Genomic DNA, 54617 nt, shown 5'->3' on the forward strand with positions numbered 1-54617 from the left:
CCGAGCTGCTCGCCGAGGTCTATATCGATCTGATCGGGGCGCGGCAGTCGCAGTTGATCCTGGCGTCGGACGCCAAGGAGATTCGCGTCAATGCAGCCGGCGACGCGCCGCGGCGGCAGCGGCTGGTGCCGCTTGCGCCGCGCGTGACAGACGCCGAGCGCGAGGCCCACCGGGCCTTCATCGCCACGCTCGGCGACAAGGCGATCTGGAGCGAGTACCTCGCCGCTCCAGCCGCCGTCAGTCCGGCCGCTCAGGCCTGACCGCTCGGCTGAGCGGCCATTTGCCGCTCCATGTTCTGACGATAGAGACCGACGAAATCGACCGGATCCAGCATCAGCGGCGGGAACCCGCCATCGCGCACGGCGGTGGCGATGATCTCGCGGGCGAACGGGAACAGCAGCCGCGGGCACTCGATCATGACCAGCGGGTGCAGGTTCTCCTTCGGCACGTTGGCGATCCGGAACACGCCGGCATAGGCGAGCTCGAACGAGAACATCACCTTGCCCGCGGTCTCGGCCTTGCCCTCGACCGACAGCGTTACCTCGAACTCCTGTTCGCTGAGGTTGTTGGCGTTGACGTTGATCTGGATGTTGATCTGGGGCTGCTGGCTCTGCTGCTGCAGCGAGCTCGGCGCGTTCGGATTTTCGAACGAGAGGTCCTTGGTATATTGCGCCAGCACGTTGAGCTGGGGTGCCTGGGCCGCCTCGGGAGGGGTGCCGTTGCCGTTGGTCATCAGAGTGTCTCCTTACCCGATTGGGGCTGAATTTCGCGGCGGTTGGCTAACATAGTGCTGCCTCGTTCCACAAGGACGAACGGCTCCGGATGAAGGATCCCGGCTGCGCCGACCAGTGCGACGTCTCCGCCCCAGATGCGAAATCGTACTTAAACGATTGAAGATGCGCGATTTCCGGGCATGATCGGGTTTCCCCTCAAGCATAAAACGCGCTACACTTCGGACTGTGCCAAAAGGCGCCATTGGCCGGGCCAGATTTCGTGCCTACATCCGGCGGACGTGACGCGCGGGCCGAAAGCTGGCCTAAAATGGTGATGTAGTCTTGCCGTTCCCCCGGGGAACGGTCTACTGGCCGGACGGATTTTTCCGGCAGCGACCTCCTGAAAAGACCAGAAAGCGAATACGACGTGGACATCTACACCATCATCTTCCTGGCGCTGGCGGTCTTTATCTTCCTGCGGCTGCGCAGTGTCCTCGGGCAGCGGACCGGTAGCGAGCGGCCGCCGTTCGACCGCACCGCCCGCAATGCGCTTGGGGGTGCCCAGGACAAGAACGTCGTGACCATGCCCGGCAAGGTGATCGATCAGGCTCCGCTGGCGCCGACGGCCGAGCCGACCCCGCCCTCCGACCGCTGGAAGGGCCTCACCGAGCCCGGCACCGCGCTGGCGCTGGGCCTGGACGCCATCGCCGAGAAGGAGTCCGCGTTCGATCCCCGCCACTTCCTGTCAGGCGCCCGTGGCGCCTATGAGATGATCGTGTTGGCGTTCGCCAATGGCGACCGTCGCGCGCTGCGCGACCTGCTGTCCTCGGAGGTCTATGAGAGCTTCGATGCCGTGATCAAGGAACGCGAGAAGAACGAGCAGAAGACCGAAACGCGTTTCGTCTCGATCGACAAGGCCGAACTGGTCGGCGCCGAGTTGCGCGACCGCACCGCCCAGCTCACCGTGCGCTTTGTCTCGCAGATGATCTCGGCCACCCGGGATAAAGCCGGCAACATCGTCGACGGCAGCGCCGATACGGTCGCCGATATCACCGACGTCTGGACTTTCGCCCGCGACATCACCTCTCGCGATCCGAACTGGAAGCTGGTTGGCACCGGAAGCCCGAATTAAGCTCGTCCTCAGGAACGCTGTGACGACGCTGTGCGCAGCTGCCGTTGCGCTTTCCACGTTTTCGCTCGGCGCCGAGGCGGCGCGGCGCCACTACCGCAGCCATCACCCTCATGTGCCCGAACTGGCCGCGATCCCTCCGCGAGCCCTTCCGTATCCGCAGCTCCCGCTCCCGCTCGAAATTCCCGGCGCGCAATATCTGCCGCAGGCCTGGGCGGACGTGAAGGGCTGGAGCGATGACGATCATCTCGCGGCCTACAAGACGTTTCGTGCGAGCTGCCGTTCGATCAATGCGCAGACAGGTGTGGGTCAACCGAAAGTCGAAGCCAAGGCCGAAGCCAAGCCTGAGGCAAAGGCTCTCGGCGTCTCGCTGAGCGAACCGTGCCGGGCCGCCAAAACGCTCGAGGTTACCGACGACGCCAAGGCCAAGAGCTTCTTCGAGGACAACTTTTCACCGCTGCGGATCTCGCGCCTCGGCGAGCCCGATGGGTTCGTGACCGGCTATTACGAGCCGGTGCTCGAGGGATCGCGCACCCAGACCGACATCTACAACGTCCCGGTCTATCGCCGGCCCTCGAACCTGTTCGTGCGCGGCTACAACCAGGCCTCGGTCAGCCTGCCCAACAAGGGTCCGGTCTACCGCAAGATCGGCCGTCGCAAGCTCGTGCCCTATTACGACCGCGGCGAGATCGAGGACGGCAAGATCGCCGGCCGCGGTCTCGAGATCGCCTGGCTGAAGGATCCGACCGATCTCCTGTTTGCCCAGATCCAGGGCTCCGCTCGCATCAAGTTCGACGACGGCACCACCGTCCGGCTCAACTACGATTCCTATAACGGCTATCCCTACACGGCCGTGGGCCGCATCCTGATCGAGCGTGGCATCATCCCGAAGGAAGAGATGTCGATGCAGAAGATCAGGGAGTGGATGGCGCAAAACCCCGACGGGGCCAAGGAGCTGCGCCGCCAGAACCGCTCCTACATCTTCTTCCGCGAGGTCAATTTGTCCGACAAGGACGAGGCGGTGGGCGCGCAGGGCATTCCGCTGACGGCGGGCCGCTCGATCGCGGTCGACAAGTCGCTGCATGTCTACGGCACGCCGTTCTTTATCGAGGGCGAGCTGCCGATCGAGTCCGAGCGCGCGAAAACGCCGTTTCACCGCCTGATGATCGCGCAGGACACCGGCTCGGCCATCATCGGCCCCGCGCGCGCGGATCTGTATTTTGGTGCCGGCCAGGACGCCGGCCGGGTCTCGGGCCGGCTGCGCCACCCCATGCACTTCGTGATGCTGGTGCCGAAGAGCCTCGATCCCAGTGCACGCGGCCAAAAGCTGCCGGTGCCGGACCCGCGGCCATCGGAGAAGATCGCCAAGCTGTTTCCGCAAACCGATCCTGCCAAGGATTCGGCCAAGGATTTAGGCAAGCCGGCGGCTCCCGCCGCGGCCGCGACGCAAGCCAAGAGCGAAACCGTCGCCGTCGCCAATCCGGTCCCGCTGCCGGCGCCGCGTCCTGTGATAGAGCCTGTCCGCGAGCCGCGCCGGCCCGCGAAAAGTCATCCCCATCGGCAATGAAACGATCGTCCCGTCCGCCCGTGCTGGAGCCTCGTCCCTCACCGCGCCGCCGCGCGCTGAGTGCGGAGGAGCGCGAGCTGTGGGAGCTGGTCGCCAAGCAAGTCAAGCCGCTCAGGAAGCATCGTGCGACGAAGGTGCAGGCCTCGGCGCGCACTGAGCCTCAGCCCGCGGCAACACTTGCCAAACCCGCGCCGCCGGCGCGGCCATCGGCTATCGCGCCGGCGCCACGTCCATCAAAGCCGGCAATGCCGCCTTTGGCGCCGCTCGGCAAACGCGAACGCACAAAGCTGTCGCGGGGCCGCAGCGAGATCGAGGCGCGGCTGGACCTGCACGGCATGACCCAGACGCGTGCCCATCGCGCGCTGTCGGGCTTCCTGCATCGTGCTCATCACGACGGCCTGACCTTCGTGCTGGTCATCACCGGCAAGGGTCGCAGCGGCGGCGAAAGCGGCGTGCTCCGCCGCCAGGTGCCGGAATGGCTGAGCCTGCCGGAATTCCGCGCCTTCGTGGTCGGGTTTGAGGAAGCCGGTATCGGCCACGGCGGCGAGGGCGCGCTGTATGTGCGGATCCGGCGGGCGCGGGTTTAACCGCACCAGGCGTGCGACTTCTCTTGCCTCTCCCGCTTGCGGGAGAGGCCGACGCGCTCCGGGCGATGCGAAGCATCGTCCCGTGCGCGGCGGGTGAGGGTTCTCTCCTCTCGGGGATTCTCGCCGCTGAGAAAGCCCTCTCCCCAACCCTCTCCCGCAGGCGGGAGAGGGGGCGCACCTTCTCCGAGGTGGCCACTGAGCTTACGCCCTTAAAACGGCCGGACGATTCCGACGCGTGGAATCAGTGTGACGACCAGGCCGAAGATGTTCGTGCTGCGATCCCCAATCGGAATCAGCGGTGTCTCCTTTGCCGCCGGCAGCATCTTCACCGCATGCAGGATCAGGAACATGCAGACCGCCCAGTTCGAAATCCAGCGCGAATAGTCGAACACCATCGCGAACATCACGAGATAGGCGAAGCTGATTCCAGCCAGCGTCGCGACGATCAGGCGTCGGTGCATGTCGCTTGCGAGCGCGCCGATCAGGCCGGCAAAGTAGCGCCACAGCGGCATGTGCAGCCAGAGCAGCAGCACAAACACGGGCACACCGAGGATGTTGTGCGGCAGGCGTCCCCAGGTGTCCGCAATCTCCTTTGCCAGCGGCTGATACCAGATGTAGCTGAATTGCAGCAGGTCGGTGCGCGAGGGATCGGCCATCCGCGTCTTCAGGTATGCGACGAAATCGGCTTCCGGGATCGGCATCGTTCCGAGAAACTGCGCCGCAAGGAACAGCGCGGAGATGACGAGCAAGGCAACGATGCCGAACGCGACATTGGTGCGATTGCAGCCGCTGGCCAGGTAATGCCTGGTTACGACGATGGTGATGATCGTCGGCACATACATCAGGAGATGGATGTGGTGGATCAGCACGAGAATGATCGAGAACAGCGCGGCAATGGCCACGAACAGAACCGAGCCGGCCGGCAACAGCAGCAGGATGGTCGCGAGCGCGCAGCCATAGATGTCGAAATGGCCGAGCGTGTGCATGAAATTCTTCAGGAAGAACGGTGAGCCCGCGGTGAAGACGAACAGCGGCAGCGTCTTCGTGGTGAAGCCGAACGTCTTCTGAAATAATCTGGCGTACAGCCCCAGCGTCACCAACCATGTCGCGCCGCCGAGCGCGAACACCAGCCCGACCGGTACCTTCGCCGTGAACAGCGCGACGATGGCGCCAATCAGCGCGCGCTTGATGAAACCGAAATGGTAGTCGACCAGCAGGTGGATGTAGGGGACGTAAGGCGGCAGCTGGATTTTGTGGATGAAGACGCCGGCAATGACCGCGGCGTTGATCGCGAGCAGGACGCGCCAGGGGTTTTTCCTGAGGTCAGCGAGCATGAGCCACCTGGCCGGCCTCAATCTTCACCGTCGTCCCGGCGAAGGCCGGGACCCATAGCCTCCCATGTTTGTTTTGCGCCAACGCTGGGGCCACTATCATTTCCAACAAGGACCGCCGGTGAGTATGGGTCCCGGCCTTCGCCGGGACGACGCCGCAATGAATAGCGCGGACCGGCCTCGAATTACAAAATGAACCGGCTGAGGTCGGCGTTCTTGGCGAGATCGCCGACGTGCTTCTGGACGTAGTCGGCGTCGACCCGGAGGGTCTCGCCGTTACGGTCGGGCGCGGCGAAGGAGATTTCGTCCAGCACCCGCTCCATCACGGTCTGGAGCCGTCGGGCGCCGATGTTCTCGACGGTGGAATTGACGGCGACCGCGACGTCGGCGAGCGCATCGATGGCGCCGTCGGTGATGTCGAGCGTGACGCCCTCGGTCTGCATCAGCGCGATATATTGCTTGATCAGCGAGGCCTCGGGTTCGGTCAGGATGCGACGCATGTCGTCGCGGGTCAGCGCCTGCAATTCGACGCGGATTGGCAGGCGGCCCTGCAATTCCGGCAGCAGGTCGGACGGCTTTGCGACGTGGAAGGCGCCCGATGCGATGAACAGGATGTGGTCGGTCTTGACCGCGCCGTGCTTGGTCGAAACCGTGGTGCCCTCGATCAGCGGCAGCAGGTCGCGTTGCACGCCCTCGCGCGAGACATCGCCGCCGACGCGGCCGTCGCGGGCGCAGATCTTGTCGATCTCGTCCAGGAACACGATGCCGTTGTTCTCGACCGCGCTGATCGCCTCCAGCGTGAGCTGATCGGTGTCCAGCAGCTTGTCGGATTCCTCGTTGACCAGGATCTCGTGCGAGCTTTCCACCGTCAGCCGCCGCGTCTTGCTGCGGCCGCCGAGCTTGCCGAAGATATCGCCGATCGAAACCGCGCCCATTTGGGCGCCCGGCATGCCCGGAATCTCGAACATCGGAAAACCGCTGCCGGACGACTGCGTCTCGATCTCGATTTCCTTGTCGTTCAATTCGCCCGCGCGCAGCTTCTTGCGGAAGGAATCCCGCGTCGCTGCGCTTGAATTGGCGCCGACCAGGGCGTCGAGCACGCGTTCTTCGGCGGCCAGCTGGGCGCGCGCCTGCACGTCCTTGCGCTTGCGTTCGCGGACCTGGGCGATCGCCACCTCGACGAGATCGCGCACGATCTGCTCGACATCGCGGCCGACATAGCCGACCTCGGTGAATTTGGTGGCTTCGACCTTCAGGAACGGCGCATTGGCCAGCTTGGCGAGCCGCCGCGCGATCTCGGTTTTGCCGACGCCGGTTGGGCCGATCATCAGGATGTTCTTCGGCAACACCTCTTCGCGCAAGGAACCTTCGAGCTGCTGCCGCCGCCAGCGGTTGCGCAGCGCGATCGAGACGGCGCGCTTGGCGTCGGCCTGGCCGACGATGAAACGGTCGAGTTCGGAAACGATTTCGCGGGGGGAGAAGTCTGTCATGGGACCTTAGCTAGGGTCAGAAACGGGTCGGGACAAGCGGCTTTTTTGGCCGTCAGATGATCGGCGGACCCGATTGCCATTGTTTCACGGCATCGACCGGATGGACCAGCATCAAGATATTCAGCGTCAGATTGTCGCGAATGTGCAGCGCCATCATGAGCTCGAAGGCAAGCCCGATGGCGACCGTTGCCGGAATCGGCAGCACCCGCGCGCTGAGGAACCCCAGCACCATGAACAGTGTGTCCGAGACCGAATTGACGATGCTGTCGCCAAAATAATCCAGCGAGATCGTGCCGGCGCGATAACGCTCGATGATGAACGGCGAGTTCTCGACGATCTCCCAGGCGCCCTCGATCAGCATCGCGATGATCAGCCGTGCCGGCCAGGACAGCGGCAGCAGCGGCAATCGTGCGAACAGCATCCAGGTCAGCCCGTAGAACAGGAAGCCGTGCAGGACGTGCGAGAAACTGTACCAGTCGGCGATGTGCTGGGAGTTCTCCGAGCTGTTCACCACGCCATGCCAGAGCTTGACATAACCGCAGGTGCAGATCGGCACCCGTCCCATCGCGAACAGGATTCCGGCCTGCAGGGCGAGCAGCAACAACGCGAGGCCGAGCCAATAGGTCGGGGCGACCGCAGATTTGGTGCTCTCGGGAGATGCAAGCTTCATGGATCGCGCATCATCGCAGCGAGAAGCCACCGTGCGCAACCCAGCGGAAGTGCGCTCCCTCTCCCGCTTGCGGGAGAGGGTTGGGGAGAGGGTGCTTCCGCAATGGGACAGCCCCCAAGAGGACAGAGCCCTCACCCGCGCCTTCGGCGCGACCTCTCCCGCAGGCGGGAGAGGTTACAGCCAGTCCGGAGCCCCGCTGTTCGATCACAGCCCTACCCGGCCACCAGGCTCTCGATGGTGACGTTGCGGTTGGTGTAGACGCAGATGTCGGCGGCGATGTCGAGGGAGCGGCGGACAATGGTTTCGGCGTCCTTGTCGGTGTCGAGCAGGGCGCGCGCGGCCGCCAGCGCGTAATTGCCGCCGGAGCCGATCGCCATGACGCCAGCTTCGGGCTCCAGCACGTCGCCGGTGCCGGTCAGGACCAGCGAAACGTCCTTGTCGGCCACGATCATCATGGCCTCCAGCCGCCGCAGGTAACGATCGGTGCGCCAATCCTTGGCGAGCTCGACCGCGGCCCGGGTCAATTGCCCCGGGTATTGCTCGAGTTTGGCTTCCAAACGCTCAAACAGCGTGAACGCGTCGGCGGTGGCGCCGGCAAAGCCGCCGATGACGTCACCCTTGCCGAGCTTGCGGACCTTTTTGGCGTTGGACTTGATCACGGTCTGGCCGATCGAGACCTGGCCGTCGCCGCCAACCACCACCCTGCCGCCCTTGCGGACCGTCAAAATCGTGGTGCCGTGCCAGACCGGCGAGCTGCTTTTGGAATCCTGCATGAAATACCTCGTTGTCCGGCCTGATCTAGGCGGTCAGCGGCCGAGACACAACCGACGCACAACGGACCGCTCCGGGCCCAAATTTCGCTCACCATAGGCAGAAGTGGCGCCTGCCGGGGCGATCCCGCAGTAGCGAAGGCGTCATTTGGCTGTTAAAAGACCGGCGTTTTCGGCCCAATCCAGCGAAAGCTTTCCATGCGCACCGCGACGATCAAGCGCAAGACCAAGGAGACCGACATCGAGGTCACCGTGAACCTCGATGGCACCGGCGTGTCCAAAATCGCGACCGGCATCGGCTTTTTCGACCATATGCTCGATCTCCTTGCCCGCCATTCTCGCATCGACCTCACGGTCAAGGCGGTCGGCGACCTGCACATTGATCATCACCACACCACCGAAGACACCGGCATCGCGCTCGGCCAGGCCGTCAGGCAGGCGCTCGGCACCATGGCCGGCATCACCCGTTATGCCGACGTCCACATGCCCATGGACGAGACGCTGTCGCGGATCGTCATCGACATTTCGGGCCGCCCGGTCCTGGTGTTCAAGGTCGATTTTCCGCGCGACAAGATCGGCGAATTCGATACCGAGTTGGTGCGCGAGTGGTTCCAGGCCTTCGCCATGAACGCCGGCGTGACTCTCCACGTCGAGACCCTATATGGCGATAACAGCCACCATATCGCCGAGTCCTGCTTCAAAGGTCTGGCGCGGGCGCTGCGGGCGGCGGTCACGATCGATCCACGGGCGGCGGGCGAGGTGCCCTCCACCAAGGGCTCGCTCGGCGGCTGACATCTCCGCCTCGCGGCCACCGCCGCCGGCGGCGTCTATTCAATTCTCGAGAACGGGGCATCACCATGCCTGTCTACACAGTTCATGCACCCACGCCCGGCGGGGCCGATCTGCGCGCGACCGACAAGTTCGTGTTCGTGCGCGACGGCTTCCATTTCTGGGCGATGGTGTTCGGGCCGGTCTGGCTGCTCTGGAACAGGCTCTGGCTGGCATTGATCGGCTGGGTGGTCTTTCTCGCCGCGTTCGATGCCGGGCTGCATAGCCTCGGCGTGGGCCGCGGCTCGATTTCCTTCGCCAATTTCATCGTCGCGCTCCTGATGGGATTTGAGGCGTCGAGCCTGCGCCGCTGGACCTTGTCGCGCGGCAATTGGCGGCAGCTCGACGTCGTCGTTGCCGACGACGAGGACACCGCCGAGCGTCGCTTCTTCGAGCGCTGGAGCCAGAAGCAGCGCGGCATCGTCAACGATCAATGGGCGGTCGATCGCGGCGGCCCGCCGCCGACCCGCAGCGTGCCGGGTCAGCAATTCTCGAATGCGCCGCCGCTGCCGGCGGGCGGCATCATCGGATTGTTTCCAGAACCGGGAGGGTCAAGATGAGCGTCGCCATCATCGATTACGGCTCCGGCAATCTGCATTCCGCCGCCAAGGCCTTTGAGCGGGCCGCGCGCAGCATGGAGAACCCGCAAAAGGTCTTCGTCACCAGCGATCCGGACCAGGCTTACGGCGCCGATCGTCTGGTGCTGCCGGGCGTCGGCGCCTTCGCCGATTGCCGGCGCGGGTTGGATGCCGTCAACGGCATGGTCGAGGCCATCACCGAAGCGGTCCGGGTCAAGGCGCGGCCGATGTTCGGCATCTGCGTCGGCATGCAGCTGTTCGCCACCCGCGGCAAGGAGCACGTCATCACGCAAGGCCTGAACTGGATCGGCGGCGACGTCGAAAAGATCACGCCGCGCGACGAGAGCCTGAAGATTCCGCACATGGGCTGGAATACGCTCGACGTGCTGCGCGAGCATCCGGTGCTGGAGAAGCTGCCGCTCGGCCCCAAGGGCCAGCATGCTTATTTCGTGCACTCCTATCATCTGAACGCCGCCAATGAGGCGGACGTGCTCGCGCGCGCCGATTACGGCGGGCCGGTCACCGCGATCGTCGCCAAGGACACCGCCATCGGCACGCAGTTTCACCCCGAGAAGAGCCAGCGTTTTGGGCTGGCCCTGATCTCGAACTTTTTGCGATGGAAACCGTGAGGGCTCCGATGGTTTCCACCTCGTCATTGCTCGCAATGAGGGAGTGCATGGCTGATAGCCCCGTTCCCATGAGGGAGACGGGAGAAGGTGCGACATGATTCTCTTTCCCGCCATCGACCTCAAGAACGGCCAATGCGTGCGCCTCGAGCAAGGCGACATGGCGCGCGCGACGGTGTTCAACCTCGATCCCGCGGCACAGGCGCAGAGCTTCGTCGCGCAAGGTTTTGAGTATCTCCACGTCGTCGATCTTGACGGTGCCTTTGCCGGCAAGCCGGTGAACGCGCAGGCCGTCGAGTCCATGCTGAAGACGATCAAGATTCCGGTGCAGCTCGGCGGCGGCATTCGCGATCTCGCCACCGTCGAGGCCTGGCTCGCCAAGGGCATCACCCGCGTCATCATCGGCACCGCCGCGGTGCGCGATCCCGATCTGGTGAAAATGGCCTCGAAGAAATTCCCCGGCCGGGTCGCGGTCGGCCTCGATGCCCGTGACGGCAAGGTCGCGGTCGAAGGCTGGGCCGAAACCTCTGAGGTAACGGTGCTGGAGATCGCGCAGCGCTTTGAGGATGCCGGCGTCGCAGCCATCATCTTCACCGACATCGCCCGCGACGGTCTGCTGAAAGGGCTGAACCTGGACGCGACCGTCGCGCTGGCTGACGCGATCTCGATTCCCGTGATCGCCTCCGGCGGCCTCGCCTCGATCGAGGACGTCAAGGCGATGCTGGCGCCGCGGGCAAAAAAGCTCGCCGGCGCGATCGCCGGCCGCGCGCTCTACGACGGCCGGCTCGATCCCGCTGCCGCGCTCAGCCTGATCCGCAACGCGCGCGCTGCCTAGGAGATTTCCGATGTTCAAGGTGCGTGTGATCCCCTGCCTCGACGTCAAGGACGGCCGGGTCGTCAAGGGCGTCAACTTCGTCGATCTGCGCGATGCCGGCGATCCCGTCGAAGCCGCGATCGCCTACGACGCCGCCGGCGCCGACGAGCTCTGCTTCCTCGACATCACCGCGACCCACGAGAACCGCGGCACCATGATGGACGTGGTCCGGCGCACGGCCGAGGCCTGCTTCATGCCGGTCACGGTGGGCGGCGGCGTGCGCGAGGTCAACGACATCAGGATGCTGCTGCGCTCCGGCGCCGACAAGGTGTCGATCAACAGCGCCGCGGTGTCGCGGCGCGAGTTCGTCAAGGAAGCGGCCGAAAAGTTCGGCGAGCAGTGCGTGGTGGTCGCGATCGACGCCAAGCGGGTCAAGCGCGCGGGCGGCTCCGAGCGCTGGGAGATCTTCACCCATGGCGGCCGCAATTCGACCGGGATCGATGCGATCGAATATGCCCAGGAAGTGGTCTCGCTCGGTGCCGGTGAAATCCTGCTCACCTCGATGGACCGCGACGGCACAAGGCAGGGCTTTGACATCCCGCTGACCCGGGCGATCGCCGACAGCGTTCCCGTTCCCGTGATCGCCTCCGGCGGCGTCGGCAATCTCGACCATCTCGTCGACGGTATCCGCGACGGGCGCGCCACCGCCGTGCTGGCCGCCTCGATCTTCCATTTCGGGGAATTCACTATCCGGCAGGCCAAGGAGCACATGGCCCGGCGCGGGTTACCCATGCGCCTGGATGCCTGACGACTCCGGTTCATAAAAATGCTACAGGAGTTGGTAGGGACCGGCTCAATCAGCCGGAGCGTGTTTGCTGAGTATTTTGTATGCCGCGTTTCACGATCCACGATCTGGCCGCCACCATCGACGCCCGCGCGGCAGCCGGCGGCGAGGGGTCCTATACCCGCAAGCTCCTGGACAAGGGCGCCGAACATTGCGCCAAGAAGTTCGGTGAGGAAGCAGTCGAAACCGTAATCGCAGCAGTCGAAAACGATCGCGCGCATCTGATCGCCGAAGGTGCCGACCTGCTCTACCATTTCCTTGTGCTTTTGAAGGCACGCGGCATAAAGCTGGACGAGGTCGAGGCCGCGCTGGACAAGCGGACCTCGATGTCGGGGTTGGAAGAAAAGGCGTCGCGCAAGGGCGGCTAAGGGAGAGGTGGCGTCATGGATATCCGCGCACCCGAGCAGCAGTATAATCCATACCGCGTCTATACGCGCGAGGAGTGGGCGCGACTGCGCGACGACACGCCGATGACGCTGGAGCCGGGCGAGTTCGACCGGCTGCGTTCGCTGCACGACCGCCTCGACTTACAGGAGGTGGAGGACATTTACCTGCCGCTGTCGCGCCTGCTCTCGATCTATGTCGACGCGATGCAGCGGCTGTACTACGCGGAGCGCCAGTTCCTCAACATCCGCGACCGCAAGATGCCCTACATCATCGGCGTCGCCGGTTCGGTGGCGGTTGGAAAGTCCACCACGGCGCGCGTGCTGCAGGCGCTGCTGGCGCGCTGGTCGCCGCGGCCCAAGGTCGAATTGATCACCACCGACGGATTTCTCTATCCCAACGCCGTGCTCGACCGGCAGGGGATCATGCAGAAAAAGGGTTTTCCCGAGAGCTACGATCTGCCGCTGCTGCTCAGCTTCCTGTCCGACATCAAGGCCGGACGCCGCCATGTCCGCGCGCCGGTCTATTCGCATCTGACCTACGATATCGTGCCGAACCAGTGGGTCGAGATCGACCAGCCCGATATCCTGATCGTCGAGGGCGTCAACGTGCTGCAAACCGGCAAGCTGCCGCGCGACGGCAAGGCGGTGCCGGTCGTTTCCGACTTTTTCGATTTCTCGGTCTATATCGACGCCGAGGAAGCCGCGCTGCGGCGCTGGTACATCAAGCGCTTCCTGGCGCTGCGCGACACCGCTTTCACCAATCCAAAGTCCTATTTCAACCGCTATGCGCTGTTGTCCGACGAGGAGGCCACCGCCACCGCCACCGCGATCTGGGAGCGCACCAACCTCGCCAATCTCGAGGACAACATCCTGCCGACGCGCCCGCGCGCGACGCTGATCCTGAAGAAGGGCGCGGATCACGTGGTGGAGAGCGTGGCGCTGCGCAGGCTGTAGGCCACGGTCTGGTAGGGTGGGCAAAGGCGCGCTCTTCGCGCGCCGTGCCCACCATCTCTCCGCCCGTTGAGTGTAAATGGTGGGCACGCTGTGCTTTGCCCACCCTACGGCACCTTTGATCGCGGCTACACCACCCAAATGCCGCGACGCCTGAAGGTTGTGACGCCCACGCCGTCATTGCTTCGTCGCAAGAGCTCCTCGCAATGACGATGGAGAGACTCTTCTACACCACGAGATGCCGTGCCGCCGCGAGTCCGGCCAGCGCGTCTTCGAGCTTGTCGCGATCGAGCGGCTTGATCAAGAATCCATTCATGCCGGCCTCGAAACAGGCATAGCGATCCTCCACCAGCGTATTCGCGGTGAGCGCCAGGATCGGGGTGTGGCGGGCCCCAGTGGCGGCCTCGTGGGCGCGGATGCGCTTGGTCGCTTCGATGCCGTCGAGCTGCGGCATCTGGATGTCCATCAGCACGAGATCATGAGGCGTGCCAGCCGAACTCGCTGCGAGCCAGGATTCCAGCGCAGCCTCGCCATGGACCGCGATGACGACGCGGTGGCCGAGCTTGGTCAGCAGCGAGCGCATCAACAGCGCGTTGATCTCATTGTCTTCGGCGACGAGAATCGACAGGCGCTCCACCGGGGTTGCGACCGCGGCGGGTTCGACGGGCTCCGGCGCGAGATCGGGCGAAGCGATCTCCGGCGCGAGCGCCAGGCGCGCAGCGAGCGACGCCGCACGCAGCGGCTTCACCAGGAAGCCGGTGAAGGCCTCCGCGATTTTTTCATGGCGCGAACTCGATGTCAGCAGCACCAGCCGCTGCGCCGCATGTGCGCGGGCGACCTCGCCCAGGCGATCGGCGACGCTGGTTCCGATCGCACGATCGATCAGCACCGCATGCCAGGGGCGTTCGGGCAGCAGCGCTTCGGCCACGGTCGCATCGGCCACCAGGCAGGTCTGGCCGCCCCAGCGCTCCAGCCGGCGTGCGATCAGCGAGGCTTCGATGCCGTCCGCCACGAGGAGGATCGACTTGCCGGCGAGGTCGGGACTCGGGAATGCGGCTTGTGCTGCGCCGGCTTGCGATGGCGAAAGCGCGATCGCGACCTCGAAGGTCGAACCTTTGCCCGGTTCGCTCGTCAGCGTGATGCGGCCGCCCATGCGCTTGACGATGCGCTCGCTGATGGCAAGGCCGAGCCCGGTGCCGCCATGGGTGCGCGCGACTCGCTCGTCGGCCTGCTCGAATTCGCGGAAGATGCGCGACTGCGCCTCGGGCGCGATGCCGATCCCGGTGTCGCGCACCAGAAAGCTGATCTCGTTCGGCCAGATGCCGGGCTCGACGATCAGCGCGACACCGCCGCTCGCGGTGAACTTGATGGCGTTGCCGGCGAGATTGAGCAGCACCTGGCGCAGCCGGCCGGCATCGCCGCTGACCTCGAGCGGCAGGCGTTCGTCGATGTAAGCCGCGATCTCGAGATTTTTGGCTTGCGCGCGCGGCGCCAGCAGCTCGGTGATGTCCTCGATCAAGGCCGTGAGCGCGAACGGACGCTGCTCGAGGTCAAGCTTGCCGGCCTCGATCTTGGAATAGTCGAGCAGCTCCTCGATCAGCGCCATCAAGGCCTCGCCCGAGGTTTTCACGGCCCTCGCATAGGTCGCCTGCTCCGGCGTGAGCGTGGTGTCGAGCAGCAGCCCGCCCATGCCGATGATGCCGTTCAGCGGCGTGCGGATCTCGTGCGAGGCCATCGCGAGGAAGCGCGATTTGGCGCGGTTGGCGGCGTCGGCCTGGTCGCGCGCGTCCGAGAGCGCACGCTCGGTCTCGGTGCGGTCGGTAACGTCGCGTCCGACGCTCTGCAATTCGGCGGGCTGGCCGGCATCGTGTCGGACGAGGCCCTCGCGCCAAGCAATCCAGCGCGCTCCCACAAGCGTTGCGATCTTCTGGTCGTGGATGCGCGTGCCGTTGCTTTCGCGCGCGCTGTCACCCTGCTCCAGCACGTCAAAATCGAAGCGCGTGCCGACCAGTGCGCCGCGCGCTCGTCCGGCCAGCGCACAATAGGCGTCGTTGGCAAAGGTGATGCGGCCCTGATGGTCGCGCAGCACGATCAGGTCGCCCTGCGATTCGAACAGGCTGCGGGCGCGCTCTTCGGCTTCCTTCAGCTCCCAATTGCGATCGATCAGCACGTCGTTGTGGGTGGCGAGCGTGCGCAGCCGCTTGTTGACGAAACGCAACCGCATACTGAGCGTGGCGAGACCGAGGCAGGCGAGCGCGAACAGGAAGCTCGCGCCGATCGCGAACGCGTTGGGGTCGTAGCCGGATGTCTCGGACCGGCTGCCGGCGATGAAGCCATAGGCGCCGCCGAACGTCGCCGAGAAGATCATGAAGGAGCGGATCGCGAACGCGATCCTGGGATGGCGACGCCTGAAGCGGCGCATGTGCACCTTGATCCGGAACGTCCGATCCATCGTCACCGACCCCGACTCTAAACTCTTTGACGATGTCCCGCCGACGTTGCGAACAGTTTGAGGTTTGGAGCCCGCCTCCAAACAGGATTGACGAGACGTTAACGCCTCAGAGCGAGGCGGCCTGGAGGTGGTGGAGGCCGCCATGGGCGCCGACGATCAAGGCCGCGGCGTCCCTCTGCGAAAACGTCTTCGAGCGCACATAGATGCGGTAGTCGGCCGGGCCTTCGCTGGAGAGATAGATCGTCGGCCGGCCGCCGCCCGATTGTTCGGAAATCGCGACGAGGCGCGTCGCGGGATTGGCCTGGCAGGCACCCGGCTCCTCGCTCTCGCCGTCGTCGACCACGACAAAATCCGCCACGTCGGCGTCGTCGGTGATCTGCACCCGCACGGTCGCCTGCGCAGGATCGTCGGTGAAGGCGACCTGGATCCCGGCGGTCCAGAACAGGGATGTGAGCTCGACCGAGGTTTCGCCCAGCGCGATGCAGGGATGCGAGACCGATCCGATTTCGCTGCGGGCGAAGACTGCCGCGGCCAACAGGGGAACAACCGACGCCAGGATCTTAAAACGCAACATGACACTCTACTCGCCAAGTACTCGCCAAGGCCCGGAAAGCTCGTATGGGAACTCACACACGCAGCTCTTGGGCCTTATGGTTTGCAGAGCGTAAAGGAAACTCGTTACCGCCGGGTTGACGCGCGTATCGTTCACGCGAGCTGCCGCACATCCTCCGCGAGTGCGCGGTAGGACAGCGCTTCGGCCAGATGCAGCCGGCCGATCCTGTCGGCGCCGTCGAGGTCGGCGAGCGTGCGCGCCACCCGCAGCACGCGGTGATAGCCGCGCGCCGATAGCCGCATGGTCTCGGCAGCATCGCGCAACAGCTTGGCGCCTTGCGCATCGGGCTTGGCGATCTCCTCCAGCACCGAGGCGGGCGCCTCGGCATTCGTGCGGACCTGCGGCAGGCCAGCATCCGCGTAGCGCGCTATTTGGATGTCGCGCGCCGCCGCCACGCGTGCTGCGACTTCGGCTGAGCCCTCCGCCGGCGGCGGCAGGATCAGGTCCGCCGCGGTCACCGCCGGCACCTCGATGCGCAAATCGATCCGGTCCATCAGCGGGCCGGAGATGCGGGACTGGTAGTCACCCGTGCAGCGATCGACGCGGCCGCGCTTGCAGGCATAGCCGGGCTCGAACGCATTGCCGCAGCGGCAGGGATTCATCGCCGCGACCAGCATGAAGCGGGCAGGGTAGGTGACGCGGTGATTGGCGCGGGAGACCGAGACCTCGCCGTTCTCCAGCGGCTGGCGCAGCGAATCCAGCACGCGCGGATCGAACTCCGGCAGCTCGTCGAGAAACAGCACGCCCTGATGCGCCAGCGAGATCTCGCCCGGCTTTGCGCGCGCGCCGCCGCCGGTGAGCGCGGCCATGCTGGCGGAATGATGCGGGCTGCGAAACGGCCGCCGCGACGTCAGCGCGCCGCCCTCGATCTCGCCGGCGACGGACGCGATCATCGAGACCTCGAGCAATTCCCCGGGCGACAGCGGCGGCAGGATCGAGGGCAGGCGCGCCGCCAGCATCGATTTGCCGGCGCCGGGCGCGCCGATCATGAGCAGATGATGCCCGCCAGCGGCCGCGATCTCCAGCGCTCGCTTGGCGCTCTCCTGGCCCTTGATGTCGCGCAAATCGAGCAGCGAGGCTGTGGCCTCATGTACCTTCGGCACCGGCCGCGACAGCACCTGCGTGCCCTTGAAGTGGTTGGCAATCTGGATCAGCGAGTGTGCGGCGATGATCTGGATGTCCGGGCTCGCCCACGCCGCCTCCGAGCCGCAGGCGGCCGGGCAGATCAATCCCTCCTCGCGCACATTGGCGTCGATCGCGGCGGGAAGGACGCCGGCGACCGGCGCGATCGAGCCGTCGAGGCCGAGCTCACCGAGCACCGTGAAACCGGTCAGCGCGTCCGGCGGGATCGCACCGATTGCCGCCATCAGCCCGAGCGCGATGGGCAGGTCGTAATGGCTGCCTTCCTTCGGGACGTCGGCCGGCGCGAGATTGACGATGATCCGCCGCGCCGGCAGCGCCAGCCCCGAGGCGATCAGCGCCGCGCGGACCCGCTCGCGCGCCTCCGACACCGCCTTGTCGGGTAGACCGACGATGGCAAAGGCCGGCAGGCCCGGGGCGACCTGCACCTGCACGTCGACCGCGCGGGCCTCGATCCCCTCAAAGGCGACGGTAGAAACCCGCTGAACCATGCTCAAACCAGCCTGCCCTCTCGCACAATCAAGGGTAGCAGAGCCCGATCCTGTCCGCAAGAACAATACGGGAACGGTTTGGCGGCCCGGCCAGCCCTAATCGATCGTAAACAAGGCGCCGACACTACGTCTCGAATGCGAGCGGCCGTGCTCAGCACATTCCAACGAATGTCCGCTACTCCTAGAGTTGCGGGATGGGCCGTGACCTAACGGGGTGAACAATTCAAATGCTTGCAAATCGCCGCAGAAGCGAACGACGGATGTGCACTCGGCTTGCCAAGATCCATCTTGGCGCCGGCTCCTTGCCGAGGGACTGCACGATCACGGACATCTCGGACGGGGGCGTGAAAGTGGTGGCGGAATTTCTCGAAGTGCCGCCGCAATTCACCATCATCTTCGCGCCTGATTATTCGCGCCAATGCCGGCTGCGCTGGCGGATCGGCTGCGAATTCGGCGCCGAATTCACCGATTAGACCCTGCCAACGCGTTTCCTTAACGGGAATTTAGCGTTAATCGGCAAAGCATCTCTGATCAGTCCGCCGGCGGTGATCAGAGTATGTCCAAGCGTTCGTGCCTTGCCTCTTCCCCGGCGAGATTGTTGCTTCCGGCCCTCCTGGTGCTCGTTCTCGGCGGTTGCCAGACCACGAGCCTGGAGGACGTGACCGGCGCGCTCGGCGGCACGCCGGAGCCAGCGGCCAGGGCCGACGGGAGGCCGGACATGGACGCGCTGCGCGAGCGCTACCGCGCCAAGCCGAGCGATCCCAATATCGCCCTCGATTACGGCACGGCGCTGCGCGAGACCCGCCAGCGCGCCCAGGCGGTCGCGGTGCTCGAGCAGGCCGTGCTGGCCCATCCCAGCAACAAGGCGCTGCTCGCCGGCTACGGCCGCGCACTGGCCGACAACGGCAATTTCCAGCAGGCCTACGATGTGCTCAGCCGCGCGCATACGCCTGAAGATCCCGACTGGCACATCCTGTCGGCGCAAGGCGCGGCGCTCGACCAGCTCGGCCGCAACGAGGAAGCGCAGCAATATTATGCGACCGCACTGAAGATCGTGCCGGACGAGCCGTCGGTGCTGTCCAATCTCGGCCTGTCCTATATGCTCCAGAACAATCTGCCGAGGGCCGAGGAGACCATGCGCCGCGCTTACGGGCGTAACGCCGCCGACCCTCGCGTGCGCGCCAATCTCGCGCTGGTGCTGGGACTGGAAGGAAAGCAGGCCGAGGCCGAGACCATCGTGAAGGCCGATCTGCCGCCGGATCAGGCGGCAGCAAAGGTCGCGACGCTACGGCAGCTGCTGAGCAAGAAGCAGCAACAGCGGGCGGAGAAGTAGCGCGCCGGAGCCTGGATTGTTGGCTTGACGCGTTGGCGCTTACGACGCCTTGCGATGCGGAGCGGATCCGCGTCCCGACTTGCCCTTCAGCTTCTTCAGGAGCGGTCCGAGCAGCGACCGCTTCGGCTTCTTCACCTCGCCGCGCCCGGCGAGGCGGTTCGCGATGTTCTGGAACAGTTCGGTGGTGCGGTGGCTCTTGGAGACCTCCGCGATCATCTGGCCGTTATTGGCAGCGGTCGAGAACAGCTTCGAATCGAACGGGATCACCGCGATCGGCTGGCTCTCCATGGTCTTGGCGAACGACTTGACGTCGATCTCCGCCCGCTTGTGCATGCCGACCTGGTTGATGCAGTACAGCGGCGGCCGGTCGTTCGGCCGCGCCGCCTTCAGCACGGTCAGCATGTTCTTGGTGTTGCGCAGGTTGGCGAGATCGGGTTCGGCCACGATCACGATGTCGTCGGCGTTGACCAGCGCGCGCCGCGTCCAGCCCGACCATTGATGGGGCACGTCGAGCACGATGCAGGGCGTGGTCATGCGCAGCGTGTCGAACACCGCATCGAACGCTTCGGCGCCAAAATCATAGACACGGTCGAGTGCCGCGGGCGCCGCCAGCAGGCTGAGGCGCTCGGTGCATTTGGCGAGCAGCCGCTCCATCAGCGCCGTGTCCGGCCGGTCCTGCGACAGCACCGCGTTGGCGATGCCCTGCACCGGGTCCTGATTGTAGTCGAGGCTCGCGGTGCCGAAGGCGAGATCGAGATCGATCACCACGGAATCGAGCGCCAGATCGCGCGCGATAGTCCAGGCCACGTTGTGGGCGACGGTGGACGCGCCGACGCCGCCCTTGGCGCCGACCACGGCGATGACGCGGCCGGTGATGATGGTTTCAGAGGCGGAGAACAGGCTACAGATCGAGCGCACCACGTCGATGGTCTCGACCGGTCCGACCACGTAGTCGTTGACGCCGCGGCGCACCAGCTCGCGGTAGGGTGCAGTGTCGCCGGGATTGCCGATCACGACCACGCGCGTGCCGGGATCGCAGACGCCGGCGAGATCGTCCAGGCCCTCGAGAATGTCGCGCGTGCCGTCGGATTCGATCACGATCACGTTCGGCGTCGGCATCGTCTCGTAGACTTCGATCGCCGCGGCCAGGCCGCCGTCCTTGGCGGTGAGATGCGCCTTGGCGAGACGGCGGTCCAGGCCGGCCGCGGTCACCGCCGCGAGCGTCTGCTCGGTCTCGCAAAACGCCTGCACCGAGATGCGAGGGACCGGCGCAATGTGTTCCTCGGGGTGCTGCGGATCGTCCGCTTCCTGGTCGTGGGCGCTCGTCATTTGCCTGTGTCGCTGAGTTTGGCTTTGTCAGCCTCGGGATAAGTGGTCGAGGTCGCGGCGCCCTTGCGATAGCGGTCGAAGGCGATATCGCGCCGTGCGGTATAGGCCGGCGTTTCGGCGCGCGGCTGCTCGAGGTCGGCGGGGTTGTCGATCATCGCCGCGAGATTGCGCTGGGTGGCGCAACCAAGATTGAAATAGGGCCGGTTCTCGTTGTAGCCGGGGTCGAGGATGGATGGGCCCATGTCCTCGGGCCACAATCCGCACGGCCCGGCGACCGCGGCGATCCTGGAATAGCTCAGCCGGATGGTCGGCAGCAGCGCGGGATCCTCGGGCCGATAGGTATGCTCGACGATGGCGCGCGACGGCACGCCGCCGGCGCCGAGCACGGCACGGATTTCGTGATAGGTCGCCGCTGCGGCGCGCGAATTCGCGGTGTCGACCGGCACGTCGACGACGACCGAGCCGGTGCCTTCGCGCACCCAGTCCCCGGCAATGCCTGCGACGTCCGCGTGCTGCGCCGCCGAGAGGCCGCCGCGCGCCTTGCCGACGAAAATCACGATCGAGCGCTTGGCTTCCTGCACCGCGATCGGGTGGCGCTGGCGATAATCGGTCGGCACCGTCTGGGTGGTGACGACGTCACCGGTGGTGTTGCACGCACCGAGCATGACGGAGAGCCCCGTCAGTGCAAGCGCGATGCGCAAATTGCGACGTCGATCGTCTGTCTTCGTCATCGCTTCATCCCTCTCGTCCCGTTCCCCAAAACGTCCGTTCGTGTCAGTCGATGATGAAGCCGAAATCGCCCTGGTTGCTGTCCATCGGATCGATGCGGCGGGCGATGCCATAGAGGCGGTTCATGCGGCCGAGCAGTGCCGACTGCGAATCCGACGACGGCGCGAAGCCGTCATCGGGCCGCGACAGTTCCTTCTGGGCGACCGCGCGCACCACGTAAGGCGTCACAATCACCATCAGCTCGGTCTCATTGTTGACGAAGTCCTGGCTGCGAAACAGCGCGCCGAGGATCGGCACCTGGTCGACGCCGGGCAGGCCGTTGATCGCCTGCTTGGTCTGCTGCTGGATCAGGCCAGCCATCGCCATCGAGCCGCCGGACGGGATCTCGAGCGTGGTCTCGGCGCGACGGGTCTGGACCGAGGGGATGGTGATCGAGTTGGTCGAGCTCGGCGACAGCGCCTGCGACACCGTGATGGCGTTCTGGCTCGACAACTCCGAGACCTCCGTCATCACCCGCAGGCTGATCCGCCCTTCGCTGAGCACGACCGGCGTGAAGTTCAGGGAGATGCCGAATTTCTTGTAGGTGATCTGGGTCGTACAGACATGCGTGGTCGGATCGCAGGCGTAGCCGCCGGGAATTGGAAATTCGCCGCCCGCGATGAAGGTGGCGGATTCGCCCGAGATCGCCGTCAGGCTCGGCTCGGCCAGCGTCCGCATCACGCCGGCGCTTTCCATGGCGCGCATCGTGGCGCTGACGGTGGCGAAGCCCTTGGTGAGGCCGGCAACACCGAGCGCGTTGTTGCTGACCAGCGGCCCGCCGCTGGCCGAGAACGGGTTGGAATTGTTGAAATTCACGACCGCGGTGCCGGCGTTCAGGCTGGCGCTGAGGTCGACGCCGAGCTGCTTGACGATATCGCGACGCACTTCGCCGACGACGACCTTGAGCATCACCTGGTCGCGGCCGCGCACGACGATGTTGTTGACGACCTTGTCCGCGCCGCCGACCAGCTTTGCGGCGACGTCGCCGGCCTGCTGCGCCTCGACCGGGCTCGATACCGAGCCGGTCAGCATCACGCTGTCGCCGACGCCCTCGATCTGCACGCCGGGCAGCGATTGGCGGAGTGCCGTGCGCATGCCGTTGAGGTCGCGCTTCACCGCGATATCATAGGCCGCGACCTGCTGGCCGTCGGCTGAGAAGAACACGACATTGGTCTGCCCGACCGTGCCGCCGATGATATAGGCGCGCTGCGCCGATCGGATCACCGCATTGGCGATCTTGGGATCGGCCACCAGCACGTCCTTGACCTCGCGCGGCAGGTCGATGACGACCGATTTGCCGACGCCGAGCGACAGGAAGCGCGTGCGGGCCGGCGCGATGGTCGCGACCGGCGCCACGTCGATATCCGCCGCCCGCAGCGGCGCCTGGTCGCCGACCGGCGCATCCGCGGCGCTGACAAAGCCCGGCGCTGCGACCAGCCCGAGCATCAGCATGGTACCCGTCCAGAACGAGCGCGCGCGCGTCCCCCGCATGCGCAGGCCCGTCTGATTATCCCCGTCGTTCATCCTGGGTATCCCCATCACTTCTGTGACGTTAGTTGCCGCGCCTGGACGCCGTAGCGGATCACGTTGATGCCGCCTGGACGCTTGGCCGCCTGATCCTCGGGCACGCCATCGGACGCGTTGGCATCGGCGATGCTCCGCAGTGCGAGCGTCAGCGTGCCGCCCTGGCGCGAGGCCGATATCGTTGCGACCTGATCGGGCTTGAGCTCGAGCGTGACGGTCTTGCCGATCACCGCGTTCTGGCCGTCCTTCTCCTTCGGTGCCTGGTCGATCGCGAGCACGCGGATGTTGGACAGGATGACTTCCGACAGGATCAGGTCGTTGCCGCCGGTCGGGCCGTTGGCTCCGTCGGGATTCTTCAGGCGGCGCGTCAGCACGATGTCGACGCGGTCGTTCGGCAGGATGAAGCCGCCGGCGGCGGTTTCGGCTGAAATCTCGGTGGAGACCGCCCGCATGCCCGAGGGCAGGATCGCGGCCATGAAGCCGGAGCCGTCGGCCTTCACCAGCTTCTGCTCGCGGATTGGTTCGCCCTGCATCAAGGGCACGCGCGCGATCGAGCCTGCGATCTGCGTCTGGGCCTCGGGCCGGCTGTCACGGCGGATGAAGGCGCTGCTCGCGGTGGCTGACGGCCAGGTCTGCCATTGCAGGTCCTCGGCCTTCACGGCCTGGCCGAGCTGGATGTCGGTTTTGGCGACGAGCACCTCGACCGTGGGCAGCTTCTCGGCGACCGCTGCTGCGGGAGCCGGCTTGTTGTCATAGCCGCTCGCCAGATAGGCGGCGACTCCGCCGGCGCCCAGCGCAATGACGAGAACGACAATGCGTGCGGTGTTCATACGCCTCTACTCTTACGCGGGGCACTCGAACCGCACGTGGCGGGTTTCCCCGTGTCGATGAGTAGGGAGTAAAAGTATAAGGGGTGTTGCGAGGCTGAATGTGATGGCCGGTCACGATGCCAGTTCTTCCCGGATGGTGAATGCCGCGTTATTCGGCAGCATGCAGCTCCGTAGATTTACGCAAGGCGACAGAGGCCCGCGGGGACGCGCGGCGTCATGGTGAATGGGTGGTTAGGAAACGAACCGAGTGGCTAGATCAGGAGCCATAACCGGGATAGAGCCATCTTAACGGCGTTTGCCGAAGTGTTCAGGCTGTCGGAAAAAAGCTTGTTAAGCCGCCACGGCTATCAATGTGATGCGCCCGGTTTTGCCCGATCTGCGACGTGGCTTCACCGTGATCTCAACGTCTTGATCGAGCGCTGTCAGCATACGCATCAGCTTCTCGACCGAAACTCGTCTCAAATCGCCGCGCAGCAGCTTTGACAGATCCGGTTGTTTCATATCGATCAAGCGGGCAGCCGCTGTTTGGGTCAATTCGCGTCCGACGATCAGCCGCTTGAGCTGGACCACCAGAGCCGCCTTTAACTGGTGCTCCTCGGCATTGGGAAGGCCAAGATCAGCGAAGATATTGCCCGAACCCTTTTCATGAGCCGGCATTTTTTTCATCGCCATCATCGACCTCCCTTGGTGCTTTGGTGCAAGATCTCTGCATCCCGCAGACGCTTTCGGACTAAATCCAGGTGCCGCTGCGGAGTTGCAATTCCACTCGTCGATTTCTTCTGAAAGGCGTGCAGAATATAGAGAACACCTTCAAATCGCACTGTGTAAACCGCCCGATACGCGTCGCCGTCATGGCTATCGCGAATCTCCAACACGCCGCTTAGGCCTTTCAACGGCTTCGCGTTGCGCGGATGTTCGCCGAGTTGCGCTTCAAACAGAGCTTGACCGATCTCGCTGCGAACCTCGACGGGAAATGCCTGCAGGTCCTTCCGGCTCGTACCGATGAAGACGGCAGGTTTGAGCGACCGCAGGACGTCGTTCATTGAGCTATAGTAATATCGCTATAGCCGCTCGTCAACTGCCGCCGCCTGATCTTGCAAATCATTCAACACTGCCCGGATTGGCAGCCTACTTCGTCCGCTTCTGCTCGATCACGTCCCAGACCTTCGCTGCCACGTCGGGGCCGCCCAGTTTGGCAACGGCGCGGATGCCGGTGGGGGATGTCACGTTGATCTCGGTGAGGTTGCCGTTGATGACGTCGATGCCGACGAACAGCAGGCCGCGTTCGCGCAGCGCCGGTCCAACCGTGGCGCAGATCTCGCGCTCGCGCGGCGTGAGCTCGGTCTCCTGCGCGGCGCCGCCGCGCACCATGTTGGAGCGGAGGTCGTCCGCGGCCGGCACGCGGTTCACCGCACCGGCGAACTCGCCATTGACCAGAATGATGCGCTTGTCGCCGTGCTTCACCTCGGGGATGAACTGCTGGATCACCCACGCTTCCTTGAAGGTCACCGAGAACATGTCGAACAGCGAGCCGAAATTCATGTCCTGCGGCATCACGCGGAACACCGCCGCGCCGCCATGGCCGTGCAGCGGCTTCATCACCACGGCACCGTACTTGTCGCGAAAGGCGTTGATCTCGTCGAGGTCGCGCGAGATCAGGGTCGGCGGCATCAGCTGCGGAAAATTCATCACGAACAGCTTTTCCGGCGCGTTGCGCACGGACGCGGGATCGTTCACCACCAGCGTCTTCGGGTGGATGCGCTCGAGCAGATGCGTCGAGGTGATGTAGGCGAGGTCGAACGGCGGATCCTGGCGCAGCAGCACGACGTCGAAGCCGTTGAGCGCCTCGCGCTTGGGCTCGCCGAGGGTGAAATGATCGCCGGGCTCGTCGCGCGCGGTCAGCAGTTGAACGGGAGCGACGATCTCTTCGCCAACCATCGAGAGCTTGTCGGGCGTGTAATAGGACAGGCCGTGGCCGCGCTTCTGCGCCTCCAGAAGCAGCGCAAAGGTGGAATCGCCCTTGATGTTGATGCGGGCGATGGGGTCCATCTGGACGGCGACGTTCAGTTTCATGGTCTGCCTTTCAGGTCGAGGCGTCGAATGCCGCCAACACATGGCGTGGAAGTGATCGCGGCGCAATCAGCATGGCGTCGAATCGCAGGTCGAATTCCGCATGCTCGGGATGCGCCACAAGCCAGCCCTGCGCGGCATTGATGATCCGCTGCTGCTGGCGCGGTGTTACGGCGAAGGCGGCGTCATCCAGCGTCGCGCGCGCCTTGACCTCGACGAATGCGATCAAATTGCGCCGGCGCGCCACGATGTCGATCTCGCCATGCGGCGTGCGGTAGCGTTTTGCCAGGATGCGATAGCCCTTGGCCATCAGGAAGGCTGCGGCGCGGGCCTCCGCGGAGATGCCGGTACGGAATGCGGCGACGCGCTCGGGCGAGGCGATCTTCGGTTCCGCCGGCGTCGCGCCCTCAGTCTTCGCCATCGCCGCCCCGCAAGTCTTTCGAAAGCTTGAGTGCGCGGGCATAGATTTCGCGGCGCGGCCGCCCCGACAATTCGAGCGCGTGGGCGACCGCATCCTTGACGCTGTGCGCGGCAAGCTGCGCGCGCAGGAGCTCGTCGAGTGCATCCGGCGTCATCACGTCAGCGTCGGCTGCGGGCGGAGCGATCACCAGCACGAATTCGCCGCGCGTCTCCAGAGTGGCAGCTTCGCGCGCGAGCTCGGACAGCGTGGCGCGCGAGATCTCCTCGTGCAGCTTCGTCAGCTCGCGGCAGATCGCGGCTTCGCGACCACCCATGATCTCGGCCAGCTCGGCGAGGGTGTCCTGCACGCGGTTGCCGGATTCGAACATCACCAGCGTCGCGTCGATTCGGGCGAGCTCGGTGAGTCGGGTGCGCCGGGCCGCGGATTTCGGCGGAAGGAAGCCTTCGAAGAAGAAGCGGTCGGTGGGCAGCGCCGCGACCGACAGCGCCGCCAGCACCGAGGACGGGCCGGGCAGCGCGTAGACCGCATGGCCGGCGGCGCAGACCTCGCGCACCAGCTTGAAGCCGGGATCGGAGATCAGCGGCGTGCCGGCGTCGGACACCAGCGCGAGCGAGCCGCCTGCCGCAAGCGCCTCCAGGATCTTTGGGCGCGCGGCTTCCGCGTTGTGCTCGTGATATTGCTTGAGCTGCGCCGTGATGGCGTAGCGCTCGGTCAGGCGCCGCGTGATGCGGGTGTCCTCGCAGGCGATGACGTCGACGCCGGCGAGCGTCTGGAGCGCCCGCAGCGTGATGTCGCCGAGATTGCCGATGGGGGTCGCAACCAGGTGCAAGCCCGGCGCGGCCTTCGGGGCCGCAAGCCGATGGGCGTCGATGGAGAAACCGCGCGAGGCGGCTTCCGTAACTTCAGACGTATTTATCGGGGCCGGCTTTGCGCGCATAATCAAACGAACTTAGGCATGATCCCGAGGGCGGGGAACCGGTCCTCCGAAAAAGATCGCACCGCGGCAAGATACTGGGCCGAGGGGCGAGCAAGGACTGGAATGTGATCCATCCGGTATCACATTCCGGAGGGAGTGAAGCGCCAGCGCCATATTCGCGGCGGAAATGCCGCCTTGATGCTGGGTGACGGACGGTGGGTGGACAGCTAGCCAGGAGTTGCGGTGGGGTCGTGTTAAGGGGGCATTATCCTTTTGTTTTAGTTAACTATTTGCCGACAATATGCCGGAATCCACGGCTTGTGTCGTGGAAAGAATGTTGTGACCGGCCGGCGACGGCCGGCCGGAAGAGAAGCTGCCATGCCGGGCCCGCGTGATCCCAGATCCTCCTGTTCGGAGGAGTCTCCCGTTCCGGGTCCCCAATCGTCGGGGGCGACCCGGCGGAGCGCGCTTGGCCTGTTGCTGGGCGCACCGCTGCTGTCGGCCTGCGCCGGCGTGCAGCAGAGCCTCAGCCAGTTCTCAAGCCCATTCAACAGCCCCTCCGCCCCGGCTCAGCCGGCCGGCCCGCCGCAACAGGCCACGACCGCCGGTACCGGCGGGGTGAAGGTCGGCGTGATCCTGCCGCTCTCGGCGGCCGGCAATGCCGGACTTGCCGCGCAGTCCATGCGCAACGCCGCCGAGATGGCGCTGGCCGAGTTCCAGAATCCCAACATCCAGCTCCTGATCAAGGACGACAATGGCACCCCGCAGGGCGCGCAGGCCGGTGCGCAGCAGGCGGTCGACGAGGGCGCCGAGATCATTCTCGGACCGCTGTTCGCGCAGTCGGTCCCGGCAGTGGCGCAGGTCGCGCGCACGCGCGGCATTCCGGTGATGGCGTTTTCGACGGATTCCAGCATTGCCGGCCGCGGCGTCTACCTGCTCTCCTTCCTGCCGGAGTCCGACGTCAACCGCATCGTCGAATACTCCGCCAGCATCGGAAAACGTTCGGTCGCCGTGCTCGTGCCCGACAATGCCTATGGCAATGTGGTCGAGGCGGCGGTGAAGGCGGCGGTGCCGCGCCGCGGCGGGCGCATTGTCGCATTCGAGAAATACGGCGCCGATCGCGCCACGCCGGCGCGGACCGTGGCGCAGCAACTCGGCAGTGCGGATGCACTGTTCATTGCCGACGATGGCGATGCTGTCGTCGCGGTGGCCGATGCGATGACCGCGGCCGGCGCGAATTTGCGCAACATCCAGTTGCTCGGCACCGGCCTGTGGGACAATCCGCGTGTCTATGCCAGCCCCGCGCTCCAGGGCGGCCTCTATGCCGCGCCGGACCCGGCCGGCTTCCGCGCGTTCTCCGGGCGCTATCGCACCAAATACGGCGCCGACCCGGTGCGGACGGCAACGCTGGCCTATGACGCGGTCGCGCTGGTCGCAGCCCTTGCGCGCACGCAAGGCACCACGCGCTTCTCGTCCGACGTGCTCACCAACCCCTCAGGCTTCGCCGGCATCGACGGCCTGTTCCGCTTCCGCGCCGATGGCACCAACGAGCGCGGGCTCGCAGTGATGAAGGTGACGACCGGCGGCGGTGTCGCGGTCGCGGGCTCGCCGAAGAGTTTTGGGGCTTGATGGTTCACCTCTCCCGCTTGCGGGAGAGGTCGGCGCGGAGCGCCGGGTGAGGGCTTTCTCCGCTTGGGGATTGTCCCGTTGGGGAGACACCCTCTCCCCAACCCTCTCCCGCAAGCGGGCGAGGGAGCGCACCGCCGATTCGGTTAAGACCTATGCCGCCAGATCCGCGACCACTGCATCCAGCACCGGAAATCCGCTGCTGGTCACGCGCAACCGTCCGGTCGCATCCACCGTGATCGCGCCTTCCTCGCGCAGCAGCGCGATGCGTTTGGGGTCGAGCGGGCGGCCGGAGAGCGCGCGGTAGCGCTCGGGATCGATGCCCTCGGCGAGACGCAATCCCATCAGCAGGAATTCGTCGGCGCGCTCCTCGCTGTTGAGGAGATCGTCGGTGACGACGCCGTGCCCGTCGCTCTCGACGCGCATCAGCCAGGCTTCGGGGCCCTTCTCGGTGGCGATGGCGTGCCTGATGCCATCGATATCGAGTCTTCCATGCGCGCCGGGGCCGACGCCGGCATATTCCTCGCCGCGCCAGTACACGAGATTGTGCCGGCATTCGGCGCCACGCCGCGCGTGATTTGAAATCTCGTAGGCGGGCAGGCCAAGCTTGTCGCAGGTTTCCTGCGTCACATCGTAGAGCGCGCGCGCTACCGCTTCGTCCGGCGTCTTCAGCTTGCCGGCCTGGTGCAGACCGAAGAACGGCGTGCCTTCCTCGATCGTGAGCTGGTACAGCGACAGATGCTCGGCGGCTTCATCGATCGCGTGTCGGAGTTCATCGGCCCACATCGCCGGGGTCTGGTCGGGGCGGGCGTAGATCAGGTCGAACGAATAACGATCGAACGAGCGGCGCGCGATGGCGACCGCATCGAGCGCCTCGCGCGCGCTGTGCAGCCGGCCCAGCACTTTCAGCGAGACGTCGTCGAGCGCCTGCACGCCGAGGGAGACGCGATTGACGCCGGCCGCCCGATAGCCGGCGAAGCGCGTGGCTTCGACGCTGGTCGGGTTCGCCTCCAGCGTGACTTCGACATCGTTGGCGACGCGCCAGTGCTTGCCGATCGCATCGAGCACGGCGCCCACGGTCGCGGGCTGCATCAGCGACGGCGTGCCGCCGCCGAGGAAAATGGAGGTGACCTCGCGGCCGGGCGCGCGTTCGGCGGTGGTCGCGATCTCGCGGGCGAAGGCCGCGGCAAAACGCGCTTCGTCGATCGCGGCGTGGCGGACATGGCTGTTGAAGTCGCAATAGGGACACTTCGACAGGCAGAACGGCCAGTGCACGTAGACGCCAAAGGCTTCCTTAGCGCGGCTCAAGGCAGATCTCCGCGAGTTTCACGAACGCGCGCGCCCGATGCGACAGCCCGAGGCCGAGCGGCGGCAGGCCGTGCTTCTCGATGCTGGTCATCTCGCCGAACGTGCGATCATGGCCATCGGGCAAAAACATCGGATCGTAGCCGAAGCCGGCAGTGCCGCGCGGCGGCCAGACCAGCGTGCCGTCGACGCGCGCCTCGACCTGTTCGAGATGATCGTCGGGCCAGGCGACGCAGAGCGCGGAGACGAAATGCGCCGTGCGCTTCTCCGGCAAGGTTGCGCCGCGCTCCTGCAGCAGGCGTTCGATCTGCGCCATCGCTGCGGCAAAGTCCTTGGTCGGACCGGCCCAGCGCGCGCTGTAGATGCCGGGCGCGCCGTCGAGCGCATCGACCACGATGCCGGAATCGTCGGCGAAAGCTGGAAGCCGGGTCGCCTGCGCCGCCGCGATCGCCTTGATCGCGGCGTTGCTGCGGAAATCGTCGCCGGTCTCCTCCGGCTCAGCGAGGCCGAGCTCACCGGCCGAGACCGCCTCGATGCCGTAAGGCGCGAGCAGCTCCTTCATCTCGGCGAGCTTGCCGGGATTGTGGGTCGCGATGACGAGCTTTCCGGTGATTCGGCGATGCATGGGCCTATTGACTACGCCACCGCGAGTTTCTGCAAGTCCACGAGCCGCGCGACGCCCTTGCGCGCAAGCGCCATCAGCGCCAGGAACTCGGCTTCGCTGAACGGCTCGCGTTCCGCGGTTCCCTGCACCTCGATGATGCGGCCATCGCCGGTCATGACGAAATTGGCGTCGGTATCGGCTTCCGAATCCTCGGCATAGTCGAGGTCCAGCACCGGTGTGCCCTTGTAGATGCCGCAGGAGATCGCGGCGACGTTGTCACGCAGCACGTTGGCCTTGATCATGTTGCGCGTCTTCATCCAGCTGATGCAATCGGCGAGTGCGACCCAGGCGCCGGTGATGGACGCCGTGCGGGTGCCGCCGTCGGCCTGGATCACGTCGCAATCGACCGTGATCTGGCGCTCGCCCAGCGCTTCGAGATCGACGATGGTGCGCAGCGAGCGGCCAATCAGGCGCTGGATTTCCACGGTGCGGCCGCTCTGCTTGCCCGCCGAGGCCTCGCGGCGGGTACGTTCCAGCGTGGCGCGCGGCAGCATGCCGTATTCGGCGGTGACCCAGCCGCGGCCCTGGCCCTTCAGCCAGGGCGGCAGCCGCTCTTCCAGCGTCGCGGTGACCAGCACATGGGTGTCGCCGAATTTCACCAGGCAGGAGCCCTCCGCGTATTTGACCACGCCGCGCTCCAGTGTCACGGGGCGCAATTCATCGGGCGCACGGCGGCTTGGCCGCATGGGAAATCCTCCAAAACTCGCAGGGATTGAGCTGTTCGCGGTGCTTGTAGGGGGGGTGAGGGTGAGCGGCAAGGGCTTTTCGGTCCGCAAGGCAAGCTTGGGGCAACCTTCAACCAACCGCAAAACCCCGCTTGTCAGGGCGCTCCCGGATAGACAAATTACAAGCAGCCGAGAGGAGTTACGCCGTGGCCCATCACGATCCGATCCATCTGATCGCGCCGCGCGCGGGCCTCGCCCAGCTCAACGAGCGGTCTCGCGACATCTTTCGTCAAATCGTCGAGAGTTATCTCGCGACCGGTGAGCCGGTCGGCTCGCGCAACATTTCGCGCCTGATCGCCATGCCGCTGTCGCCGGCGTCGGTGCGCAATGTCATGGCCGATCTGGAACAGCTCGGCCTGATCTATGCGCCGCACACCTCCGCCGGCCGTCTGCCGACGGAACTCGGTCTGCGCTTTTTCATCGACGCCCTGATGCAGGTCGGCGATCTCACTGAGGCCGAGCGGCAGTCGATCCAGAGCCAGCTCGCCTCCGTCGGCCAGGCGCAATCGGTCGAGGCGGCGCTGGACCAGGCGCTGACACGGCTGTCCGGCCTCACCCGTGCCGCGGCCGTGGTGCTGACGCCAAAGTCCAATTCGCGGCTGAAGCACATCGAATTCGTCCGCCTGGAACCGGAAAAGGCGCTGGTGATCCTGGTCGGCGAGGACGGCCAGGTCGAAAACCGCGTGCTGGCGCTGCCGCTCGGAGTTCCTTCCTCGGCGCTGACCGAGGCCGGCAATTTCCTCAATTCCCGTATCCGCGGCCGCACGCTGGCCGAGGCGCGGCTCGAGCTCGAGACCGCGCTCGGAGAGGCGCGCGCGGAACTCGATCAACTGACCCAGAAGGTGATCTCGGCCGGGATTGCAAGCTGGTCCGGCGGCGAGAACGAGGATCGCCAGCTCATCGTCCGCGGGCACGCCAATTTGCTCGAAGATCTGCATGCGCTGGAGGATCTCGAGCGGGTGCGCCTGCTGTTCGACGATCTTGAGACCAAGCGCGGCGTCATCGACCTGTTGGGGCGCGCGGAAACCGCCGAAGGCGTCAGGATTTTCATCGGTTCGGAGAACAAGCTGTTCTCCCTGTCCGGCTCCTCGACCATCATCTCGCCCTATCGGGATGCCGCCGGCCACATCGTCGGCGTCTTGGGCGTGATCGGGCCGACACGGCTGAATTATGCCCGTGTGATCCCGACCGTGGACTACGCCGCCCGCATCGTCAGTCGCCTTCTGGGCGGCTGACCGGGCTTGGGGCCGATCACGGGCGCTTGATTTTCCCCGTCCGAAGCACGATATCCGGGCCAGCAAAATCCCGTCAGACGAGTTCGAGAAAGTAGTCGATGACCGATCGAGACCGGCAACCTGAAGACACGGCCGCTGCGACCGGCGAGCCCGTGGTGTCGAAGCCCTACATCATGCCCGACGATCCGGAGCCCGGCTCGGTCGAACTGCTGCAGAAGGAAGCCGCCGAGGCGCGCGACCGCATGCTGCGGACGCTGGCCGAGATGGAAAATCTGCGCAAGCGCACAAGCAAGGAAGTCGCCGATTCCAAGCTCTACGGCATCACCGGCTTTGCCCGTGACGTGCTCGACATCGCCGACAACCTCCAGCGCGCGCTCGATGCCGTTCCGGCGGAAGCGCGGGCCAATGCCGATGCCGGCCTGAAGGGGCTGATCGAGGGCGTCGAGCTCACCGAGCGCTCGCTGCTCAACGCGCTGGAAAAGCACGGCGTGAAGAAATTCGATCCGCAGGGCCAGAAGTTCGACCCGAACTTCCAGCAGGCAATGTTCGAAGTGCCCGATCCGTCGGTGCCGGCAGGCACCGTGGTGCAGGTCATGCAGGCCGGCTACACCATCGGCGAGCGCGTGCTGCGTCCGGCGCTGGTCGGCGTCGCCAAGGGCGGCGCGAAGGCCGCGCCCGCGGCCAACAGCAATGAGTCGAACGGCGCGGCCAATTAGCTCTCCGACCCTCATGGTGAGGAGCCGCGCCCTTGCGCGGCGTCTCGAACCATGAAGGCCAAGATGTAGCAGCGAGGCCTTCATCCTTCGAGACGCGCGCGAAGAAGCGCGCTCCTCAGGATGAGGATTTGGCAGTTCGATCCCGCCTTTTACGCGCTCACCGCGATATCCGCAGACTGGATCCGCTTCACGCCGGCCTTGGCCATATCGGCCCAGGCTTTTGCCAGCGAGCCCTGATTGTCGATGCCGCGGCAGCCGTCTTCCACGACATAGACCTCGAAGCCCGCCTTGCGCGCATCGAGCGCGGTCCAGGCGACGCAGAAGTCGGTCGCCAGCCCCGCGACGAAGACGCGCTTGATCTTGCGCGCCTTCAGATAGCCGGCGAGACCGGTCGAGGTCTTGCCGTCAGCCTCGAGGAAGGCCGAGTAGCTGTCGACGTCCTTGTGAAAGCCTTTGCGGATGATGAGCTCGGCCTGCGGGATCGAGAGATCCTTCGACAGCGAAGCGCCGTCGGTGCCCTGCACGCAATGGTCGGGCCATAGCACCTGCTTGCCATAGGGCAGGTCGATGGTCTCGAACGGCTTCTTGCCGGAATGCACCGATGCAAACGAGACGTGGCCGGGCGTATGCCAGTCCTGCGTCATCACCACGTTTGCGAATCCCTTGGCCACCTTGTTGATGACCGGCACCACCTGCTCGCCTTCCTTCACCGCGAGGCTGCCGCCCGGAAGGAAGCAGTTTTGCACGTCGATCACGAGCAGCGCGGACGTGTCGTCCGGCTTGATTGAGGCCGCTGCAAAAAGCGCGGTTGGAGCGACGCTCGCGAGTACAGTCGTCCCGAGCACCGCCAAGACTTGTCGCCGATCCAGCATGGTTCGTCTCCCTCCAGGATGATCCAACGGAGAGAAGCCTAGTTCCGTTCGTGTACAAACAAAAGCCCGAAAATACGGCCGGGTCTGATTAGTGGCTGGGCTGCTAGCTCAGCTCGACACGGAGTGTGCGGGGCCGCCTTCGCCTAGCCTTTCGGCTGGATACCGTCGCGCACGGCGCGGAAGCGGGTGAAGGCATCCGACCACTGGTCGCGCGGGGCGCTGGCGATGATGCGCAGCGAGGCGCCGCCGCTCGCGAAGCGGATCCACTGCACCACCGTGACAGCGGTCTTGTCCTTGCCGCTGACGCCATCGATCCGAGTCTCGAAGCCCTGCTGGCCGTTGATGCGGATCGGCTCGGACATGGTGATGCGGGATTCACGCACGCCGGGGATCTGGAGCGCCGCTTCCTGGGCGAAGCGGGCGCGGTCATCCGCCTGCTGCGGTGTCTGGCCGATCAGGCCGAGGATCATGAAGGGCTTCGACTCGTAGCCTGTGCTCTCGTCGCCGTCGGCCAGGATGATGCTGCTCCCGGGCGCCAGCGTGCGGATGTCCTTGAAGTTGGCAAGATCGGTGATCTTGAACGGCATCAACGCGATCTGCTCTTCGGCCGAGACCTGCTTGCGGAGGACGGTGCTCGCAAACATCTGCCGCACCGCCTCGTCGGTGTAGATCTTGGTCGCATTTTCCGGGATCTGCACCGCGACATAGCCGGAGAAGCCCGCACCCGGCACGATCATCGAATAGCGCTTGACCGGGGTCTCGCCGGCCTTGCCGCTTTCGGTGGTGAAATAGGCGAGGCCCGCGGCGGTCTCGATCTTGTCCGGCTTGATGCCGTTCGCTCCGGCCGGATTGGAATTGAAGGCGCTCGCGACCTCGCCATAGGCCGCCGGCGGCAGCTCGGTGACCAGCACCTTGACGGCGCCGTCCTCGCTCTCGAAGCCGGGAAAGGTCTTCGCCGTGTTGAGGCCGATCAGCGGCACCATGCCGAGGCGCAGCCCGGGCGGGAAAACCGCGTCGGCGGCAAGGGCCGGAAATGCCGTGGCAACCAGCAGGGCGAGCGCGGCGAGGGGGCGAATGAGCTTCATGGGCACTCTACTTGGTTCACATTGAGGCCGTTCGATGGTCGGTCATCGGGCCCCTTTGTCGCGTAAGGCAGCCTCGCGCGGGGTGGTCCGGCCGGTCCGCCTTTTAGCGGGTTTGGCCTTGCCGCAACAGGGCGGTGGCGGGGTGCCGGCCGAGGGCGGACCTGTTAATAAATCCTCACCCGCAAGGGCGATTCAGCCCGGATATGTTCTTCCAAAACCCAATGTTTTCGCGGCTCAAACTTGCGTTCGGTCCTTGCGGGCCCCTCCCCCCCTCCTATATGAGCGTCAACCATCGCAATATCGCGAATGTTTGATCTTAGGGGGTTCGGTTCGGGTGCCTTCTGGGCCCAGCCAACCTGCCGCAAAAACAAGGATATCAGGACCATGGGAAAGGTCATTGGGATCGACCTCGGCACCACGAATTCGTGCGTCGCCGTGATGGATGGCAAGAACGCCAAAGTCATCGAGAATTCCGAAGGCATGCGCACGACGCCTTCCATCGTCGCCGTCACGGACGACGGTGAGCGCCTCGTCGGCCAGCCTGCCAAGCGCCAGGCCGTTACCAATCCCGAGCGCACCTTCTTCGCAGTGAAGCGCCTCATCGGCCGCCGCTACGACGATCCGATGGTCGAGAAGGACAAGAAGCTCGTTCCGTACAAGATCGTGAAGGCTTCCAACGGCGATGCCTGGGTCGAGGCCGACGGCCAGACCTACTCGCCCTCGCAGGTCTCGGCGTTCATCCTGCAGAAGATGAAGGAGACGGCGGAAGCCCATCTCGGCCAGAAGGTCGACCAGGCCGTCATCACCGTTCCCGCCTACTTCAACGACGCCCAGCGCCAGGCGACCAAGGACGCCGGCAAGATCGCGGGCCTTGAAGTGCTGCGCATCATCAACGAGCCGACCGCGGCTGCGCTCGCCTATGGTCTGGACAAGACCAAGGCCGGCACGATCGCCGTCTACGACCTCGGCGGCGGCACGTTCGATATTTCCATTCTCGAAATCGGCGACGGCGTGTTCGAGGTGAAGTCGACCAACGGCGACACCTTCCTCGGCGGCGAAGATTTCGACATGCGGCTGGTCGGCTATCTGGCCGACGAGTTCCAGAAGGAGCAGGGCATCAACCTGCGCAACGACAAGCTCGCGTTGCAGCGCCTGAAGGAAGCCGCCGAAAAGGCCAAGATCGAGCTGTCCTCGACCACGCAGACCGAGATCAACCTGCCCTTCATCACCGCGGACCAGACCGGTCCGAAGCATCTGACGATGAAGCTCACCCGCGCCAAGTTCGAGGCCCTGGTCGACGACCTCGTCCAGAAGACGGTCGAGCCGTGCCGCAAGGCGCTGAAGGATGCGGGCCTCACCGCCGCCGAGATTGGCGAAGTGGTGCTGGTCGGCGGCATGTCGCGCATGCCGAAGGTCCAGGAAGTCGTGAAGCAGTTGTTCGGCAAGGAGCCGCACAAGGGCGTCAATCCGGACGAAGTCGTGGCGATCGGTGCCGCGATCCAGGCCGGCGTGCTCCAGGGCGACGTCAAGGACGTGCTGCTGCTCGACGTGACCCCGCTCTCGCTGGGCATCGAGACGCTGGGCGGCGTGTTCACCCGCATCATCGACCGCAACACCACGATCCCGACCAAGAAGAGCCAGGTGTTCTCGACCGCCGAGGACAGCCAGAACGCGGTCACCATCCGCGTCTTCCAGGGCGAGCGTGAAATGGCGGCCGACAACAAGATGCTCGGCCAGTTCGACCTGATGGGCATTCCGCCGGCCCCGCGCGGCATGCCGCAGATCGAGGTGACGTTCGACATCGACGCCAACGGCATCGTCAACGTCTCGGCCAAGGACAAGGCCACCGGCAAGGAGCAGCAGATCCGCATCCAGGCCTCCGGCGGCCTGTCGGAAGCCGATATCGACAAGATGGTCAAGGACGCCGAGGCCAATGCCGCGGCCGACAAGCAGCGCCGCGAGGCGGTCGACGCCAAGAACCACGCCGACGCGCTGGTGCATTCCACCGAGAAGGCGCTGGCCGAGCACGGTTCGAAGGTCGCCGAGACCGAGCGCCGCGCCATCGAGGATGCCGTCAGCGACCTCAAGGAAGCGCTGAAGGGCAACGACGCCGAGGCGATCAAGACCAAGACCAACACGTTGGCCCAGGCTTCGATGAAGCTCGGCGAGGCCATGTACAAGCAGCAGGCCGAGGCCGACGCGGCCAAGGACGCTGCGAAGGACGATGTCGTCGACGCGGAGTTCACCGAGGTCGACGACGACAAGAACAACAAGAAGTCTGCATAAGCCCCAAGAGGGTGATGATGCAGACGGCTTGGACCCGACACGCTTCTTCAGCCTCCCCCTTCGAGGGGGAGGCTTTCGTGTCGGGCTCGACGGGGCTTGCTCCCGTTACGATCGATCAATTTCCAGCTGTTATCGTGAAAGCCGTCGTGCTGCCCTCTGCCGCAAGGCGGAGAGCTGCCTATATCGTCGCGTAGCGACGTTATTTCGCACCGACTTGAATCGCGATTGGATAGACCGAGTTCAACATGTCCACGTCCACCAAGCGCTGCTACTACGAAACCCTCGAAGTCGACCGCTCCGCCGACGATTCCGTATTGAAATCGTCGTTCCGCAAGCTTGCGATGAAATTTCATCCCGATCGCAATCCGGGGGATGACACCAGCGAAGTCCGCTTCAAGGAAATCAACGAGGCCTACGAGGTCCTCAAGGACAAGGACAAGCGCGCGGCCTACGACCGTTTCGGCCATGCGGCGTTCGAGCAGGGTGGTCCGGGTGGCGGCGCCGGCTTCGGTGCGGGCTTCGCCTCCTCCTTCTCCGACATTTTCGAAGACCTGTTCGGCATGGCCGGGCAGCGCGGTCGTGGCGGCCGCGAGCGCGGTGCCGACCTGCGCTACAACATGGAAATCACGCTCGAGGAAGCCTTTGGCGGCAAGACCGCGCAGATCGAGATTCCGGTCTCGGTCACCTGCGAGGCCTGCTCGGGCATCGGTGCCAAGGCCGGCACCAAGCCGAAGGCCTGCTCGACCTGCGGCGGCGCCGGCCGCGTGCGGCAGTCGCAGGGCTTCTTCACGCTGGAGCGGACCTGTCCGGGCTGCCAGGGCCGCGGCCAGATGATCGAGGACGCCTGCCCGTCCTGCTCGGGCCAGGGCCGCGTCACCCGCGAGCGGAGTCTGTCCGTCAACATCCCCGCGGGCGTCGAGGATGGCACGCGGATCAGGCTCGCCGGCGAAGGCGAGGCCGGGGTCCGCGGCGGCCCGCCCGGCGACCTCTACATCTTCCTGTCGCTGGCCCAGCACCAGTTCTTCCAGCGCGACGGCGCCGATTTGCATTGTCGTGTGCCGATCTCGATGGTGACCGCAGCCCTTGGCGGCGAATTCGAGGTGCCGACCATCGACAAGGGCAAGGCCAAGGTGAAGGTCCCCGCCGGGACCCAGTCGGCCCGCCGATTCCGCATCGCGTCAAAAGGCATGCCGGTGCTGCGCTCGCGCCAGATGGGCGACATGTACGTCCAGGTCGTGGTCGAGACCCCGCAGAACCTCACCAAGAAGCAGCAGGAATTGCTGGCCGAATTCGAAAAACTCTCCTCCGGCAACACCCAGCCGGAATCCGAGGGCTTCTTCACCAAGGTCAAGGATTTCTTCGGCAATCGGGCGAATTGACCCGGCTTGACCGTATCGTCTTCGGCCTATACCTGTTTATGACCATTTTCTGACACGCCGCGGTCACGCGGTCCCGGCCGGTCCTGACATGCCATTGCCATCGTCCGCGCGTGCGTTGAAGAAGCCCCGTCTTGATGACGAGGTGCGCTTTCTGAGATCGTGGATCGAAAAGCCCCTCCACATGGGCGCGGTGATGCCGTCCGGAAAACTCTTGGCCCGGACCATGGCCCATTATGTCGACATCGATTCGGACGCTCCGGTGGTCGAGCTTGGGCCCGGCACCGGCGCAATCACGTCGGCGCTGGTTGAGCGCGGCGTCGACCAGAAGCGTCTCGTTCTCGTCGAATATAATCCCGGCTTCTGCGCGCTGCTGCGCGATCGCTATCCGCAGGCCAAGGTGGTGCAGGGCGATGCCTATCGTCTGCGCGACACGCTCTGGAACGTGCTGAGCGCGCCGGCCGCCGCGGTGGTCTCCGGTCTGCCGCTGGTGACAAAACCGATGCTGACGCGGCTGCGGCTGATCCGCGATGCCTTCACGGCACTCGCGCCCGGCGCACCCTTCGTCCAGTTTACCTATGCGGTGGTGCCGCCGATCCCGAAATCGCTGCCCGGCGTATCCACAGAGGCTTCGGAACGGATCTGGATGAACCTTCCGCCGGCCCGCGTCTGGGTGTATCGCAAGGATTAATTCCGCCGGCTTCCTTCTTTGCGCGGCGGCCTCGTTTCGCCAATGCATTGGATCGGATGCCCTCACCGAAGATCCTGGTCATTCCCGGCTCGCTTCGCACCGGCTCGCACAATGCGAAGCTGGCGGCGGTGGCCGTCTCCGAATTTGCCCAGGTCGGCGTCGACGTCTCCCGCATCTCGCTCGCCGATTTCCCGCTGCCGATCTACGACGGCGATCTCCAGGCCAAATCCGGCGTGCCGAAGCACGCCATCAATCTCAAGCGCATGATCGGCGCGCATCATGGCGTGTTGATCGTCTCGCCCGAATACAATGCCTCGGTGCCGCCGCTGCTGAAGAACGCGATCGACTGGGTCAGCCGCGTGCATGAGCTGAACGAGGCGCGCGGCGAGGTGTTCCGCAACCGAATCTTCGCACTCGCGGGCGCCTCGCAGAGCCGGCTTGGTGCAGCCCGCGCGCTCCAGTCGCTGCGGCTGATCCTGACCTCCTGCCACGCCAATGTGATCGCCAGCCAGCTCACGCTCGGCTTTGCCGATCAAGCCTATGACGATATGGACAGGCTGAAGCATCAGGGTGATATCGACGCCATGAAGGAGATGGTGCGGCAGCTGATCGACGTTTCCCAACGCATGATGTGAGGTGACATGACGCCAGCCGAAATCGCCCCGAAAGACCGCCTGATCGTCGCGCTCGATCTGCCGAGCCTTGATGCCGCGGAGGCGATGATTGCGAGGCTCGGCGACAGTGTGACGTTCTACAAGATCGGTTATCAGCTCGCCTATGCCGGCGGCCTGCCGCTGATCGGCAAGCTCGCCGACAAGGGCAAGAAGGTGTTTGCCGATCTCAAGATGCACGACATCGGCAACACGGTGACGCGGGGGGTCGAGAGCGTTGCCAGGCTGGGTGCGACCTTCCTCACCGTGCATGCCTATCCGCAGACCATGAAAGGCGCCGTCGAGGGCCGCGGCAGCGCCGGCCTGAAGATCCTCGCCGTCACGGTGCTGACCTCCTACAACGATGACGATCTGCATGCGGCCGGCTATCGGCTCGGCGTGTCGGAGCTGGTCGAGGCGCGCGCGCGGCAGGCACAGGGGCTTGGTGTCGACGGTCTCGTCTGCTCGCCGGAAGAGGTGGGCGCCTTGCGCAAAATCGTCGGCCACCAGATGAGTCTCGTCACCCCCGGCATCCGGCCGGCGGGCGCGCCAACCGGCGATCAGAAACGCATCATGACGCCGGGCCGCGCGATCGCGGCTGGCGCCGACTATCTTGTCGTCGGCCGGCCAGTGGTGGAGGCCACTGATCCCAAGGCAATGGCTGAATCCATCCAGGCCGAGATCGCGCAGGCGCTCGGTTAACCTAGCTGATCAAAAAAGGGAGAAGAACAATGGCAAAAGGCTACTGGATCGGACGCGTCGACGTGAGCAATGACGAAGGCTACAAGCCCTACGCCGTCGCAAATGGTCCGATCTTCAAGAAATGGGGTGGCCGCTTCGTCGTCCGCGCCGGCAAGTTCACCACCGTCGAGGGCCAGAGCCGCACCCGCAACGTCGTGATCGAATTTCCGGACTACCAGACCGCGATCGCCTGCTACAACTCGCCGGAATACCAGGCCAACATCAAGGTGCGCCAGCCGCACTCGGTGGCCGACCTCATCATCATCGAAGGCTATGACGGCCCGCAGCCGTCGGACGGCTGAGGCGCGATCTGCGCGCCTCGTCCTTCGAGACGACCGCTCTGCGGTCTCCTCAGGATGAGGCTAAGCAGCATCGGCACCCGTCCAATTTGCTGCCCCGTGCTCCGACCTCATCCTGAGGGCCCGCCGTAGGCGGGCGTCTCGAAGGATGGCCGCAAGCGACCGCCCGACCCCCCTCGGTTGCCGGAACTGCATCCCGCCGCTACAACGCAGCTGAGAGGATCACACCATGTCCGAGATGCGCTTGATTGTTGCGGGAGCCGGCGGCCGGATGGGCCGCGCGCTGACACGGGCGATTGCCGACACCGACGGTGCGGTGGTCGCCGGTGCGCTGGAGGCGCCGGGCTCGGAGCTGCTTGGCAAGGATGCCGGCGTGCTCGCCGGCCTGCCAGCCAACGGCATCAAGCTGTCCGCCGATCTCTGGGCGATGTCGAAGGATGCCGACGGCATTCTGGATTTCACCGTGCCGGCGGCGACCATCGCCAATGTCGCGATCGCGGCCGAGCGGGGTCTCGTCCATGTCATCGGCACCACCGGCCTGTCGGCCTCAGACAATGCCGTGATCAAGAGCGTGACCAACCGTGCCGTCGTGGTGCAGTCCGGCAATATGAGCCTCGGCGTCAATCTGCTGGCCGCAATCGTCAAGCGCGTCGCCAAGGCGCTCGACGACAGTTTTGACATCGAAATCGTCGAAGCCCACCACCGCATGAAGGTCGACGCGCCCTCGGGCACTGCGCTGATGCTGGGCCAGGCGGCGGCCGCCGGCCGCGGCATCTCGCTTGAGGAGCACGCGGCGCGCGGCCGCGACGGCATCACCGGCGCGCGCCGGCCCGGCGACATCGGGTTTGCTTCCGTGCGCGGCGGCACCGTCGCCGGCGAGCACAGCGTGACCTTCCTCGGTCCGTTCGAGCGGCTGACGCTGTCGCATCTCGCCGAAGACCGCATGCTGTTCGCCCATGGGGCGCTGAAGGCGGCGCTGTGGGCGCACGGCAAGCAGCCGGGGCACTACTCCATGGCCGACGTGCTCGGCCTCGCGGATATCTGAATGAGCCAGGGCATGATCCGGAAACGTCTGAAGCGGTTTCCGGCACGATCATGCTCAAGCAATAACTGAGCGGAAAGCAGTCAATGAGCGAACGTCTTCTCGTGCTCGTGCGCCACGGCCAGAGCGAATGGAATCTGAAGAACCTTTTCACCGGCTGGAAGGATCCGGATCTCACCGAGCTCGGCGTCACCGAAGCTAGGGAAGCCGGCCGCAAGCTGAAGGCGCACGGCCTTGTGTTCGACGTCGCCTACACCTCGGTGCTCACGCGCGCGCAGCACACGCTTGATCTCATTCTCGGCGAACTCGACCAGAAGGGCCTGCCGACAGCGAAGAACCTCGCGCTGAACGAGCGCGACTACGGCGATCTCTCCGGCCTCAACAAGGACGACGCCCGCAAGAAATGGGGCGAAGACCAAGTATTGGTCTGGCGCCGCTCCTACGACGTCCCGCCGCCCGGCGGCGAAAGCCTGAAGGATACACTCGCGCGCGCGCTGCCTTATTACGTTCAGGAGATCCTGCCCGGCGTTCTCAACGGCAAGCGCACGCTGGTCGCCGCCCACGGCAACTCGCTGCGCGCGTTGATCATGGTGCTGGAAAAACTTTCGCCCGAAGGCATCCTGAAGCGCGAGCTCGCAACCGGTGTGCCGATCATCTACCGACTGAACGCGGATTCGACGGTGGCCTCGAAGCTGGATCTGGCGGGGTAGGTTTCGCCACACGGGCAGAGCCGTAGGGTGGGCAAAGCAAAGCGTGCCCACCATGCATCCACACTCGCTGAACGATGGTGGGCACGGCGCGCGAAGAGCGCGCCTTTGCCCGCCCTACGGCACCTCACCTACTGCATCCCCAGCTGCCCGGCTTCCCAGCCCAGCATCGCCTGCTTGCGGGTGATGCCCCAGTGATAGCCGGTGAGCGTGCCGCTCTTGCCGAGTGCGCGATGGCAGGGCACCACGAACGACACCGGGTTCTTGCCGACCGCAGCACCGACCGCGCGCGAGGCTTTTGGGCTGTTGATGTTGCAGGCGATGTCGGAATAGGACACCGCGCGCCCCATCGGGATTTTCAACAGGGTTTCCCACACCCGCACCTCGAAGTCCGTGCCGATCATCACCACGCGCAACGGCTGATCCGGCCGCCACAGTCGGGTGTCGAAGATGCGCTGCGCGAGCGGCGCCGTGCCTTCGTGATCCTCAACATAGGTCGCATTCCGCCAGCGTCGCGTCATGTCGGCGAGCGCGATCTTCTCCTCACCGGGGTCGGCGAAGGCAAGCCCAGACAAGCCGCGATCGGTCGCGATCACGATTGCGGTGCCGAACGGCGAGGGATGAAAGCCGTAACGCAAGGTGAGGCCAGCGCCGCCGTTCTTCCATTCGCCCGGCGACATCGCTTCGTGGGTGACGAACAGATCGTGCAGCCGGCCCGGGCCCGACAGGCCAGAGTCGAGCGCGGCATCCAGGATACTCGCCGAATCCCTGAGCAGCCCTTTGGCGTGGTCGAGGGTCAGCGCCTGCATGAAGGCCTTTGGCGTGATCGAGGCCCAGCGGCGGAACAAATGGTGCAACTCATCCGGGGTGACGCCGGCCGCATCGGCCATCGCCTCGATGGTCGGCTGCGCGCGCCAGTTCTCGGAGATGAAGGCGATCGCCCGGCGCACCGAATCATAGTCGCGCAACGCGGCGTTCTGGGTGCCCGGCTTGGCCAGGCGTTGATCATGTATGGCGAGTGTCATCATGACCGGAAATGTAGGAGAGGCGGCGAGGCGAAACCACCCGTTTTCCGACCCGGGCTCAGGAGACCGGGTTGTAGATCGGGCCGCGCTTCGCGGCGTTGAGTGCTTCAATCAAGGCCTTGTAAAAGCTTGCCTTTTCCTCGGGTCCCAAAAAACCGGCGATCTGGATCCGGCGGCCGCGCGAGATCAGATAGAGATGCTCAATGCCGTATTCCTCGTCGATCTCGTGATCGAGGCGGACCCAGAGCGGGTTGAAGGTCCACTCGGCGACCTGGCCACGATGGCTCACCCGGCGAACGCGCAGCTCGGACGGCGTAACCACGATTTCCTCGCTGGCGCGTGCGCTGCGGAAATTGACCTTGAAAGCCCACCAGACCACCAGCACGTCGAGCCCGAAGAAGCCGAGCACCGGCCAGGCCCCCATCATCATGAACGCGATGCCGGTGACAAAGCTGACCACGCTCAAGAACAGCATCACGGCAAGAAAGCCGGTGCGGTTCAGCGAGCGGTGCGGCGTCAGCCGCGCCGAGAGGATCTGAACCTCGCGCGGACCCTCAGAGCCTTGGCCGAAAGAGCCTTGGCCGGATTCTTGGCCAGATGCTTGGCGCTCAAATTCATTGGCTGTGCTCATCGTCCCTCAGTATATCCCGATCATGGCGAAAATCATCCGCAAGCCGGTCCCGCGCAAAGCGGCGGTCCCGAAGAAAAAGGCAAAGCCGGCTGTCGCGAAGCCGAAGGCGGCCGCGAAGAAATCCCTCAAGGCGACCAAACCTTGGACTCGGGCCGAAATTCACGAGGCCTTCAGCCGGTTTCGCAAAGCCAATCCGGAGCCGAAGGGGGAGCTCGAGCACATCAATCCCTTCACGCTGCTGGTTGCCGTGGTGCTGTCGGCCCAGGCAACCGATGCCGGGGTCAACAAGGCCACACGCGCATTGTTCGAGGTCGCCGATACGCCGCAGAAGATGCTCGACCTCGGCGAGGAGCGCTTGCGCGAGTACATCAAGACCATCGGGCTTTATCGCACCAAGGCCAGGAACGTGATCGCGCTGTCGGCCAAGCTGCTCGGCGAATTCGGCGGCGAGGTGCCGCGCACGCGCGCCGAGATCGAGTCATTGCCCGGCGCGGGGCGCAAGACCGCCAATGTCGTGCTCAACATGGCTTTTGGCGAGCACACCATGGCGGTCGACACGCATGTGTTCCGGGTCGGCAACCGCACCGGGCTTGCACCCGGCAAGACGCCGCTGGAGGTCGAGCTCGGCCTGGAAAAGATCATCCCGGCCGAATTCATGCTGCATGCACATCACTGGCTGATCCTGCATGGCCGCTATACCTGTCTCGCGCGCAAGCCGCGCTGCGAGGTCTGCCTGATTAACGATCTTTGCAGGTGGCCGGAGAAGACGGTCTGACGCCCTATTCGCCGCTGAGGAGAGGCGTAAGAGCGCCTACGCCGCCTTCGCTGCACTCACGCCCGGCAAGCCCGCGCGCGCGACGCCACCGTAGAGCTGCTCGTCCGGCATCTCCTCGCGCAAGATCTTGCGCACCGCGATCAGCTTCTCGAGATCGATGCCCGTGGCAAAACCCTTGCTCTCGCACAGGAACACCAGATCCTCGAACACGACGTTGCCGGTCGCGCCGGGCGCGAAGGGGCAGCCGCCGAGGCCGCCGAGCGAGCCGTCGAGGATGCGGACACCTTCGTCCAGCGCGGCTGACGCGTTCACAATTCCCATGCCGCGGGTATCATGAAGATGGATGCAGATCGGCTTCGACCCCGCGAGATTGACAGCGGCGCGCGACAATTCGGCCACCTGCTTCGGGCCGGCATAACCGACGGTGTCGGCGATCGCGACGAAATCGACGCCCGCTTCGAGGCACTTGTCGACCAGACGCAGCACCTCGGCAGGGTCAACCGCGCCGGTGATCGAGCAGCCCAGCGCCATCGAGATCGCGGCGTTGACGAGCGGCTTGTGCGCGCTGGCATCGCGCATCTCGCAGAGGCGTTTCACATTGGCAATCGCGGAGTCGCGCGAACGATGCGCATTGGCCTGGCTGTGCTCTTCCGTGGCCGAGACCACCGAGGCGATTTCGCCGACGCCGGATTCGAGGGCTTCATTGACGCCGCGCTCGTTGAGCGCAAGCGCGATGCCATGGGCCCCACGCAGGCTTGCCACTGTCGCGATGACGTCGCGAACGTCCGCGAATTGCGGAAAGGTCTTGGCCGGCAGGAACGAGCCAACCTCGAAATGCCGCACGCCGGCGGCGTATTCCTCGCGCACCCAGCGCTGCTTCGCCTCGGTGGAGGGAAATTTCTTCACGAGCTGGAGCCCGTCGCGCAAACCGACTTCGCGCAGGCTGACGCGGTCCGCGGGGTAAATTGTCTCGATCCGGTTCATGCGCGCCTCCCAGCGGCCTTGGACGTGACGTCGCCATTTTCGATCTCGGCGCGGACTGCCGACGTGTCGGCACCGAGCGGTGCGACCTTCAGACCTTCACCGACATGGCTGCCGTTCCACTCGATCGGCAGCGCCGGCACCCGGAACGGCTTGCCGTCGGCATTGATGTTGTTGACGAGACCGCCCGGCCGCAGCACGTGCGGATCGGTCAGGAGATCCTCGGGACGGTTGATCGGCGAAAAGCAGATGTTGAGCGCGTCGAGCTTTTGCGACAGCTCTCCAACGCTCCGCTGCCGGATGATTTCCGCGACGCGCGGAATGATCCGCGACCGTGCCAGGATGCGGTCGGTCGTGGTGCGCAAGGCCGGATCGTCAAGGTATTCCGCAAGGCCGAACGCATGGCAAAAACTCTGCCAATGGCCTTCGGTGACGACGCCGATGAAGATCCGCCCGCCGTCTGCAACGTCGAAGATGTCGTAGATCGGCCAGGCGTGCTCCCGCTCCGGCATCGAGCGCGGCTTGTTGCCGGTCATCTCATAGTCGACCATATGCTGGGCGACCAGGAACAGGCAGTTCTCGAACAGGCCGATGCGGATGTCGGCGCCTTCGCGTTTTCCCCCGCGCTTCTGGTACAGCGCGGCCAGAATCGCGATCACGCCGAACATGCCGCCCATGATGTCGTTGGCGGAGGAGCCGACGCGCTGGGGCTTCTCTTTCGTGCCGGTCATGGCGGCAAGGCCCGACATCATCTGCACGACCTCGTCGAGCGCAGGGCGATGCTCATAGGGCCCGGACAGAAAACCCTTGTGGCCGGCGATGATCAGGTGCGGATGCCGGTGCCGCAATTCCTCGGCACGCAGCCCCTGCTTCTCGAGCTGGCCGTCGCGAAAATTCTCCAGGAACACGTCCGCGGTTTGCAGCAGCCGGTGCATGGTCTCGCGGTCCTCGGGTCTCTCGAGGTCCAGCACGACGCTGCGCTTGCCGCGGTTGAACAGCGGAAAGAACGCCGTTCCCATGCCGCCAAGGGTGCGGGTCTTGTCACCAGAGGGCGGCTCGACCTTGATCACCTCGGCGCCGAATTGCGCGAGGATCATGCCGCAGGTCGGACCCATGACCATGTGCGTCATCTCGACGACCCGTACGCCCTCGAGCGGCAATCCGGCCTCGGTCATCCGTCTCTCCCTGTTCGTTCGCGAGAAGAGTAGGCCTTCACAAGCCTTCTGAAAAATATAATCTGTCGAAGATTGCCTTCGCAGTTATAGAACGCTTTGCCATGGATTCGCGCCAGCTCCGTTATTTCATTGCCGTCTATGAGCAGCGGAACCTGTCGCGCGCGGCCGACCAGGTCAACGTCGCGCAGTCCGCCCTCAGCCATCATATCTCGAACCTGGAGGCGGAATTCGCAACTCCCCTGTTCGAACGCAAGCCGCGCGGCATGGAACCCACGGCGGCCGGCGAGCGGCTCTATGAACACGCCCGCATCATCCTGCGCGCGATGGCGGAGGCCGAGACCGAGGTGCGCGAAGGCGCCCGCGTCATCGCCGGCGATATCTCGATCGGCATGGCCAACTCCGGCGTCAAGGCGATCGGCGTGGAGCTGATGCGCACCGTGCTCACCAAATATCCCAAGCTCAAGCTGTCGCTCACCGAGAGCCTGTCCGGCGCGACGCTGATGCACCTGATGATCTCCAGCGTCGATCTGGCGCTGGTCTATAATCCGCCGTCGGAGAAGGAGCTGATCACGGAAGCCGTGCTGGAAGAGGAGATGTTCTGCGTCGGCATTCCGAAGCTGGTCGGCAAAGGCAAGGCCCCGATCCGCTTCGAGGAGCTGAGCCGGATGCCGTTGATCCTGCTGCGCTACGGCCTCGGCCTGTCGTCGCGGGCGCTGCTGGATGATCCGGTCCTGCTCAAGCGGCTGGAAGGCAGCGCGATCCTGCACGCCAATTCGATTACGGGCATGACCGGCGTGCTGGTCGAAGGGCTGGGCTGCACCATCGCGACAAAGCTGTTCGCGCGGGAGGAGCTCGCGGCCGGCCGCCTGGTCGCACGCAGGGTGATCGATCCGAAGCTGACCCGCACGCTCTATCTCTGCCGCCTGCGCAACCGCCCGATGACGTATGCGATGGAAGAGATGCGCCGGTTGATGCTCGCGCTGATCGCCGAGCAGGTGCGAAGCGGCGGCTGGCAGGCGACGCTGGCGGGGTGAGGGCGATTAACGTCGCCGCGACCGCGGTGCGCTCCCTCTCCCGCTTGCGGGAGAGGGTTGGGGAGAGGGTATCTCCGCATCGGGATTGTCCCGTTGCGGAGCTAACCCTCACCCGGCGCTACGCGCCGACCTCTCCCGCAAGCGGGAGAGGGAGCGAGTTCGCCGACCGCCGTCCAGCCTCTCATCGGCCGAGTTCGAAATTCTCGAACGCTTCGATCGATATGTTCGTCTGGATTTCTGGCTCGCGTAGGCCAACATGGCGCGGTCCGGCAGAGCCCACCAGCACCACAGAGATGAGCCGCCGGGGAACGCGCGCGATCCGCGCGCCACGGGAGGACATCATGAGCGTTGTCGGTATCGACACAGGCTTTGAGCTCGGCGCTGCGCCATCGGTTCCAGACCAGATCTCGCGACGGCTCGAGGCCATGCCGGCGACGGCCTATGTCTGGCGCCTCGTCGTCCTGCTCTCGCTGGGCGGCTGCTTCGAGATGTACGATTTGTTTCTCACCGCCTACATCGCGCCGGGCCTGAGCCGCAGCGGACTCTTGAGCGCGACGACAACGGCGTTCTTCGGTTTCTCCGGCATCGGCGCCTTCGTCGCCGCGACGTTCGCCGGCCTGTTCGTCGGCACCTTCTTCCTCGGCTTTCTCGCCGACCGCTTCGGCCGGCGTGCGATCTTCACCTCAGCCCTGCTCGGCTACACCGCGGCGTCGGTGGTGATGGCCTGCCAGACCTCCTCGGAAGGCCTGCTGCTCTGGCGCTTCCTCGCCGGCATCGGCATCGGCGTCGAGGTCATCACCATCGACGCCTACATCACCGAGCTGGTGCCGAGCCGGATGCGCGGACGCGCCTTTGCGGTGAACCAGTCGATCATGTTCGTTGCGGTGCCGGTCGTCGCCTTTCTCGCCTGGTGGCTGGTGCCGCTCGCGCCCTACGGCGTCGAGGGCTGGCGCTGGGTGGTGCTGATCGGCGCCGCCGCCAGCATGATCATCTGGGTGGTGAGATTGTTCCTGCCCGAAAGCCCGCTCTGGCTCGCGCGCCATGGCCGCACCGAGGAGGCTTTTGCGATCGTGACGATGCTGGAGGCCGCCGGCGGTGGCACGGGCGCACCTGCCGCGCCATCGTCTGCACGCGCGGCGGCACAATCGGCCGCACGCGTCAGCTTCGCCGATCTGTTCAGGCCGCCTTATCTCTCGCTCGTCGTCCTCTTCATGGTGTTCAACCTGTGCCAGGCCTTCGGCTTCTACGGCTTTGCCAATTGGGTGCCGACACTGCTGGTGGAGAAGGGCATCACCGTTACCAAGAGCCTGCAATATTCCTTCATCGTCGCCTTCGCCTATCCGATCGCGCCGCTGCTCGCGGCCAGCTTTGCCGACAAGTTCGAGCGCCGATGGATCATTGCCGGCGCTTGCATCGCCATCATCATTTTCGGCATGGCGTTCGCGCAATTGACCGAGCCTGGACTGCTGATCGTCTGTGGCGTGCTGCTGACCGCCTGCAACACCACGATGTCCTACGCCTATCACGCCTATCAGACCGAGGTGTTTCCGACGCAGATCCGGGCGCGGGCTTCCGGCCTGGTCTATTCGATGAGCCGGCTCAGCGCGACGTTCTCGGGCTTCATCGTCGCCTACATGCTGAAGGAGGCCGGCGTCACCGGCGTGTTTGGCCTGATCACCGCGGCGATGCTGATCGTGGTGATCGCGATGACGCTGTTCGGCCCGAACGTACGCGGCAAGCCGCTGGACACGGTGTAGCTCCGGTCTCTTCCCCCGTCATTGCGAGCGGAGCGAAGCAATCCAGTCTGCCTCCGCGGTGAGACTCCTGGATTGCTTCGCTTCGCTCGCGATGACGGAGAGGAGGGGGCTTCAGCGAATATAGCTCTCACCCTGATCGCGAAGACAGCCCCTCATCCCACCCCGCGGCGGAGCCCTGAGCCGCAGCGAGACAAGGTCAGCCTCCCTTGCCGAAGCAGCTCGGGGTGTCTACCTCTCGCGGGTATTCGTGAGAGGGTGTTCCATGCTGGATGCCGCCGTGAAGGCGCTGTCGCAAATGATGTCGCCGCCGATGCGCTCGATCCTGTGGCGGTCGATCGGTGTCGCCTTGGTGCTGATTATCGTGTTGGCGATCGGATTGCAGCGGCTGTTGAGCTGGTTTGCCACCTACGGCGAGGTCTGGCTCGAGGGCCTGCTCGGGCCAGGCTGGCACGCCTCGCTCGAGGTTCTGGCCTGGATCGTCTCGATCGCGGCGGGGCTTGGCGTCGTGTTCGGCAGTGTTTTCCTGATGCCCGCGATCACCTCGCTGGTGGCGAGCCTGTTCGTCGACGACGTCGCCGATATCGTCGAGCGCGAATATTATCCCGCCGAGCGGCCCGGCGTTGCGCTGCCCTTCAATCAGGCGATCTACGAGGGCGTCAAGGCCGCGCTGTTGACGATCGTGGTTTATCTGATCGCGCTGCCCTTCGTATTCCTGGCCGGCGCTGGCTTTCTGATCTTCTTCCTCGCCGCCGCCTGGCTGCTGGGCCGAGAATATTTCGAGCTCGCGGCAATGCGCTTCCGCTCGCCGCAGGAAGCCAAGGCGATGCGGCGCGACAACGCCGCGACCATCTTCACCGCCGGCCTGATCATCGCGGCCTTCGTCTCGATCCCGATCGTGAATTTGGCGACGCCGATCTTCGGCATGGCCTTCATGGTCCACATGCACAAGCGCCTGTCCGGATCGCGGCCCGAGCTGATCGAGCCGGCGCGGCAGATGCGGTGAGTTCGCGTGCCGTCCGTGTCCGCTGAACGGTAGCCCGGATGGAGCGAAGCGCAATCCGGCACAGTGCCCGATAGGTTGGCAGAACCCGGATCTCGCTCCGCTCCATCCGGGCTACGCAGATCCCTGGATCGTCACAGCCGCGTTGCGCGCAGCCGCAGCGCGTTGCCGACCACGCTCACCGAGGACAGCGCCATCGCGGCGGCGGCGATGATCGGCGACAGCAGCACGCCGAAGGCCGGATAGAGGATGCCGGCCGCGATCGGAATCCCCGCGGCATTGTAGATGAAGGCGAAGAACAGGTTTTGGCGGATGTTGCTCATGGTCGCCTGCGACAGCTTCCGCGCGCGCACGATGCCGGTGAGGTCGCCCCTGAGCAGGGTGACGCCGGCGCTCTCCATCGCCACGTCGGTGCCGGTGCCCATCGCGATGCCGACCTCGGCCGCCGCCAGCGCCGGCGCGTCGTTGACGCCGTCGCCGGCCATGGCGACGCTGCGGCCGGCCTTTTGCAGCTTGGTCACCACCGCGCTCTTCTGGTCCGGCAGCACCTCAGCCTCGACATCGGCAATGCCGAGACGGCGCGCGACGGCGTCCGCCGTGGTGCGGTTATCCCCGGTCAGCATGATCACCTTGATGCCCTCGGCCGCAAGCGCCTTCATCGCCTCCGGTGTCGAAGCCTTGACCGGATCGGCGATCGCGAACAGGCCGGCGATCGCGCCGTCGATGGCCATGTTGATGACGGTGGCGCCATCGCCGCGCAGGCGTTCGGCCTCGTCGTCGAGCGCCTTGGTCTCAATCCCGATCGACGACAGATATCTCGCATTGCCGAGCACAATGGTCTTGCCGTCGACCTTGCCGGTGGCGCCCTTGCCGGTGGGCGAGTCGAACTGCTCGACCTCGGCCAGTGTGAGCTGCTTCTCCTTTGCCGCACGCACGATGGCGTCGGCCAGCGGATGCTCGCTGGCGCGCTCGACGCTGGCCGCCAACCGAAGGATGTCGTCCGCCGCAAAGCCCGCGGCCGGGACAATCGACACCACCTTGGGCTTGCCCTCGGTCAGCGTGCCCGTCTTGTCGACCACGAGCGTGTCGATCTTCTCCATCCGCTCCAAAGCTTCGGCGTTCTTGATCAGGACGCCGGCCTGCGCGCCGCGGCCGACGCCGACCATGATCGACATCGGGGTGGCGAGCCCCAGCGCGCAGGGGCAGGCGATGATCAGCACGCTGACAGCGGCGACGAGGCCGAAGGCGAGCCGCGGCTCCGGCCCGAACCAGGCCCAGGCCGCAAAAGCGATGATGGCCACCAGGATGACCGTCGGCACGAACCAGCCGGCGACCTGGTCGGCCAGCCGCTGGATCGGCGCGCGCGAGCGCTGTGCGTCGGCAACCATCTGCACGATCTGCGACAGCAGCGTCTCCCGCCCGACCTTGTCGGCACGCATGATGAAGCTGCCGGACTGATTGAGCGTGCCGGCGATCACTTTTGCGTCGGTCTCCTTGGTGACCGGCATGGATTCGCCGGTCACGAGGGACTCGTCGAGCGAGGAGCGGCCCTCGAGAATGACGCCGTCGACCGGGACCTTCTCGCCGGGACGCACCCGCAGGCGGTCGCCGGCATGGAGTGAATCGATGTCGACCTCGTGCTCGCTGCCATCGGCCTCGACGCGGCGCGCAGTCTTTGGTGCGAGCTGCAACAGCGCCTTGATCGCGCCCGACGTCGCATCGCGGGCGCGCAGCTCCAGCACCTGGCCGAGCAGCACCAGCACCGTGATCACGGCCGCGGCCTCGAAATAGACGGCAACCGCGCCTTCGTGGCCGCGGAAGGTCGCGGGGAAAATCTGCGGAGCGACGGTGCCGATCAGGCTGTAGACATAAGCGACACCCGTGCCCATCGCGATCAGCGTGAACATGTTGAGGTTGCGCGTGACCAGCGATTGCCAGCCCCGCACGAAGAACGGCCAGCCGGCCCAGGCCACAACGGGCGTCGCGAACATGAGCTGGATCCAGTTCGACAGTGTCGGGTCGATCCAATTGTGCAGGCCGGCGAGATGGCCGCCCATTTCCAGCACCACCGGCGGCAAGGCCAGTGCACCGCCGATCCAGAACCGCCGCGTCATGTCGGCGAGCTCGGGATTGGGTCCGCTCTCCAGGCTCGCGACCTCGGGCTCCAGCGCCATGCCGCAGATCGGGCAGGTTCCCGGTCCGACCTGGCGGATCTGTGGGTGCATCGGGCAGGTGTAGATGGCGCCTGCGGGCAGCGCCGGCTCGGGCGCGTTCTCCTTGCCGAGATATTTCGCGGGATCGGCGGCGAATTTGCTGCGGCAGCCCGCCGAGCAGAAATGGAACGTCTCGCCGTGATGCTCGAAGCGATGCCTGGATGTCGCCGGATCGACCGTCATGCCACAGACGGGATCGCGGACCTTCGTTGGCGCCTGGCCATGGTCATGTGCGTGATCACCATGTCCTCCACAGCAAGACGCAGCCGCAGGCTTGGCAGCGGGCGCTGCCGCATCGGCGGAACAGCCGCATCCGGAATGAGTTTCCGCCTGATGATGATGCTCGTGTTCTGCGTCCTTCATTGCCATGCTCCGGCCTTGCAACGTATACCCTAGGGGGGTATATAGAGCGCATGCGCAAGGACATCAAGGCATCCGTCGGAAAACGTCTCGGCCGGATCGAGGGCCAGGTTCGCGGTCTCTCGAAAATGGTCGAGGACGACCGTTATTGCATCGACATCGTCACGCAGATCTCGGCAGTGCGTGCCGCATTGCGCCGGGTCGAGGAAGAGATTTTGAAAGACCACGTCGCCCATTGCGTCGAGCACGCGATCGCCAGCGGCGACAAGGCGGACCAGCGCGAGAAGATCGCGGAGCTGATGGCGGTGATCGGGCGGGCGGAGCGGTAAGCACTTCGCCATTGCGAGTGCAGCGAAGCAATCCATGCTGCCGCCGCGGAGGGATTCTGGATTGCTTCGCTGCGCTAGGAAGAAACAGGTAATGGTTTAGCGTCAGGCGGCCTCCGCGATGGGCTGGAGTTGAACGGTGAAGCCAA

General features: G+C 65.2%; 55 protein-coding genes and 1 pseudogene. 29 read left to right on the plus strand and 27 right to left on the minus strand.

From position 1 onward, the window contains the following. Positions 1–260, plus strand: a pseudogene (locus tag AC0L2O_RS32425) (DNA polymerase III subunit epsilon); the annotation flags it as partial. Here the strand turns inward: AC0L2O_RS32425 and secB are convergent. After that, positions 251–733, minus strand: a complete 483-nt coding sequence (gene secB, locus AC0L2O_RS32430; protein ID WP_369720136.1) for a protein-export chaperone SecB — start codon at positions 731–733, stop codon at positions 251–253. The pseudogene AC0L2O_RS32425 and the gene secB overlap by 10 nt on opposite strands. Positions 734–1140: 407 nt before the next feature. On the opposite strand from secB, the gene AC0L2O_RS32435 reads away from it, so the two are divergent. Genes AC0L2O_RS32435 through AC0L2O_RS32445 form a run of 3 tightly spaced genes read left to right on the plus strand, consistent with a single transcriptional unit; the run spans position 1141 to position 3996 of the window. Then, complete coding sequence (locus AC0L2O_RS32435; protein WP_473372631.1) at positions 1141–1845, plus strand: Tim44/TimA family putative adaptor protein; 705 nt, start codon at positions 1141–1143, stop codon at positions 1843–1845. Beyond that, positions 1823–3409: a murein transglycosylase A gene (gene mltA / locus AC0L2O_RS32440; protein ID WP_409191276.1), complete on the plus strand. Its 1587-nt coding sequence runs from the start codon at positions 1823–1825 to the stop codon at positions 3407–3409. Before AC0L2O_RS32435 ends, mltA begins: the two co-directional genes overlap by 23 nt. Beyond that, on the plus strand, positions 3406–3996 hold the full coding sequence (locus tag AC0L2O_RS32445; RefSeq protein WP_473372632.1) for a Smr/MutS family protein: 591 nt from the start codon (positions 3406–3408) through the stop codon (positions 3994–3996). Before mltA ends, AC0L2O_RS32445 begins: the two co-directional genes overlap by 4 nt. Positions 3997–4205: 209 nt before the next feature. Here the strand turns inward: AC0L2O_RS32445 and AC0L2O_RS32450 are convergent, their stop codons facing one another. From AC0L2O_RS32450 to hslV, 4 genes are all read right to left on the minus strand, one after another. Continuing rightward, entirely contained in the window at positions 4206–5330 is a 1125-nt protein-coding gene (locus AC0L2O_RS32450; RefSeq protein WP_473372633.1) for a hypothetical protein, read from the minus strand. A gap of 182 nt (positions 5331–5512) precedes the next feature. Further along, the gene (gene hslU, locus AC0L2O_RS32455) at positions 5513–6817 is read right to left on the minus strand and encodes an ATP-dependent protease ATPase subunit HslU (protein WP_473372634.1); all 1305 of its coding nucleotides are present in this window, start codon (positions 6815–6817) and stop codon (positions 5513–5515) included. Between the two features lie 52 nt (positions 6818–6869). Further along, entirely contained in the window at positions 6870–7487 is a 618-nt protein-coding gene (locus AC0L2O_RS32460; RefSeq protein WP_473372635.1) for a DUF2585 domain-containing protein, read from the minus strand. 212 nt (positions 7488–7699) lie between these two features. After that, positions 7700–8260, minus strand: a complete 561-nt coding sequence (hslV, locus tag AC0L2O_RS32465; RefSeq protein ID WP_473372636.1) for an ATP-dependent protease subunit HslV — start codon at positions 8258–8260, stop codon at positions 7700–7702. A 195-nt stretch (positions 8261–8455) separates the two neighbouring features. On the opposite strand from hslV, the gene hisB reads away from it, so the two are divergent. The 7 genes from hisB to coaA all read left to right on the plus strand — a co-directional run bounded on the left by hisB (position 8456) and on the right by coaA (position 13287). Further along, positions 8456–9049, plus strand: a complete 594-nt coding sequence (gene hisB, locus AC0L2O_RS32470; RefSeq protein ID WP_473372637.1) for an imidazoleglycerol-phosphate dehydratase HisB — start codon at positions 8456–8458, stop codon at positions 9047–9049. Between the two features lie 65 nt (positions 9050–9114). Then, the gene (locus AC0L2O_RS32475) at positions 9115–9645 is read left to right on the plus strand and encodes a DUF2628 domain-containing protein (protein ID WP_369720144.1); all 531 of its coding nucleotides are present in this window, start codon (positions 9115–9117) and stop codon (positions 9643–9645) included. Continuing rightward, complete coding sequence (hisH, locus tag AC0L2O_RS32480; protein WP_369720145.1) at positions 9642–10292, plus strand: imidazole glycerol phosphate synthase subunit HisH; 651 nt, start codon at positions 9642–9644, stop codon at positions 10290–10292. The genes AC0L2O_RS32475 and hisH overlap by 4 nt, the downstream gene beginning before the upstream one ends. A 94-nt stretch (positions 10293–10386) precedes the next feature. After that, on the plus strand, positions 10387–11124 hold the full coding sequence (gene hisA / locus AC0L2O_RS32485) for a 1-(5-phosphoribosyl)-5-[(5-phosphoribosylamino)methylideneamino]imidazole-4-carboxamide isomerase (protein ID WP_473372638.1): 738 nt from the start codon (positions 10387–10389) through the stop codon (positions 11122–11124). Between the two features lie 10 nt (positions 11125–11134). Continuing rightward, positions 11135–11911 carry an imidazole glycerol phosphate synthase subunit HisF gene (hisF, locus tag AC0L2O_RS32490; protein ID WP_473372639.1) on the plus strand — a complete coding sequence of 259 codons (777 nt, stop codon included), beginning with the start codon at positions 11135–11137 and terminating at the stop codon, positions 11909–11911. An 80-nt stretch (positions 11912–11991) separates the two neighbouring features. Continuing rightward, a complete protein-coding gene (locus AC0L2O_RS32495) occupies positions 11992–12315 on the plus strand; it encodes a phosphoribosyl-ATP diphosphatase (protein WP_369720148.1) in 324 nt (107 codons plus the stop codon). A 15-nt stretch (positions 12316–12330) separates the two neighbouring features. Continuing rightward, positions 12331–13287, plus strand: coding sequence for a type I pantothenate kinase (coaA, locus tag AC0L2O_RS32500; RefSeq protein WP_369720149.1), 957 nt, complete (start codon positions 12331–12333; stop codon positions 13285–13287). Between the two features lie 223 nt (positions 13288–13510). Here the strand turns inward: coaA and AC0L2O_RS32505 are convergent, their stop codons facing one another. The 3 genes from AC0L2O_RS32505 to AC0L2O_RS32515 form a co-directional block, all read right to left on the minus strand. Beyond that, positions 13511–15736, minus strand: a complete 2226-nt coding sequence (locus tag AC0L2O_RS32505) for an ATP-binding protein (protein WP_473372640.1) — start codon at positions 15734–15736, stop codon at positions 13511–13513. Positions 15737–15842: 106 nt separating this feature from the next. Beyond that, positions 15843–16310 (minus strand): hypothetical protein, encoded by a 468-nt coding sequence (locus tag AC0L2O_RS32510; protein WP_409191283.1) that lies wholly within the window; start codon positions 16308–16310, stop codon positions 15843–15845. A gap of 131 nt (positions 16311–16441) precedes the next feature. Beyond that, the gene (locus AC0L2O_RS32515; RefSeq protein ID WP_473372641.1) at positions 16442–17980 is read right to left on the minus strand and encodes a YifB family Mg chelatase-like AAA ATPase; all 1539 of its coding nucleotides are present in this window, start codon (positions 17978–17980) and stop codon (positions 16442–16444) included. A gap of 227 nt (positions 17981–18207) precedes the next feature. Between AC0L2O_RS32515 and AC0L2O_RS32520 the strand changes: the two genes are divergently transcribed. Together AC0L2O_RS32520 and AC0L2O_RS32525 are read left to right on the plus strand one after the other, a co-directional pair. Further along, a complete protein-coding gene (locus AC0L2O_RS32520; protein ID WP_369720188.1) occupies positions 18208–18453 on the plus strand; it encodes a PilZ domain-containing protein in 246 nt (81 codons plus the stop codon). Positions 18454–18536: 83 nt separating this feature from the next. Beyond that, positions 18537–19313, plus strand: coding sequence for a tetratricopeptide repeat protein (locus AC0L2O_RS32525; protein WP_473372642.1), 777 nt, complete (start codon positions 18537–18539; stop codon positions 19311–19313). Between the two features lie 39 nt (positions 19314–19352). On the opposite strand, the gene AC0L2O_RS32530 is transcribed toward AC0L2O_RS32525, so the two are convergent. The 9 genes from AC0L2O_RS32530 to rsmI form a co-directional block, all read right to left on the minus strand. Further along, a complete protein-coding gene (locus AC0L2O_RS32530; protein ID WP_473372643.1) occupies positions 19353–20642 on the minus strand; it encodes a CpaE/TadZ family protein in 1290 nt (429 codons plus the stop codon). Further along, positions 20639–21373: a CpaD family pilus assembly protein gene (locus AC0L2O_RS32535; protein WP_473372644.1), complete on the minus strand. Its 735-nt coding sequence runs from the start codon at positions 21371–21373 to the stop codon at positions 20639–20641. The genes AC0L2O_RS32530 and AC0L2O_RS32535 overlap by 4 nt, the downstream gene beginning before the upstream one ends. Positions 21374–21416: 43 nt before the next feature. Beyond that, positions 21417–22934 carry a type II and III secretion system protein family protein gene (locus AC0L2O_RS32540; protein ID WP_473372645.1) on the minus strand — a complete coding sequence of 506 codons (1518 nt, stop codon included), beginning with the start codon at positions 22932–22934 and terminating at the stop codon, positions 21417–21419. Between the two features lie 14 nt (positions 22935–22948). Next, positions 22949–23764: a Flp pilus assembly protein CpaB gene (gene cpaB, locus AC0L2O_RS32545; RefSeq protein ID WP_473372646.1), complete on the minus strand. Its 816-nt coding sequence runs from the start codon at positions 23762–23764 to the stop codon at positions 22949–22951. 330 nt (positions 23765–24094) lie between these two features. Then, positions 24095–24436, minus strand: coding sequence for a helix-turn-helix domain-containing protein (locus tag AC0L2O_RS32550; RefSeq protein WP_409191288.1), 342 nt, complete (start codon positions 24434–24436; stop codon positions 24095–24097). Continuing rightward, on the minus strand, positions 24436–24807 hold the full coding sequence (locus AC0L2O_RS32555; RefSeq protein WP_473372647.1) for a type II toxin-antitoxin system RelE/ParE family toxin: 372 nt from the start codon (positions 24805–24807) through the stop codon (positions 24436–24438). The genes AC0L2O_RS32550 and AC0L2O_RS32555 overlap by 1 nt, the downstream gene beginning before the upstream one ends. Before the next feature lie 85 nt (positions 24808–24892). Next, a complete protein-coding gene (gshB, locus tag AC0L2O_RS32560; protein WP_473372648.1) occupies positions 24893–25837 on the minus strand; it encodes a glutathione synthase in 945 nt (314 codons plus the stop codon). A gap of 10 nt (positions 25838–25847) precedes the next feature. Continuing rightward, positions 25848–26255 (minus strand): YraN family protein, encoded by a 408-nt coding sequence (locus AC0L2O_RS32565; protein ID WP_369720194.1) that lies wholly within the window; start codon positions 26253–26255, stop codon positions 25848–25850. Continuing rightward, entirely contained in the window at positions 26242–27192 is a 951-nt protein-coding gene (rsmI, locus tag AC0L2O_RS32570) for a 16S rRNA (cytidine(1402)-2'-O)-methyltransferase (protein ID WP_473372649.1), read from the minus strand. The genes AC0L2O_RS32565 and rsmI overlap by 14 nt, the downstream gene beginning before the upstream one ends. A gap of 357 nt (positions 27193–27549) precedes the next feature. Between rsmI and AC0L2O_RS32575 the strand changes: the two genes are divergently transcribed. Then, positions 27550–28800 (plus strand): penicillin-binding protein activator, encoded by a 1251-nt coding sequence (locus AC0L2O_RS32575; RefSeq protein ID WP_409191291.1) that lies wholly within the window; start codon positions 27550–27552, stop codon positions 28798–28800. A gap of 150 nt (positions 28801–28950) precedes the next feature. Here the strand turns inward: AC0L2O_RS32575 and hemW are convergent, their stop codons facing one another. From hemW to rph, 3 genes are read right to left on the minus strand one after another with little or no spacing between them, the layout of a single operon-like run. Further along, positions 28951–30105, minus strand: a complete 1155-nt coding sequence (gene hemW, locus AC0L2O_RS32580) for a radical SAM family heme chaperone HemW (RefSeq protein ID WP_473372650.1) — start codon at positions 30103–30105, stop codon at positions 28951–28953. Continuing rightward, the gene (rdgB, locus tag AC0L2O_RS32585) at positions 30092–30727 is read right to left on the minus strand and encodes an RdgB/HAM1 family non-canonical purine NTP pyrophosphatase (RefSeq protein WP_473372651.1); all 636 of its coding nucleotides are present in this window, start codon (positions 30725–30727) and stop codon (positions 30092–30094) included. The genes hemW and rdgB overlap by 14 nt, the downstream gene beginning before the upstream one ends. Positions 30728–30738: 11 nt before the next feature. Then, positions 30739–31452: a ribonuclease PH gene (rph, locus tag AC0L2O_RS32590; RefSeq protein ID WP_369720199.1), complete on the minus strand. Its 714-nt coding sequence runs from the start codon at positions 31450–31452 to the stop codon at positions 30739–30741. Between the two features lie 185 nt (positions 31453–31637). Between rph and hrcA the strand changes: the two genes are divergently transcribed. Together hrcA and grpE are read left to right on the plus strand one after the other, a co-directional pair. Then, the gene (gene hrcA, locus AC0L2O_RS32595; protein ID WP_409191295.1) at positions 31638–32726 is read left to right on the plus strand and encodes a heat-inducible transcriptional repressor HrcA; all 1089 of its coding nucleotides are present in this window, start codon (positions 31638–31640) and stop codon (positions 32724–32726) included. Positions 32727–32824: 98 nt separating this feature from the next. Then, a complete protein-coding gene (gene grpE, locus AC0L2O_RS32600) occupies positions 32825–33442 on the plus strand; it encodes a nucleotide exchange factor GrpE (RefSeq protein ID WP_473372652.1) in 618 nt (205 codons plus the stop codon). A 149-nt stretch (positions 33443–33591) separates the two neighbouring features. On the opposite strand, the gene pncA is transcribed toward grpE, so the two are convergent. Both pncA and AC0L2O_RS32610 read right to left on the minus strand, forming a co-directional pair. Then, the gene (gene pncA, locus AC0L2O_RS32605; protein WP_369720202.1) at positions 33592–34314 is read right to left on the minus strand and encodes a bifunctional nicotinamidase/pyrazinamidase; all 723 of its coding nucleotides are present in this window, start codon (positions 34312–34314) and stop codon (positions 33592–33594) included. Positions 34315–34457: 143 nt separating this feature from the next. Further along, a complete protein-coding gene (locus tag AC0L2O_RS32610) occupies positions 34458–35399 on the minus strand; it encodes a hypothetical protein (protein ID WP_473372653.1) in 942 nt (313 codons plus the stop codon). Between the two features lie 384 nt (positions 35400–35783). Here AC0L2O_RS32610 and dnaK point away from each other — a divergent pair, with 384 nt between their 5' ends. The 8 genes from dnaK to AC0L2O_RS32650 all read left to right on the plus strand — a co-directional run bounded on the left by dnaK (position 35784) and on the right by AC0L2O_RS32650 (position 43194). After that, positions 35784–37685, plus strand: a complete 1902-nt coding sequence (dnaK, locus tag AC0L2O_RS32615; RefSeq protein ID WP_369720204.1) for a molecular chaperone DnaK — start codon at positions 35784–35786, stop codon at positions 37683–37685. A gap of 245 nt (positions 37686–37930) precedes the next feature. Next, positions 37931–39064, plus strand: coding sequence for a molecular chaperone DnaJ (gene dnaJ, locus AC0L2O_RS32620; RefSeq protein WP_369720205.1), 1134 nt, complete (start codon positions 37931–37933; stop codon positions 39062–39064). Between the two features lie 88 nt (positions 39065–39152). Further along, entirely contained in the window at positions 39153–39752 is a 600-nt protein-coding gene (locus AC0L2O_RS32625) for a class I SAM-dependent methyltransferase (protein WP_369720206.1), read from the plus strand. Between the two features lie 56 nt (positions 39753–39808). Beyond that, positions 39809–40387 (plus strand): NADPH-dependent FMN reductase, encoded by a 579-nt coding sequence (locus AC0L2O_RS32630; RefSeq protein ID WP_473372654.1) that lies wholly within the window; start codon positions 39809–39811, stop codon positions 40385–40387. A gap of 6 nt (positions 40388–40393) precedes the next feature. After that, entirely contained in the window at positions 40394–41104 is a 711-nt protein-coding gene (gene pyrF, locus AC0L2O_RS32635; protein ID WP_409191300.1) for an orotidine-5'-phosphate decarboxylase, read from the plus strand. A gap of 29 nt (positions 41105–41133) precedes the next feature. Continuing rightward, positions 41134–41445: a DUF1330 domain-containing protein gene (locus AC0L2O_RS32640; RefSeq protein ID WP_369720209.1), complete on the plus strand. Its 312-nt coding sequence runs from the start codon at positions 41134–41136 to the stop codon at positions 41443–41445. A gap of 226 nt (positions 41446–41671) precedes the next feature. Then, entirely contained in the window at positions 41672–42487 is an 816-nt protein-coding gene (gene dapB / locus AC0L2O_RS32645) for a 4-hydroxy-tetrahydrodipicolinate reductase (protein WP_409191301.1), read from the plus strand. An 83-nt stretch (positions 42488–42570) separates the two neighbouring features. Then, positions 42571–43194, plus strand: a complete 624-nt coding sequence (locus AC0L2O_RS32650) for a 2,3-bisphosphoglycerate-dependent phosphoglycerate mutase (protein WP_369720211.1) — start codon at positions 42571–42573, stop codon at positions 43192–43194. Positions 43195–43322: 128 nt separating this feature from the next. On the opposite strand, the gene AC0L2O_RS32655 is transcribed toward AC0L2O_RS32650, so the two are convergent. Together AC0L2O_RS32655 and AC0L2O_RS32660 are read right to left on the minus strand one after the other, a co-directional pair. After that, positions 43323–44219 (minus strand): methylated-DNA--[protein]-cysteine S-methyltransferase, encoded by an 897-nt coding sequence (locus AC0L2O_RS32655; RefSeq protein ID WP_369720212.1) that lies wholly within the window; start codon positions 44217–44219, stop codon positions 43323–43325. A gap of 55 nt (positions 44220–44274) precedes the next feature. Further along, complete coding sequence (locus AC0L2O_RS32660) at positions 44275–44847, minus strand: DUF2244 domain-containing protein (RefSeq protein WP_473372655.1); 573 nt, start codon at positions 44845–44847, stop codon at positions 44275–44277. A 22-nt stretch (positions 44848–44869) separates the two neighbouring features. On the opposite strand from AC0L2O_RS32660, the gene nth reads away from it, so the two are divergent. Continuing rightward, entirely contained in the window at positions 44870–45622 is a 753-nt protein-coding gene (nth, locus tag AC0L2O_RS32665; protein WP_473372656.1) for an endonuclease III, read from the plus strand. Between the two features lie 36 nt (positions 45623–45658). Here the strand turns inward: nth and AC0L2O_RS32670 are convergent, their stop codons facing one another. Together AC0L2O_RS32670 and AC0L2O_RS32675 are read right to left on the minus strand one after the other, a co-directional pair. Next, on the minus strand, positions 45659–46606 hold the full coding sequence (locus tag AC0L2O_RS32670) for a hydroxymethylglutaryl-CoA lyase (protein WP_409191305.1): 948 nt from the start codon (positions 46604–46606) through the stop codon (positions 45659–45661). Then, complete coding sequence (locus AC0L2O_RS32675; RefSeq protein WP_473372657.1) at positions 46603–47778, minus strand: CoA transferase; 1176 nt, start codon at positions 47776–47778, stop codon at positions 46603–46605. Before AC0L2O_RS32675 ends, AC0L2O_RS32670 begins: the two co-directional genes overlap by 4 nt. Before the next feature lie 101 nt (positions 47779–47879). On the opposite strand from AC0L2O_RS32675, the gene AC0L2O_RS32680 reads away from it, so the two are divergent. From AC0L2O_RS32680 to AC0L2O_RS32690, 3 genes are all read left to right on the plus strand, one after another. Then, positions 47880–48812 (plus strand): LysR family transcriptional regulator, encoded by a 933-nt coding sequence (locus AC0L2O_RS32680; protein ID WP_473372658.1) that lies wholly within the window; start codon positions 47880–47882, stop codon positions 48810–48812. A gap of 341 nt (positions 48813–49153) precedes the next feature. After that, a complete protein-coding gene (locus AC0L2O_RS32685; RefSeq protein ID WP_473372659.1) occupies positions 49154–50569 on the plus strand; it encodes an MFS transporter in 1416 nt (471 codons plus the stop codon). A gap of 262 nt (positions 50570–50831) precedes the next feature. After that, positions 50832–51572: a sulfate transporter family protein gene (locus AC0L2O_RS32690; RefSeq protein ID WP_473372660.1), complete on the plus strand. Its 741-nt coding sequence runs from the start codon at positions 50832–50834 to the stop codon at positions 51570–51572. Positions 51573–51703: 131 nt separating this feature from the next. On the opposite strand, the gene AC0L2O_RS32695 is transcribed toward AC0L2O_RS32690, so the two are convergent. Next, the gene (locus AC0L2O_RS32695; protein ID WP_473372661.1) at positions 51704–54145 is read right to left on the minus strand and encodes a heavy metal translocating P-type ATPase; all 2442 of its coding nucleotides are present in this window, start codon (positions 54143–54145) and stop codon (positions 51704–51706) included. A 50-nt stretch (positions 54146–54195) separates the two neighbouring features. Here AC0L2O_RS32695 and AC0L2O_RS32700 point away from each other — a divergent pair, with 50 nt between their 5' ends. Next, a complete protein-coding gene (locus tag AC0L2O_RS32700; RefSeq protein ID WP_280967463.1) occupies positions 54196–54471 on the plus strand; it encodes a metal-sensitive transcriptional regulator in 276 nt (91 codons plus the stop codon). The last annotated feature ends 146 nt before the right edge of the window (positions 54472–54617 follow it).

The sequence above is a fragment of the Bradyrhizobium sp. Kon10 genome (assembly GCF_055807395.1).

Coding starts and splice junctions, on each gene's coding strand:
- secB (WP_369720136.1), bottom strand. CDS start 733: ATGACCAACGGCAACGGCACCCCTCCCGAGGCGGCCCAGGCACCCCAG.
- AC0L2O_RS32445 (WP_473372632.1), top strand. CDS start 3,406: ATGAAACGATCGTCCCGTCCGCCCGTGCTGGAGCCTCGTCCCTCACCG.
- AC0L2O_RS32450 (WP_473372633.1), bottom strand. CDS start 5,330: ATGCTCGCTGACCTCAGGAAAAACCCCTGGCGCGTCCTGCTCGCGATC.
- hslU (WP_473372634.1), bottom strand. CDS start 6,817: ATGACAGACTTCTCCCCCCGCGAAATCGTTTCCGAACTCGACCGTTTC.
- AC0L2O_RS32460 (WP_473372635.1), bottom strand. CDS start 7,487: ATGAAGCTTGCATCTCCCGAGAGCACCAAATCTGCGGTCGCCCCGACC.
- hslV (WP_473372636.1), bottom strand. CDS start 8,260: ATGCAGGATTCCAAAAGCAGCTCGCCGGTCTGGCACGGCACCACGATT.
- hisB (WP_473372637.1), top strand. CDS start 8,456: ATGCGCACCGCGACGATCAAGCGCAAGACCAAGGAGACCGACATCGAG.
- AC0L2O_RS32475 (WP_369720144.1), top strand. CDS start 9,115: ATGCCTGTCTACACAGTTCATGCACCCACGCCCGGCGGGGCCGATCTG.
- hisH (WP_369720145.1), top strand. CDS start 9,642: ATGAGCGTCGCCATCATCGATTACGGCTCCGGCAATCTGCATTCCGCC.
- hisA (WP_473372638.1), top strand. CDS start 10,387: ATGATTCTCTTTCCCGCCATCGACCTCAAGAACGGCCAATGCGTGCGC.
- hisF (WP_473372639.1), top strand. CDS start 11,135: ATGTTCAAGGTGCGTGTGATCCCCTGCCTCGACGTCAAGGACGGCCGG.
- AC0L2O_RS32495 (WP_369720148.1), top strand. CDS start 11,992: ATGCCGCGTTTCACGATCCACGATCTGGCCGCCACCATCGACGCCCGC.
- coaA (WP_369720149.1), top strand. CDS start 12,331: ATGGATATCCGCGCACCCGAGCAGCAGTATAATCCATACCGCGTCTAT.
- AC0L2O_RS32505 (WP_473372640.1), bottom strand. CDS start 15,736: ATGGATCGGACGTTCCGGATCAAGGTGCACATGCGCCGCTTCAGGCGT.
- AC0L2O_RS32510 (WP_409191283.1), bottom strand. CDS start 16,310: ATGTTGCGTTTTAAGATCCTGGCGTCGGTTGTTCCCCTGTTGGCCGCG.
- AC0L2O_RS32515 (WP_473372641.1), bottom strand. CDS start 17,980: ATGGTTCAGCGGGTTTCTACCGTCGCCTTTGAGGGGATCGAGGCCCGC.
- AC0L2O_RS32520 (WP_369720188.1), top strand. CDS start 18,208: ATGCTTGCAAATCGCCGCAGAAGCGAACGACGGATGTGCACTCGGCTT.
- AC0L2O_RS32525 (WP_473372642.1), top strand. CDS start 18,537: ATGTCCAAGCGTTCGTGCCTTGCCTCTTCCCCGGCGAGATTGTTGCTT.
- AC0L2O_RS32530 (WP_473372643.1), bottom strand. CDS start 20,642: ATGACGAGCGCCCACGACCAGGAAGCGGACGATCCGCAGCACCCCGAG.
- AC0L2O_RS32535 (WP_473372644.1), bottom strand. CDS start 21,373: ATGACGAAGACAGACGATCGACGTCGCAATTTGCGCATCGCGCTTGCA.
- AC0L2O_RS32540 (WP_473372645.1), bottom strand. CDS start 22,934: ATGAACGACGGGGATAATCAGACGGGCCTGCGCATGCGGGGGACGCGC.
- cpaB (WP_473372646.1), bottom strand. CDS start 23,764: ATGAACACCGCACGCATTGTCGTTCTCGTCATTGCGCTGGGCGCCGGC.
- AC0L2O_RS32550 (WP_409191288.1), bottom strand. CDS start 24,436: ATGGCGATGAAAAAAATGCCGGCTCATGAAAAGGGTTCGGGCAATATC.
- AC0L2O_RS32555 (WP_473372647.1), bottom strand. CDS start 24,807: ATGAACGACGTCCTGCGGTCGCTCAAACCTGCCGTCTTCATCGGTACG.
- gshB (WP_473372648.1), bottom strand. CDS start 25,837: ATGAAACTGAACGTCGCCGTCCAGATGGACCCCATCGCCCGCATCAAC.
- AC0L2O_RS32565 (WP_369720194.1), bottom strand. CDS start 26,255: ATGGCGAAGACTGAGGGCGCGACGCCGGCGGAACCGAAGATCGCCTCG.
- rsmI (WP_473372649.1), bottom strand. CDS start 27,192: ATGCGCGCAAAGCCGGCCCCGATAAATACGTCTGAAGTTACGGAAGCC.
- AC0L2O_RS32575 (WP_409191291.1), top strand. CDS start 27,550: ATGCCGGGCCCGCGTGATCCCAGATCCTCCTGTTCGGAGGAGTCTCCC.
- rdgB (WP_473372651.1), bottom strand. CDS start 30,727: ATGCATCGCCGAATCACCGGAAAGCTCGTCATCGCGACCCACAATCCC.
- rph (WP_369720199.1), bottom strand. CDS start 31,452: ATGCGGCCAAGCCGCCGTGCGCCCGATGAATTGCGCCCCGTGACACTG.
- grpE (WP_473372652.1), top strand. CDS start 32,825: ATGACCGATCGAGACCGGCAACCTGAAGACACGGCCGCTGCGACCGGC.
- pncA (WP_369720202.1), bottom strand. CDS start 34,314: ATGCTGGATCGGCGACAAGTCTTGGCGGTGCTCGGGACGACTGTACTC.
- AC0L2O_RS32610 (WP_473372653.1), bottom strand. CDS start 35,399: ATGAAGCTCATTCGCCCCCTCGCCGCGCTCGCCCTGCTGGTTGCCACG.
- dnaK (WP_369720204.1), top strand. CDS start 35,784: ATGGGAAAGGTCATTGGGATCGACCTCGGCACCACGAATTCGTGCGTC.
- dnaJ (WP_369720205.1), top strand. CDS start 37,931: ATGTCCACGTCCACCAAGCGCTGCTACTACGAAACCCTCGAAGTCGAC.
- AC0L2O_RS32625 (WP_369720206.1), top strand. CDS start 39,153: ATGCCATTGCCATCGTCCGCGCGTGCGTTGAAGAAGCCCCGTCTTGAT.
- AC0L2O_RS32630 (WP_473372654.1), top strand. CDS start 39,809: ATGCCCTCACCGAAGATCCTGGTCATTCCCGGCTCGCTTCGCACCGGC.
- pyrF (WP_409191300.1), top strand. CDS start 40,394: ATGACGCCAGCCGAAATCGCCCCGAAAGACCGCCTGATCGTCGCGCTC.
- AC0L2O_RS32640 (WP_369720209.1), top strand. CDS start 41,134: ATGGCAAAAGGCTACTGGATCGGACGCGTCGACGTGAGCAATGACGAA.
- dapB (WP_409191301.1), top strand. CDS start 41,672: ATGTCCGAGATGCGCTTGATTGTTGCGGGAGCCGGCGGCCGGATGGGC.
- AC0L2O_RS32650 (WP_369720211.1), top strand. CDS start 42,571: ATGAGCGAACGTCTTCTCGTGCTCGTGCGCCACGGCCAGAGCGAATGG.
- AC0L2O_RS32655 (WP_369720212.1), bottom strand. CDS start 44,219: ATGATGACACTCGCCATACATGATCAACGCCTGGCCAAGCCGGGCACC.
- AC0L2O_RS32660 (WP_473372655.1), bottom strand. CDS start 44,847: ATGAGCACAGCCAATGAATTTGAGCGCCAAGCATCTGGCCAAGAATCC.
- nth (WP_473372656.1), top strand. CDS start 44,870: ATGGCGAAAATCATCCGCAAGCCGGTCCCGCGCAAAGCGGCGGTCCCG.
- AC0L2O_RS32670 (WP_409191305.1), bottom strand. CDS start 46,606: ATGAACCGGATCGAGACAATTTACCCCGCGGACCGCGTCAGCCTGCGC.
- AC0L2O_RS32675 (WP_473372657.1), bottom strand. CDS start 47,778: ATGACCGAGGCCGGATTGCCGCTCGAGGGCGTACGGGTCGTCGAGATG.
- AC0L2O_RS32680 (WP_473372658.1), top strand. CDS start 47,880: ATGGATTCGCGCCAGCTCCGTTATTTCATTGCCGTCTATGAGCAGCGG.
- AC0L2O_RS32685 (WP_473372659.1), top strand. CDS start 49,154: ATGAGCGTTGTCGGTATCGACACAGGCTTTGAGCTCGGCGCTGCGCCA.
- AC0L2O_RS32690 (WP_473372660.1), top strand. CDS start 50,832: ATGCTGGATGCCGCCGTGAAGGCGCTGTCGCAAATGATGTCGCCGCCG.
- AC0L2O_RS32695 (WP_473372661.1), bottom strand. CDS start 54,145: ATGAAGGACGCAGAACACGAGCATCATCATCAGGCGGAAACTCATTCC.
- AC0L2O_RS32700 (WP_280967463.1), top strand. CDS start 54,196: ATGCGCAAGGACATCAAGGCATCCGTCGGAAAACGTCTCGGCCGGATC.